The organism is Pseudoalteromonas sp. 31A1 (assembly GCF_011378815.1).
Lineage (GTDB): Bacteria > Pseudomonadota > Gammaproteobacteria > Enterobacterales > Alteromonadaceae > Pseudoalteromonas > Pseudoalteromonas arctica.
In genome coordinates this window covers 1-57,671 of sequence record NZ_WTKY01000008.1, presented here as the reverse complement: position 1 = coordinate 57,671, position 57,671 = coordinate 1, and the positions used below count along the sequence as shown (strand labels likewise).

Annotated in this window: 45 protein-coding genes and 1 tRNA gene (1 of these 46 running past the window's edge); 28 read left to right on the top strand and 18 right to left on the bottom strand. The window is 40.8% G+C overall.

Translation table 11 applies throughout. From position 1 onward, the window contains the following. Window positions 1–866: the 3' portion of a 2-dehydro-3-deoxygalactonokinase gene (locus tag GQR52_RS09790; protein WP_165728299.1), read on the top strand. 85 nt of this gene lie to the left of the window's left edge; only the last 866 of its 951 coding nucleotides appear in the window; its start codon lies off the left edge, out of view; the stop codon is at window positions 864–866. A 59-nt stretch (window positions 867–925) separates the two neighbouring features. Here the strand turns inward: GQR52_RS09790 and glpD are convergent, their stop codons facing one another. The 7 genes from glpD to galE form a co-directional block, all read right to left on the bottom strand. After that, window positions 926–2,431 carry a glycerol-3-phosphate dehydrogenase gene (gene glpD, locus GQR52_RS09785; protein ID WP_165728298.1) on the bottom strand — a complete coding sequence of 502 codons (1,506 nt, stop codon included), beginning with the start codon at window positions 2,429–2,431 and terminating at the stop codon, window positions 926–928. 214 nt (window positions 2,432–2,645) lie between these two features. After that, entirely contained in the window at window positions 2,646–4,142 is a 1,497-nt protein-coding gene (glpK, locus tag GQR52_RS09780) for a glycerol kinase GlpK (RefSeq protein ID WP_032826852.1), read from the bottom strand. A gap of 207 nt (window positions 4,143–4,349) precedes the next feature. After that, window positions 4,350–5,672 (bottom strand): dienelactone hydrolase family protein, encoded by a 1,323-nt coding sequence (locus GQR52_RS09775; RefSeq protein WP_165728297.1) that lies wholly within the window; start codon window positions 5,670–5,672, stop codon window positions 4,350–4,352. A gap of 29 nt (window positions 5,673–5,701) precedes the next feature. Next, window positions 5,702–6,706: a Gfo/Idh/MocA family oxidoreductase gene (locus GQR52_RS09770; RefSeq protein ID WP_165728296.1), complete on the bottom strand. Its 1,005-nt coding sequence runs from the start codon at window positions 6,704–6,706 to the stop codon at window positions 5,702–5,704. A gap of 19 nt (window positions 6,707–6,725) precedes the next feature. Continuing rightward, on the bottom strand, window positions 6,726–7,874 hold the full coding sequence (gene galK, locus GQR52_RS09765) for a galactokinase (RefSeq protein ID WP_165728295.1): 1,149 nt from the start codon (window positions 7,872–7,874) through the stop codon (window positions 6,726–6,728). Continuing rightward, window positions 7,864–8,928 carry a UDP-glucose--hexose-1-phosphate uridylyltransferase gene (locus GQR52_RS09760; protein ID WP_165728294.1) on the bottom strand — a complete coding sequence of 355 codons (1,065 nt, stop codon included), beginning with the start codon at window positions 8,926–8,928 and terminating at the stop codon, window positions 7,864–7,866. The genes galK and GQR52_RS09760 overlap by 11 nt, the downstream gene beginning before the upstream one ends. 1 nt (window position 8,929) lies before the next feature. Beyond that, on the bottom strand, window positions 8,930–9,943 hold the full coding sequence (galE, locus tag GQR52_RS09755) for a UDP-glucose 4-epimerase GalE (protein WP_165728293.1): 1,014 nt from the start codon (window positions 9,941–9,943) through the stop codon (window positions 8,930–8,932). 267 nt (window positions 9,944–10,210) lie between these two features. On the opposite strand from galE, the gene GQR52_RS09750 reads away from it, so the two are divergent. After that, window positions 10,211–11,041, top strand: a complete 831-nt coding sequence (locus tag GQR52_RS09750; protein WP_165728292.1) for an SDR family NAD(P)-dependent oxidoreductase — start codon at window positions 10,211–10,213, stop codon at window positions 11,039–11,041. After that, complete coding sequence (locus tag GQR52_RS09745) at window positions 11,041–11,397, top strand: antibiotic biosynthesis monooxygenase (protein WP_165728291.1); 357 nt, start codon at window positions 11,041–11,043, stop codon at window positions 11,395–11,397. The genes GQR52_RS09750 and GQR52_RS09745 overlap by 1 nt, the downstream gene beginning before the upstream one ends. A gap of 62 nt (window positions 11,398–11,459) precedes the next feature. Here GQR52_RS09745 and GQR52_RS09740 read toward each other — a convergent pair whose 3' ends face one another. Beyond that, complete coding sequence (locus tag GQR52_RS09740; protein WP_002958856.1) at window positions 11,460–11,702, bottom strand: YdcH family protein; 243 nt, start codon at window positions 11,700–11,702, stop codon at window positions 11,460–11,462. Window positions 11,703–12,253: 551 nt separating this feature from the next. On the opposite strand from GQR52_RS09740, the gene GQR52_RS09735 reads away from it, so the two are divergent. The 8 genes from GQR52_RS09735 to speD all read left to right on the top strand — a co-directional run bounded on the left by GQR52_RS09735 (window position 12,254) and on the right by speD (window position 20,091). Further along, entirely contained in the window at window positions 12,254–12,835 is a 582-nt protein-coding gene (locus GQR52_RS09735; RefSeq protein ID WP_165728290.1) for an aminodeoxychorismate/anthranilate synthase component II, read from the top strand. Window positions 12,836–12,878: 43 nt separating this feature from the next. After that, entirely contained in the window at window positions 12,879–14,039 is a 1,161-nt protein-coding gene (locus GQR52_RS09730; protein WP_165728289.1) for an HDOD domain-containing protein, read from the top strand. Between the two features lie 379 nt (window positions 14,040–14,418). Further along, entirely contained in the window at window positions 14,419–15,624 is a 1,206-nt protein-coding gene (locus GQR52_RS09725; RefSeq protein ID WP_165728288.1) for an aspartate aminotransferase family protein, read from the top strand. Window positions 15,625–15,709: 85 nt separating this feature from the next. Next, window positions 15,710–16,726: an arginine N-succinyltransferase gene (astA, locus tag GQR52_RS09720; RefSeq protein ID WP_010555013.1), complete on the top strand. Its 1,017-nt coding sequence runs from the start codon at window positions 15,710–15,712 to the stop codon at window positions 16,724–16,726. A gap of 15 nt (window positions 16,727–16,741) precedes the next feature. After that, complete coding sequence (gene astD / locus GQR52_RS09715; protein WP_007580085.1) at window positions 16,742–18,211, top strand: succinylglutamate-semialdehyde dehydrogenase; 1,470 nt, start codon at window positions 16,742–16,744, stop codon at window positions 18,209–18,211. A gap of 131 nt (window positions 18,212–18,342) precedes the next feature. Continuing rightward, window positions 18,343–18,690: a DUF3802 family protein gene (locus GQR52_RS09710; protein WP_007580087.1), complete on the top strand. Its 348-nt coding sequence runs from the start codon at window positions 18,343–18,345 to the stop codon at window positions 18,688–18,690. A gap of 86 nt (window positions 18,691–18,776) precedes the next feature. Next, entirely contained in the window at window positions 18,777–19,190 is a 414-nt protein-coding gene (locus GQR52_RS09705) for an OsmC family protein (RefSeq protein ID WP_002958863.1), read from the top strand. Between the two features lie 88 nt (window positions 19,191–19,278). After that, complete coding sequence (speD, locus tag GQR52_RS09700) at window positions 19,279–20,091, top strand: adenosylmethionine decarboxylase (RefSeq protein WP_007376266.1); 813 nt, start codon at window positions 19,279–19,281, stop codon at window positions 20,089–20,091. Between the two features lie 53 nt (window positions 20,092–20,144). On the opposite strand, the gene GQR52_RS09695 is transcribed toward speD, so the two are convergent. Together GQR52_RS09695 and GQR52_RS09690 are read right to left on the bottom strand one after the other, a co-directional pair. Continuing rightward, the gene (locus GQR52_RS09695) at window positions 20,145–21,488 is read right to left on the bottom strand and encodes a M24 family metallopeptidase (protein WP_165728287.1); all 1,344 of its coding nucleotides are present in this window, start codon (window positions 21,486–21,488) and stop codon (window positions 20,145–20,147) included. A gap of 130 nt (window positions 21,489–21,618) precedes the next feature. Continuing rightward, entirely contained in the window at window positions 21,619–22,896 is a 1,278-nt protein-coding gene (locus GQR52_RS09690; RefSeq protein ID WP_101216819.1) for an aromatic amino acid transport family protein, read from the bottom strand. 452 nt (window positions 22,897–23,348) lie between these two features. Here GQR52_RS09690 and GQR52_RS09685 point away from each other — a divergent pair, with 452 nt between their 5' ends. Then, a complete protein-coding gene (locus GQR52_RS09685) occupies window positions 23,349–24,146 on the top strand; it encodes an alpha/beta hydrolase (protein WP_165728286.1) in 798 nt (265 codons plus the stop codon). A gap of 250 nt (window positions 24,147–24,396) precedes the next feature. Continuing rightward, on the top strand, window positions 24,397–27,159 hold the full coding sequence (locus GQR52_RS09680) for a hypothetical protein (RefSeq protein ID WP_165728285.1): 2,763 nt from the start codon (window positions 24,397–24,399) through the stop codon (window positions 27,157–27,159). A 209-nt stretch (window positions 27,160–27,368) separates the two neighbouring features. Here the strand turns inward: GQR52_RS09680 and cysQ are convergent, their stop codons facing one another. From cysQ to cysG, 6 genes are read right to left on the bottom strand one after another with little or no spacing between them, the layout of a single operon-like run. Then, entirely contained in the window at window positions 27,369–28,139 is a 771-nt protein-coding gene (gene cysQ, locus GQR52_RS09675; protein WP_165728284.1) for a 3'(2'),5'-bisphosphate nucleotidase CysQ, read from the bottom strand. 9 nt (window positions 28,140–28,148) lie between these two features. Next, the gene (cysC, locus tag GQR52_RS09670; protein ID WP_007378439.1) at window positions 28,149–28,742 is read right to left on the bottom strand and encodes an adenylyl-sulfate kinase; all 594 of its coding nucleotides are present in this window, start codon (window positions 28,740–28,742) and stop codon (window positions 28,149–28,151) included. A gap of 32 nt (window positions 28,743–28,774) precedes the next feature. Next, on the bottom strand, window positions 28,775–30,499 hold the full coding sequence (locus GQR52_RS09665; protein WP_165728283.1) for an SLC13 family permease: 1,725 nt from the start codon (window positions 30,497–30,499) through the stop codon (window positions 28,775–28,777). A gap of 31 nt (window positions 30,500–30,530) precedes the next feature. Next, window positions 30,531–31,955 (bottom strand): sulfate adenylyltransferase subunit CysN, encoded by a 1,425-nt coding sequence (gene cysN / locus GQR52_RS09660; protein WP_165728282.1) that lies wholly within the window; start codon window positions 31,953–31,955, stop codon window positions 30,531–30,533. Beyond that, on the bottom strand, window positions 31,955–32,854 hold the full coding sequence (cysD, locus tag GQR52_RS09655; RefSeq protein WP_008133447.1) for a sulfate adenylyltransferase subunit CysD: 900 nt from the start codon (window positions 32,852–32,854) through the stop codon (window positions 31,955–31,957). The genes cysN and cysD overlap by 1 nt, the downstream gene beginning before the upstream one ends. Before the next feature lie 49 nt (window positions 32,855–32,903). Further along, window positions 32,904–34,331 (bottom strand): siroheme synthase CysG, encoded by a 1,428-nt coding sequence (cysG, locus tag GQR52_RS09650; RefSeq protein WP_165728281.1) that lies wholly within the window; start codon window positions 34,329–34,331, stop codon window positions 32,904–32,906. Between the two features lie 450 nt (window positions 34,332–34,781). Between cysG and deoC the strand changes: the two genes are divergently transcribed. Both deoC and GQR52_RS09640 read left to right on the top strand, forming a co-directional pair. Next, a complete protein-coding gene (gene deoC, locus GQR52_RS09645; protein WP_165728280.1) occupies window positions 34,782–35,528 on the top strand; it encodes a deoxyribose-phosphate aldolase in 747 nt (248 codons plus the stop codon). A 10-nt stretch (window positions 35,529–35,538) separates the two neighbouring features. Beyond that, the gene (locus tag GQR52_RS09640; protein ID WP_165728279.1) at window positions 35,539–36,387 is read left to right on the top strand and encodes an SPFH domain-containing protein; all 849 of its coding nucleotides are present in this window, start codon (window positions 35,539–35,541) and stop codon (window positions 36,385–36,387) included. Window positions 36,388–36,437: 50 nt separating this feature from the next. On the opposite strand, the gene GQR52_RS09635 is transcribed toward GQR52_RS09640, so the two are convergent. Next, the gene (locus tag GQR52_RS09635; protein WP_165728278.1) at window positions 36,438–37,568 is read right to left on the bottom strand and encodes a CsgG/HfaB family protein; all 1,131 of its coding nucleotides are present in this window, start codon (window positions 37,566–37,568) and stop codon (window positions 36,438–36,440) included. Window positions 37,569–37,704: 136 nt separating this feature from the next. Continuing rightward, window positions 37,705–41,685 (bottom strand): two-component regulator propeller domain-containing protein, encoded by a 3,981-nt coding sequence (locus GQR52_RS09630; RefSeq protein ID WP_165728277.1) that lies wholly within the window; start codon window positions 41,683–41,685, stop codon window positions 37,705–37,707. 164 nt (window positions 41,686–41,849) lie between these two features. Between GQR52_RS09630 and GQR52_RS09625 the strand changes: the two genes are divergently transcribed. From GQR52_RS09625 to GQR52_RS09565, 13 genes are all read left to right on the top strand, one after another. Beyond that, a tRNA-Trp gene (locus tag GQR52_RS09625) sits at window positions 41,850–41,926 on the top strand. A 132-nt stretch (window positions 41,927–42,058) separates the two neighbouring features. Next, window positions 42,059–42,436 carry a preprotein translocase subunit SecE gene (secE, locus tag GQR52_RS09620; protein ID WP_002958877.1) on the top strand — a complete coding sequence of 126 codons (378 nt, stop codon included), beginning with the start codon at window positions 42,059–42,061 and terminating at the stop codon, window positions 42,434–42,436. A gap of 4 nt (window positions 42,437–42,440) precedes the next feature. Further along, on the top strand, window positions 42,441–43,004 hold the full coding sequence (gene nusG / locus GQR52_RS09615; protein WP_007580122.1) for a transcription termination/antitermination protein NusG: 564 nt from the start codon (window positions 42,441–42,443) through the stop codon (window positions 43,002–43,004). A gap of 213 nt (window positions 43,005–43,217) precedes the next feature. Beyond that, the gene (rplK, locus tag GQR52_RS09610; protein ID WP_002958879.1) at window positions 43,218–43,646 is read left to right on the top strand and encodes a 50S ribosomal protein L11; all 429 of its coding nucleotides are present in this window, start codon (window positions 43,218–43,220) and stop codon (window positions 43,644–43,646) included. A 3-nt stretch (window positions 43,647–43,649) separates the two neighbouring features. Beyond that, window positions 43,650–44,354: a 50S ribosomal protein L1 gene (rplA, locus tag GQR52_RS09605; protein WP_165728276.1), complete on the top strand. Its 705-nt coding sequence runs from the start codon at window positions 43,650–43,652 to the stop codon at window positions 44,352–44,354. 322 nt (window positions 44,355–44,676) lie between these two features. Then, complete coding sequence (gene rplJ, locus GQR52_RS09600; RefSeq protein ID WP_002958881.1) at window positions 44,677–45,171, top strand: 50S ribosomal protein L10; 495 nt, start codon at window positions 44,677–44,679, stop codon at window positions 45,169–45,171. A 76-nt stretch (window positions 45,172–45,247) separates the two neighbouring features. Further along, window positions 45,248–45,610, top strand: a complete 363-nt coding sequence (gene rplL, locus GQR52_RS09595) for a 50S ribosomal protein L7/L12 (RefSeq protein ID WP_002958882.1) — start codon at window positions 45,248–45,250, stop codon at window positions 45,608–45,610. 271 nt (window positions 45,611–45,881) lie between these two features. After that, window positions 45,882–49,907 carry a DNA-directed RNA polymerase subunit beta gene (gene rpoB, locus GQR52_RS09590; RefSeq protein WP_007580127.1) on the top strand — a complete coding sequence of 1,342 codons (4,026 nt, stop codon included), beginning with the start codon at window positions 45,882–45,884 and terminating at the stop codon, window positions 49,905–49,907. Between the two features lie 104 nt (window positions 49,908–50,011). Then, window positions 50,012–54,187, top strand: coding sequence for a DNA-directed RNA polymerase subunit beta' (gene rpoC / locus GQR52_RS09585; RefSeq protein ID WP_007580130.1), 4,176 nt, complete (start codon window positions 50,012–50,014; stop codon window positions 54,185–54,187). Window positions 54,188–54,381: 194 nt separating this feature from the next. Beyond that, entirely contained in the window at window positions 54,382–54,756 is a 375-nt protein-coding gene (gene rpsL, locus GQR52_RS09580; RefSeq protein WP_002958885.1) for a 30S ribosomal protein S12, read from the top strand. Window positions 54,757–54,853: 97 nt separating this feature from the next. Then, window positions 54,854–55,324, top strand: a complete 471-nt coding sequence (gene rpsG / locus GQR52_RS09575) for a 30S ribosomal protein S7 (protein ID WP_010555004.1) — start codon at window positions 54,854–54,856, stop codon at window positions 55,322–55,324. 27 nt (window positions 55,325–55,351) lie between these two features. Then, on the top strand, window positions 55,352–57,466 hold the full coding sequence (gene fusA / locus GQR52_RS09570) for an elongation factor G (protein WP_165728275.1): 2,115 nt from the start codon (window positions 55,352–55,354) through the stop codon (window positions 57,464–57,466). 62 nt (window positions 57,467–57,528) lie between these two features. After that, window positions 57,529–57,671 (top strand): GTP-binding protein (locus GQR52_RS09565; protein WP_240914468.1); only part of this gene is annotated, 143 nt, incomplete at its 3' end.

Here is a 57,671-nt window from a genome sequence, read left to right as displayed (position 1 = left end):
AACTTAAATTATTAGCACAGCGTGATGGCCCAGGTGTGGTTAAGGCGAATCAAAATTTTGAACAAACCTTAATAGACACTATTGCTGTGTGGAAGCAACAATATGGCAGTTTACCTATATATATTGCAGGGCAAATTACCTCAAGTATTGGCTGGCACAAAACCCCTTATTTAGAATGCCCAATTAATCCCGAAGAACTCCTTAATGCGGCTATTAGCTTTGATTGCGATGGGCATATTATTAAGGCATTCCCAGGTACAAAATGTACGCTGCAAAATGGCTTATTTGATGTAATGCGCGGCGAAGAGCTGCAAATACTCGGCTTTTTAAAACAAAATCCACAGTATCAACAAGGTAAAATATTACTCTGTTTGCCGGGTACACATACCAAATGGGTGCTTATAAACAATGGTGAAATCATTTGCTTTAAAACAGCCATGACCGGTGAGTTGTATGATTTGTTGTGCCATCAAAGTGTATTAATACCTAACGACTGTGCAGAGGGTGAGTTTGACTTTAAGGCATTTGAGCAAGGTTGTGAGCTTACTTTAGGCAGCGATAGCGGTAACTTGGCACATGGTATTTTTAGCGTGCGTACTCGTCAGCTTTCAAAAGAGTTATCGCCAGTTCAAGCCAAAGCTTATTTGTCGGGCGTGTTAATTGGCAGCGATGTACGAGCTGCACGACATGCAAGCGAGTGGCAATTATTGAGTGATACACAAGTTGTGGTAATTGGTACAAAGCAGCTAAATAAATGCTTTACTACAGCGCTTAAACAAATTGGTGTGAAGTGTGTTGAGTTTGATATAAAAGCAGCCACACTAAGCGGCTTTAATTATTTATTTAATTTAGAGTCAAAAAAATAAACCCCTCTATAAAAATTAAATTATAAAGGGGTTAACAGGAAGCTATTATAACTTAATAGTTAAGCGCTTTTAGCTGCTTGGTTATGCTCAATATAATCATTAAGCGCAGCAACTTGTGCCTCATTAAAACGTAGTCCTAATTTGCTGCGGCGCCATAAAATATTGTATGCGTTTTCTGCCCACTCTTCATTTAGCAAGTAATCTACTTCTGCTGCAAATAAACCATGGCCAAAATCTTGGCCTAAATCACTCAACCCAGTTGCACTGCCTAATATATTTTTAGCACGAGTACCATAAGTGCGTACAAAGCGTTTAAGTGTTATTTCAGGTAGCCATTCGTATTTTGCTTTTAGCTCTGATTTAAGTGCTTCTACAGAGCTAAAATCACCACCAGGGAGCGAGCTATGCTTGGTCCACGCTTTGCTCATTTGTGGGTAAAAGTCTTCAAGCTTATTAACCGCAGCTTCGGCAAGTTTGCGATAAGTTGTAATTTTTCCACCAAACACACTCAGTAGAGGTGTTTGCTTAGCATCACTAGAAAGCTCTAATTTATAATCGCGAGTAACGGCTTGTGCATTAACTGATTCGTCATCAAGTAATGGGCGTACGCCTGAAAAGGTATGTACTATGTCTTCGCGTTTAATCGGTTGTTTAAAGTAGGTATTAGTAATATCAATTAAGTAATCAATTTCTTCATCACTAATTTTAACGTCTTGCGCTTCGCCTTTGTGTTCTACATCGGTTGTGCCAATAAGTGAGAAGTCATCTTCAAACGGAATAACAAACACAATACGCTGATCTTTATTTTGTAAAATGTAAGCTTGTTTCTCATCGTGAATGCGCGGCACTACAATGTGGCTACCTTTTACAAGGCGAATATTTTGTGGTGATTTTTCTGCTAGCGCTTCATCAAATAATTTAGCAACCCAAGGGCCCGCAGCATTTACAATGCCTTTGGCAGAAATGCTGTATTTGGCTTTGCTCTTTTGCTGCTCAAGCGTTACCTGCCATTTACCTTGCTCACGTTTAGCATTTATACACTTAGTTTGTGTGGTAATAACGGCGCCTTTTTCCTGCGCTGCAAGGGCGTTTAAAACGACTAAGCGAGAATCATCAACCCAGCCATCAGAGTATTCAAACCCTTTGGTAATAGAGGGTTCTAAAACGCTATTTTCGCCAAATTTAATGCTTCGAGAACCCGCTAGTGTTTCGCGTTTCGCTAGGTTGTCATACATAAACAAACCAATGCGAATCATCCACGCAGGGCGTAAATGCTTTTGATGCGGCAATCTAAAGGTTAGCGGCCACATAATATGAGGTGCGTTCTTAAGTAGCACTTCTCGCTCTGCTAGGGCTTCTTTTACTAATCTAAATTCGTAATGCTCAAGGTAGCGCAGACCACCGTGGATCAGCTTAGAACTGTTTGAAGATGTTGCACAGGCAAGGTCTGATTGTTCGCACAAGAGTACTTTTAATCCTCTGCCTGCTGCATCAGCTGCTATTCCAGTGCCGTTTACACCGCCACCGATGACTAGTAAGTCATATTCGTTATCTGCTAATTCCACCGAGCTAACCTTTTTATTTGTAATATAAATAAGACATAAGCATCATAAAGCTGCTGTTTTCATTTGACAATAGAAAACCCAGATTTTTATTCGTTAATTTTGACGCCAATCCATTTTCAATTTAAAGCAGTAAAGCATGCTTTTTAAATCTAGCATTTAGCTAAGTTAAAAAAGCAAAGTGGTTAAAGTATTAGCCTTAACCACTTAGTATTTACTATGGGCAGTTTTTATTCGTTAAGCATACTTGAGCTACGCAGTGCTGCCATTTTGCGTATAGATCGTTACGCTCGTCGGCACTCATGGTTGGCTCAAAGCGACGGTCGCATGTCCACATTTTAGATAACTGCTCAGTCGACTCGTACACACCTGTTTGTAAGCCAGCTAAATATGCTACGCCTAAAGAAGTGGTTTCGGTCACAGTTGGGCGCTCAACTGTTGCGCCTAAAATGTTTGATAAAAAGGTCATAACCCAATTATTTTTTACCATACCGCCATCTACACGAAGCACACTTGGGCGAAGACCATCACGCTCCATCGCTTTTTGTAAATCTTTGGTCTGGTAACCAACTGATTGCAGCGCTGCGGCAACTATGGTGCTAATACCTGAGTCGCGTGTTAAGCCTAAAATAGCGCCACGTGCATTAGGGTCCCAATAAGGAGCGCCTAAACCCGTAAACGAAGGCACTAAAAATACACCATGATCGAGCGGTACATCTTTAACCATCGACTCGCTTTCGCCAGCATGGCTAAGTAGTTTTAAGCCTTCAACAATCCACTGCATAGTTGCGCCAGCCATAAATATACTGCCTTCAATGGCGTAAGTTGGCTTGCCGTTTAATCTATAAGCAACAGTGGTCAGTAAGCGGTTTTCTGAGGTCAGTGCTTTTTCGCCAGTGTTAAGCATTAAAAAACAGCCAGTACCGTAAGTACTTTTAGCCATGCCTTGTTCAAAACATGCGTGGCCAACAAGCGCAGCTTGTTGATCGCCTGCAATACCACAAACACGAATTGGCGCGCCAAAAATGTCAGCACTGGTTGAACCAAACTCGTCAGCTGAATCCATTACTTCTGGTAGCATAGATTCTGGAATATCGAATAACTCTAGAAGTTCTTGATCCCACTGCTGGGTGTGAATATTAAATAACATGGTGCGTGACGCGTTGGTTGCATCGGTGCGGTGCTCTTTGCCGCCTGTTAGCTGCCAAAGTAGGTAAGTGTCAACCGTACCGAAGGCGAGCTCACCTGCAAGGGCTTGTTCGCGTGCGCCTTCAACGTTATCTAAAATCCAACGAATTTTAGTGGCCGAAAAATAAGGGTCGAGCAATAAGCCTGTTTTTTCGCTTATAGTTTGGCAAAGCTCATCAGTTGTTAGGCTTTCGCAATAATCACTGGTGCGACGGTCTTGCCATACAATAGCGTTATAAATTGTTTTGCCTGTTTTTTTGTTCCACACTAAAGTGGTTTCGCGCTGGTTGGTGATACCAATGGCAATAATTTCTTCAGGCTTTACATCGTTTTTAGTTAACACTTCGCGGCTAGTGCTAAGCACTGTTTGCCAAATATCGTTAGGGTCGTGTTCTACCCAACCATTTTGTGGAAAATGCTGCGAAAATTCTTGTTGTGCTGTACCAAAAACGTCTGCATCTTTTGTAAACAAGATGGCCCGAGAGCTTGTGGTTCCTTGATCAATTGAGAGTATGTATTTGGACATGATATTTGTGTTATTTATCTTATCTTATATATGACTAGATTGCCTTTAACCGAAGTTAATGGCAATGGTTTTTTCTTAAAATAGCAGATTAAAAAATAAACACGCTAATATTTTCTGGTAACTCTTTTATATAAAAGGCGTTTTATTTTTGCATTATTTTAAGGGCGTATGCGGCTATTGATTAAAACAGCCGCTTAAAGTTTATTATTACTTGGTGTGAGGTTTAGCTTGTTGCCAATCCATACCGGTAGAAAAGCGATTATCAAACCCGCGCCACTGTGGCAGCGGTTTACCATCAACAACAGCTTGGTCGCCGTTTTGTGGTAAATCTAAGTATTTACACTCGCTGGCTATGCCTTTTACGTGGCAATCCATCATGGCAAGTACAAAGTGTTTGTTGATTTCGTTTAGTGTACGCATAGACCACGAAGGCTCGTAGTAATGGCCTATATCTAGCTCACTGCTGCTTTGTGCAATAGCAGGGGCTGGGTGTGGTGCTATATTATGGCGTGCATTTTTGTAAGTAAGCATGTACTTATCTTTGCTGCCTGTTTGGTTATAAAGGTTTTTAATACCTTCATAGCCAGAAATGTCATCTAAGTTACCGGCTACATAAAGCGAAGGTACTTTAATATTTTCCATTGCTTTGGCATCAAATATAGCGTGCTGTCCGCCCCATGGTGCAAAGGCCACCATCGCTTTTATACGTGGGTCTACTTTTGGGTTTTGATATTGCCCACCAGCGCAGCTGTTTAGTAATTGCTGTACTTTTTCAATTTGAACAGGGTCTTTCATACCCGTAAACATAGCCGTTGTTTGCTCATTAAAAGCGTAACAACCACCTATCGTATTTACAGCGCCATAGCCACCCATTGAGTAACCAATTACGCCTGCGCTTTTGTTGTCTACTTGCTTGCTTGCAAAGTTGTTTTGCTCATTAAAGTAATTAATAACAAACTGCTGATCGCGTGAGCGATTTACAAGCGTGCTAAAAAAGCCAGAGAATGGCGCGTTTTTAAAATCAACATCGGCATTGGTTGAGTCAGTATGATCAATAGCTACCACAATGTAACCGTGCGACGCTAAATGCTCGCCAAGGTAGTACATAATTGTACGGTAACCGGTATAACCGTGCGAAAGCACTATCACAGGGTAGTGTTCTTTATTATTAATGGCGACATCACGCATTGCATCGGCTTGCAAAGTAAACTCTTTACCTGAGCGAGTTTCATCTTTGTAGCTGGTAAGTGGCGCTTTTGCCGTATTTGCAGCCGGATACCACACTTCTACTTTTAAAGGACGATCTTTTTGGCCTTGTGTAGCGGGGTCAAATTGCGCAGGGTTAACTAAATCAAGTGTTTGCACACCTACATTGTAGCTACCTTTAGCTGCAAGCTCTGGCAGTACTTCGCTAGTGATTGGAGGATATAGCTGTTCTGGTTTATTAGATTCAGCAACAGCTACACTGGCAGATAAACTGCACGTAGCAAGTAATATGGCTTTTGAAAGCGCCTTGAGTGTGTGTGTCATTGTGTGTCCTTGTTGTGTATTTTTATTTTTTAATTAGTCAGTTCAGCCGACTCGACGGCATTGCTATATTGCAACTGCCATTGTGCTCGTAAGGTATCCATTATGTTCATAACTCGTAAGCTAGTACCGAGGGGCAACACGCTGCTTTGGGTTTGTTTTTGTAATATACACTGCGTGACATGTGCAATTTCAAACTTAAAATTTTCATCGTCGCTAAAGTCGTATTCAAAGTATTGCGGGTCTTGGTCGTTTATGTGTAGCTCTAGCGTTTTTGCACCTACAAACTGAGGTATTCGAATATAGCCAAGCTCACCATTAATACATGCTTCTGTTGGGCCATTTTGCTGCAGTGCGCTAGCAAGAGATGCAAATTGCCCGTTACCGTAATCAACTATAGCAGTGCTTCGCTCATCAACGCCGGTTGTGCTTTTATATACAAAGGATTTGATGTGTTCAGGGGCTTTATTAAATACCAGATCAGCAATCGAAATAGGATAAATACCTAAATCGAGCAGGGCGCCACCGGCTTTTACAGGGTTCATTAATCGGTGAGTGTCGGCAAAGCTGCCAGGTAAACTAAAGTTGGCATTAACACTGTGCACATTACCAATAACACCTTCACTTAGGAGCTGTTGTAATTTTACTATGGCTGGTAAAAACCGCATCCAAACGCCTTCCATTAAAAAGCAGTTTTGTTGTTTTGCAAGCTCAGTGAGGTTTTGCAATTGCTTAGCATTAACGGTAATTGGTTTTTCGCTTAGCACGTGCTTATTGTGTGTTAAGCATTGGGCTATTGTTTTAAAGTGTTGATCGTGCGTATTGGCAATATAAATAGCGTCAATGTTTGGGCATTGAATAAGTGCTTGATAGCTCTCGTAGCCTTGAATATTGTACGGTGTGGCAAATTCTTTAGCGCGCTGCATACTCGTTGATGCAGCGCCAATAAGCTGTGCATCACTACAATGCGCAATGCTTTTAGCAAAGGTGTGAGCTATATTGCCACACCCAATAATTCCCCAATTAACCTTTGCCATGCTTATTCCTTAAGTTTATTTAAAAAGACGTAATTTGTAATCCTGAACCCGCTGAACATACGTAAATATCAGCATTTAAATTAAAGCGTTCAAAGTAATGCTTTTCTACCGCTGCTTTAATTAGTGGTACTTCAGCATCACGACACAAACATACAATTGCGCCACCAAAGCCGCCACCCGTCATACGAACTGCGCCAAGCTCGCCCATCGCTTCTTTACAAATTTCTACTAGGCCATCGGTTGCAGGTACGGTTACTTCAAAATCGTGTTTAAGCGATTGATGCGATGCAGCCATTAGCGTACGAAGTGCATCCATATCATTATTTTGTAGTGCAGTTGTTGCTGCGATTACACGGTCGTTTTCGCTAATTACGTGGTGTGCACGTTTGTATTCGTTTTCGTTTAATGTCGCTTTTACTGCTTGCAGGCCAGTCATGGTTGCTTGGCGAAGTGTTTTTACACCCATTTTTACAGCAGCTTGTTCGCAATCAATACGGCGCTGGTTGTATTCGCTATCTACCAATTTACGTGGGTAGTTAGAGTTAACAATAACAATATTTAAATCATCCGGTACTTTTACTGATTTAGTCGCTAGGTTTTCACAGTCGATTAATAGCGCATGACCGTTTTCGCCTTTAGCTGAAATAAGCTGATCCATAATGCCGCATTGGCAATGCATAAAGTCGTTTTCGGCTTCTTGGCCTAGCAATGCAATTTTTTCTTCGCTTAAACCAAGCTGTGCAATATGGTTAAACATACCGCCTACAGCAACTTCTAGTGCGGCCGATGACGACAAGCCACTACCTTGCGGTAAGTTGCTGTCAATAAGTAGGTCGGCGCCGCGCAGTGTGTAGCCCGCTCTTTTAAGAACGTAAGTAACAGCACGAATGTAGTTACCCCATTGCGATTGGCCTTCAGTGATTTCTTCATCAACGCTAAAGCTGTCTTTTTCGCCTGGGTAATTTAAAGAATGCACAGTGATAATATTGTCGTCGCGCTCTTTAAACATTACTTGGGTACGAAACTCTAACGAACACGGTAAAACAAAACCGTCGTTGTAGTCGGTAAATTCGCCAATGAGGTTTACACGCCCCGGTGCTGCTGCAATACCTTGAGCAGGCGCGCCATACAGTGACAAAAATTGTTGTTGGAATTCGTTAAGCTTCATCTGTGTGTCCTGCTGTATCTTTATAGTGTGTTGTACTGGCTGCTTTTAAAATAGAAGCAGCGGTTTCTGCGCTTAAATCGCGTTGGCTTTCGCCTAGCATTTCGTAGCCTACCATGTGTTTTTTAACAGTAGCAGAGCGAAGTAGCGGCGGATAAAAGTGTGCATGCAAACGCCAATGTTGCTCATCAGAGCCTCTGTTAGCCGGTGCATTGTGCCATCCCATAGAATACGGGAAGCTACAATTAAATACGTTGTCGTACTTAGTGGTTAATACTTTAAGTGCTTGTGCTAAAGAGTCGGTTTGCGCATCGTTTAGCTGGCTAAAGTTTTGAATATTGTCTTTAGTTACTAGCATTGTTTCAAACGGCCACGCTGCCCAAAATGGCACAACAACAAGCCAATGTTCGTTTTCAAATACAACACGTGTTTGATCTGCTTGTTCTTTTTGCGCGTAATCGGCAAGCATGGCTGTGCCATGCTTTTTATAATAGGCAAGCTGCTGGTTATCTTCGGCTTCTATTTCGGTTGATAAATGCGAGTGAGCCCATACTTGGCCGTGAGGATGAGGTTGCGAACAACCCATGATCTCGCCTTTATTTTCAAAAACTTGTACGCATTCGTACTGCTGTGCAAGCTCTGTGTAATTTTGTTTCCAGGTTTTTACTACTTCGTGCAATGCGTTTTGGCTAAGCTCTGGTAGTGTTTTATTATGCTCTGGAGAAAAACAAATTACGCGGCATTCGCCACTGGCTTCGTCGGCAATAAATAAATCGCTGTCTGATTCTAAGCTTTGTAATTGCTCGCTGGCATTAGGCGTTAATGCGCCAAAGTCATTTCTAAATACGTGTGTGTATTTGTAATCAGGGTTACTGTCGCCATTTGCACGGGTATTACTTGGGCAAAGTGGGCAGCTGTCATCATGTTTTGGTAATACGTTTTCGTTAACGGCTTCTGTTGCGCCTAACCATGGGCGGTTATTACGATGTGGTGACACTAATACCCAACGACCCGTTAGCGGATTTTTACGCCTGTGAGTACTTTCTAATAAAGCCATATTAACTCTCCAACCCACTTGGGTAATTAGTTTGCCAGCGCCATGTGTCATTTGTCATGTCGCTAAGTGTTAGTTCTGCGTGCCAGTTAAGTGTGTTTTGCGCTTTTGTGGCATCGGCGTAGTTACAGGCAATATCACCTGCTCGGCGCGGTGCAATTTGATAAGGAATATCTTTATTGGCTGATGCGCTAAATGCTTTGATCATATCAAGCACAGAATAACCTTGCCCTGTGCCTAGGTTGTAAGCATGGAAGGCGGTATCTGTTTTATGCTGCATAAATGCCGCAACATGACCTTTCGCTAAATCTAAAACATGAATATAGTCGCGCACGCCTGTGCCATCTTCGGTGTCGTAGTCGTCACCAAAAATATTAACCACGTCGCGTTTGCCTACTGCAGTTTGAGCAATAAATGGCATTAAGTTATTAGGAATACCATTAGGGCTTTCACCTAATAAACCACTTGGGTGTGCACCTACTGGGTTAAAGTAACGAAGCGCAATACCCATAAATTGACTGTTGGCATTACATACATCTTGCATGGCTTGTTCAACCATAACTTTAGTCCAACCATAAGGGTTAGTTGCGCGTATAGGATGCTTTTCGTCAATAGGGAGGTAGTCTGGCTCGCCGTACACCGTAGCCGATGAGCTAAATATAATATGGTTAACGCCTTCATCTTGCATGTTTTGTAGCATGCTTAATGTGCCCGACACATTATTTTGATAATAACGCAGTGGTTGCTCAGTTGATTCGCCAACGGCTTTTAAAGCCGCAAAGTGAAAAACAGCTTCGGCTTTAGTATGTTTTAGGGCGAGTTTAAATTGTTGCTCGTCTTGAATGTCACCCAATATAAACTCAAACCGAGTACCTGTAATCTTTTCGAGTTGGTCAAGTACCCGCGCACTTGCATTAGACAAGTTATCATAAATAACAGGCGTAATACCTGCTTCATGCAATGCAATACATGTGTGGCTACCTATGTAACCCATGCCGCCAGTAACTAAAACTCTCATGTTATTTCTCGAAAAGTGCATTTATATGATAAATACTACTATTAAGGGGGTTTAAAAACAATAGTTATGATTGCTGGGTAATTCAAATAAAAGCATAAAAAACATTCAGCTTAAACACTTACCTGCCTTTTAAAGGAATGCTTTTATATTAACTAACATAGGCTTAGCTTTATCAATTAATTCTATAAACTGATTCAACTATTGGCCTAATTATCAGCAGTAAGTCGGGATGCTAATATAGCGAAAATAAAGTAAGGAGAGATCAACATGAACAAAACAATTTTACTTACCGGTGCTACCGATGGCATTGGGCTAGAAACTGCAAAGATGTTATTAGCACAAGGTCACACCGTATTATTACATGGCCGCAGCCAAGCAAAGCTCAATGCGCTACAAACAGCTTTAACCAAGCAATACCCAAATGCAAGTACACATACTTATATTGCTGATTTAAGCGATATGAGCCAAGTTCAAACTTTGGCACAAACTGTATTAACCGACTTGGCCGAAAATAATAACCAGCTCGACGTGCTAATTAATAATGCAGGCGTTTATCAATTAGTTGATGCTACAACAATTGACGGCCTTGATGCTCGCTTTGTTGTAAACACGATTGCGCCATATCTTCTTACAAAACTATTGTTACCTGTTCTTGGTCGTAATTCGCGAGTGGTTAATGTGTCATCAGCTGCGCAATCAAGCGTTAACTTAAATGCACTTATGGGTAACACTGAACTTTCTGATAGTGCGGCTTATGCACAAAGTAAATTGGCTATTACTATGTGGTCACGTCATTTAGGGCTTGAGCTTAAAGATACTGGGCCATTAGTTGTATCGGTAAACCCTAAATCGTTACTGGGAAGTAAAATGGTAAAAGACGCTTACGGTATAGATGGCGGGGATTTAAAAATTGGCGCAAATATTTTTTGTCGCGCAGCGCTTAGTGATGAATTTAAAGATGCCGCAGGCCTGTATTTTGATAACGATACAGGACGCTTTGCGCCTCCTCATGTTGATGCACTTGATAATGCTAAAAATCAACAACTAGTAGATACGTTAGACAGCATTTTAGCACAGCTTAAATTAGGTAAAGCATAATGAAAAATCATGTTACCTGGACAGTACAAGGCCAAATTAAAGAAGGTAAATACGATGAATTTTTATTGGTAATGGCGCAATTAGTTACTTTGGCTAAAAGTGAAGCGGGCACTTTAGTGTATGAGTGGGCAGTAAGTGAAGACAAGCACAATGTACATATTTACGAGCGTTACCAAGATGAAGATGCTGCTAAAGCGCATCTTGCTGGTTGGGGCGAAAGTGGCCCACTATTTTTAAGCGTAGTTGATATGGATAAAGTAACGGTATTTAGTCAATTATCAGAAGAGTTTGCACAAACCTTTGCAGGCCCAAGCAGTGTATTTATGAAACCTGTGGGTGGCTTTGTAAAGTTTTAGAGAAAATACCCATTGTTGATCTAAAGAGCTCACCTCATCAGTGAGCTCTTTTTTTAGTTGCATTACTGCTCTTGCTGCAAGCGCTCGTATAGCCAATCTTTTAATTCTGTACGTTCGTGTTTTAATAGATGCATTTGTTCATCGCTTATGGGCGCATCTTTGAGCTCTAACACTCTAATCTCTTTATCTAGCTTGTCGTACTTATCTGCTTTTTTTGCAAATTCAGTATCGCTTTCATTTAACTCGGCAATGGTCTTTAAGTACTCTGGAAAGTCATTAGTTAATGAGTGGTCTTCGCCTAACATATTCGCTCCTTAGTAGGATATAAATGAGCTCACAAGTAAGTGAGTTGTATAAGTGAATTACTGCCTTTCATATAATACACTGGGGCTTACATAGATATAATTCAACCATTGAGCCGCTAATTTGATGTAGCGCAAACAATCTGTTTATTTTGCTCAGTAAGGTATTTCACTAAAGTATTTAATAGAGCGATCAATAAACGCATGTACTTTAGAGGTCAATAATTTATTGTTGGGGTATACAGCCTAAATAGGAGTATTAACTACTCGTAAAAAGCTTAGGGTTCGATATTATTGCTCAAGCTGCAAGGAATCTCTGGCTAGAGAAAATAAATTTAAATATCACCATGATTCAATACGTTAATAAATCTCTTAACCAGAGTTCAGGTTAAGTAAACCAATACCTGCTAAAGGCTTTTAAGCATTTTAGCTAAAATAGTTAATTTTTAACGCTTTTTGCTAATTTATGTTGGTTAATTAATAGTGGTAGAATGCAGCGCTTAGTACCACTTGTGTGAAGTAAGTGGTCAATAATTTATAAGGTTTGTTGTGTAATGCTGTTGATGATCGACAACTACGACTCGTTTACTTACAACTTAGTGCAATATTTTCAGCGTTTAGATCAAGACGTTTTAGTGAAACGTAATGACGAGCTAAGCATTGCACAAATAAAGCAGTTGAACCCGAAACACATCGTGTTATCGCCAGGGCCATGCACCCCTAACGAAGCGGGTATTTCACTAAATGTTGTTGAGCAACTAAAAGGGCAATATCCTATTTTAGGGATTTGCTTGGGGCATCAAACTATCGCGCAAGCTTTAGGAGGAGATGTAGTTCGTGCTAAAAAAGTAATGCACGGTAAAACATCACCCATAGTTCACACTAATAAAGGGGTGTTTAAAGGTTTAGCTAACCCGTTAACAGTGTGTCGTTATCATTCTTTAGTGGTTAAAGCACAAACTTTACCTAAAGAACTTGAAGTAACCGCATGGACTCAAACTGAGCAAGGCGAGTTTGACGAAATTATGGGGTTGTTACACAATGAACTTGCTATCGAAGGTGTGCAGTTTCACCCCGAAGCTATTCTAACTGATCAAGGCTTAGAACTGCTTGATAACTTTTTAACTCGCTTCTAATGTTATAATACACAGAGCATTTAATACTTTATTAATGGATGTCATGACTGAACTTGTAGCGCAACAGCGTACTGCCAAAATACTAAGCCAACGGGCTCATGACTTATTGCTTGGGCACAGCTTTGCGCATCAGCAAATTGGTTTCATTCATACATTAGATATAGATTACGGCGAACCCATGAAGCAACGCACTTTGCTTCAGGTTGAAGTGGCCGCACAGAATAAACGCCAGCAAAGCAGTACTGCACATCATAAGTACCGCGCTCAAGCGAGTGAGCAACTGCACAAAACTATTGAAACAGCTATATATAAGCAGCTTGAAGATATAGATGGTGTAATCCACAGCACTATAGGTATTGAAGATGGCATTGCCAATATACTCGACATATTAGCTGTAAAGTCAGCGTCGGTAGGACGTTTAGAGCCACTGGTTAATGATATAAGCTGGTTGGGTAGAGAATTAGTAACGCTTGTTAATTTACCTTACTATCGTAATCAGCGTAGTAAAAACACGTCTGTAAAAGTAGATAAACCATCGCTTGCCCTTCGTTATATTGGCCTTGATAACTTACAGCTAGTGATTCCTACATTTGCTGCGCGTCATTGGATGCCACATAGCACCGAACCATTTTCATTATTAAAACGCCGGCTACGCGACAGCGCGATGGCAAATGCTATTGCCGCACAAAAAATTGCACAAATAAATAATGTAAACGATATTCATGCGTTCACCCTCGGTATGCTTTTAGATGTAGGACGAGTTGCATTAGTGCGTTTGTATTTAAAAACGTTTGAGCAAGTATGGCAACGCAAAGTACAGCTAGCCCGAAATGAAAACCAAAAAGATTTGCACACTGCATTATTAGAGCTACAACCCGATCCGCTATTTTTAACTACTCTACTTAGCAATAAGTCGATAGAAGTAAGCGCCAAAGTAATAGATAAAATGGCTTTTAAATATTTACCGTTTAAAGGTGTAATGCAGCAGTTGGTAAATGGGGTAGATAAAGGCGATACATTACTGCCGTTAACAGAAGTAATGCTAAAGGCACGTTGCTACTCTCAATATCTTAATTTAAAAGAGCATCAACTTATTGAGCCCGATGAAACTCTAAGCTGGTTTTCGTACTTTAAGTTCACTAAAACGGAACTAAAAACCCTCCAATCGAGTAATTTTACCAATTTAGCTATTCAAATTGACTAAAAATCTGAATTTTTTGTTAATTTTTTTGCGACTAACCATTCATTCTCACTCTATTGTTATATTGCATATTTGCCGATTAAAGCATGCGCGCCTTGGTGCTCATGCGGTTAGTTGTTTAAAAATAAGCATAAATAGCTATGCAAATAGTTATTCACTATCTATGAAATAATATCTTTAGCCCTTTATTTTCAAGGGATACATGAAAGTTTTTAACGAGACAGATATAAGTAATTCTGAAATAATGTGCGTCTGAAAATTGAACCACAAAGCAATTTTGCGCAATTATCAGGTTACTGATCTTGCCTATAAAGTTGGTTACAAATATTAACCAAACACCTATTTTGATGTTTTGTGTTGCTCACAATTAAGAGGAAATAAAATGACAGTCAATCGCGAATTATTTGATCACGTAATGGTTCCTAACTACGCACCTTCAAGCGTAATTCCTGTTCGAGGCGAAGGTTCTCGCGTCTGGGATCAACAAGGTCGAGAGTTTATCGACTTTGCTGGTGGTATTGCAGTTAACTGTCTTGGCCATTGTCACCCTGCATTAGTAGGCGCATTAAAAGAGCAAGGCGAAAAAATCTGGCATCTATCAAATGTAATGACCAATGAGCCGGCACTTCGCCTAGCTAAAAAAATGGTTGATGCTACATTTGCTGAAAAAGTTTACTTTGCCAACTCAGGCGCAGAAGCAAACGAAGCAGCGCTTAAATTAGCGCGTCGTTTTGCACTTGATAAGTTTGGCGCAGAAAAATCACAAATCATCGCGTTTAACAAAGGTTTCCACGGTCGTACATTCTTTACCGTAACTGTGGGTGGCCAAGCTGCATATTCAGATGGTTTTGGTCCTAAGCCTGGCGACATTGTACATTGTGATTACAACGACCTAGCTGCTTTTGAAGCGCTTATCAGCGATAAAACATGTGCCGTAATGATGGAACCTCTTCAAGGTGAAGGCGGTATTGTTTCACCAACTGACGAGTTTGCTCAAGGCGTTCGCGATTTATGTACTAAACATAACGCACTGCTTATTTTTGATGAAGTTCAAACAGGTGTTGGCCGTACTGGCGATTTATACGCATACCAAGGCTTAAACATAGTACCTGATATTTTAACTTCAGCTAAAGCACTTGGCGGCGGTTTCCCTATTGGCGCTATGATCACAACAACTGAAATTGCACAGCATCTTAAAGTAGGTACTCATGGTTCTACTTATGGCGGCAACCCGCTTGCGTGTGCTGTTGCAGAAGCTGCATTTGATACAGTAAATACCCCAGAAGTACTTGCTGGCGTAAAAGCTAAAGCAGCATTATTTAATGAACTACTTACTGCGGTTAACGACAAATACAACGTATTTAGCGAAATCCGTGGCCAAGGTTTATTAATTGGTGCAGTAGTGAACGAGCAATATAAAGGTCGTGCAAAAGAGTTTTTAGTGGCAGGGACTGAGCAAGGCCTTATGTCATTAGTTGCTGGTGCAGACGTAATACGTTTCACTCCATCTTTAGTAATTCCTGAAGCGGACATTCGCGAAGGTATGGCACGCTTTGAAAAAGCAGTAGCAAGCGTAGTAAACGCATAAGCGACTTAAGCCAACCAATTAAGGGCAAGCACTGCTTGCCCTGCAATTCCTATTTACCGTTATTTATAAGGGAGCAAGCGGACTCATGATGATCCTTCGCCCAATCCAGCAAAATGATTATTCAGCATTACTGAAAATTGCCCACGAATCAGGGCATGGTTTTACGTCTTTGCCATTAAACGAAGAACTATTGCAAAAAAAGATCGACCATTCAGTAAGCTCATTTGCTAAACAAACGTCACAACCTGGTGACGAAGGCTACCTGTTTGTTCTTGAAGATAGCGAAACCGGTGACGTTGTAGGAACATCTGCAATTGAAGCTGCGGTAGGGCTTGATGATGCATTTTATCATTATCACTTAAGTAAAGTGATTCACTCTTCGCGCACATTAGACGTATACAAAGCGGTTGATATTCTAACGCTATGTAACGACTACACAGGTGCTACAGAGCTTTGCACATTGTTTTTAAAAGATGGTTATCGTAAAAATTGTAACGGTAAGCTACTTTCAAAAGCGCGCTTTATGTTTATAAAACAGCATCAAGAGCGTTTTGCGCAAACAGTAATCGCAGAAATGCGCGGTGTGTCTGACGAAAACGGCAGCAGCCCTTTTTGGCAGTGGCTTGAAGAGCACTTCTTCTCAATGGATTTTCCAACAGCCGATTACCTAACAGGTATTGGCCAAAAGGTTTTCATTGCTGAATTAATGCCTAAATACCCAATTTACGTAAACTTGCTAAGTAAAGATGCGCAAGCCGTAATAGGTAAAGTACACGACAACACTCGCCCAGCAATCGAGTTATTAAAAAGCGAAGGCTTTACGTTTAATGGCTACGTAGACATTTTTGACGGCGGCCCAACGGTTGAAGCAAAAGTAGATAACATTGCGACTATTCGTAATGCACGTAACTTTAACGTTGAAATTGGCGAAATGACTGGCGACACCATGGTGTTACTAGCTAACGAAAAGCTTAATGACTTTAGAGCAACCGTTGCACCAATGACATTTGACGAGCGCGCAAAAAGCCTTATTTTATCGCAAGAAATAGCAGATGCACTGCATTTGCAAACTGGCGATATTGTTAGTGCAACCACGATTTAATTTAGGAGAAAGTATATGACTCATCCTGCACAATTTATAAATGGTCAATGGTCACAAGGCCAAGGCACAGAATTTAATTCAGTAAACCCTGCAAATAACGACGTTATTTGGCAGGCTTCATCGGCAACTGCGGCGCAAGTAGACACCGCAGTAAATGCAGCGCGCGAAGCGTTTTATGCATGGGCTGATAAAAGCTTTACTGAGCGCTTGGAAATAATTAAAGCATTTGCAGCGCAATTAAAAGAAAACAGCGAAGAGCTCGCTATTACTATTGCACAAGAAACAGGTAAGCCATTGTGGGAAACTCGCACAGAAGCGGGTGCTATGGTTGGTAAAATTGCCATTTCTGAAAAAGCATTTTTAGAGCGCACTGGCGACGTAGAAAACGCAATGCCACTTGGCCGTGCGATGATTCGTCATAAGCCACATGGTGTTGTAGCCGTATTTGGTCCGTATAACTTTCCTGGTCACTTACCTAATGGCCACATTGTGCCAGCGCTTTTAGCAGGTAACACGGTTGTGTTTAAACCGTCTGAACTTACTCCTAAAGTAGCTGAGCTTACGCTTAAACTGTGGGAAAAAGCAGGTTTACCAGCAGGTGTCATTAACCTTGTACAGGGTGAAGTAGAAACGGGTAAAGCCCTTGCTGCTCACAAAGGTATTGATGGCTTGTTCTTTACGGGTTCTTCGCGTACTGGTCATATTTTACATGAACAGTTTGCGGGTCAACCTGGCAAAATTTTAGCGCTAGAAATGGGTGGTAATAACCCACTTATTATTACTGACGTTGAAGACACTAAAGCGGTTGTTCACGATATTATTCAATCAGCGTTTATCTCAAGTGGCCAGCGTTGTACGTGTGCACGTAAACTATTTTTACCAACTGGTAGCAAAGGCGATGTGATACTGGAGCGTTTAATCACAGCAACTAAAGCGATTAAAGTAGGTAATTATGACGATGCAGACCAGCCATTTATGGGCTCAATGATCTCATCAGCTGCAGCTGCAGGCATGGTTAAAGCGCAAAACGAGCTTGTTGAACTTGGTGGTGAAGTATTAGTAGAACTTGAGCACACAGCTAATACTGGCTTTGTAACACCAGGTATTATTGAGTGTACAAATATTAGTGACTTCCCAGATGAAGAGCATTTTGGACCACTTTTAAAAGTATTCCGCTTTGACGACTTTGACCAAGCCATTGATAAAGCAAACGATACAACCTTTGGTTTATCGGCTGGTTTATTAAGTGACAGTGCAGCAGATTACGACCATTTCTTACGTCGTATTCGTGCAGGTATTGTTAACTGGAACCGCCCAATTACTGGCGCATCAAGCGCAGCACCGTTTGGTGGTATTGGCGCATCGGGCAACCACAGAGCAAGCGCGTATTACGCAGCCGATTACTGTGCATACCCTGTAGCTTCAGTTGAGCTTGAAAAAGTTGCTATGCCAGCAACACTAAGCCCAGGCTTAAAAATAGATTAAGTAGTAATACTACTTAATTATTATAAAAGCAGCTTCGGCTGCTTTTTTTGTATTGCTAACGTACAAGGCTAGTAATCAGCAGCGCTTTCTGCTTAAATCACAATAATTGATTATATTAAGGGAATTTAAAAATGGTTTTAGATAGGCAAGGGTACGATGATTTGATCATGTATCTAACTCAAAATTTAGCATTGTTTGAGAAGCCAGGCGAAATAAAACCAGGTGCCCCAACAGTAATGGAATTAATCGAAGACGTTATTGCACAAAATGTGATGCTTATTTGCGAGCAGCACACAAACCTCAACACAGAGCAGCGTAGTCAAATTGTACGTGAAGTTGATGGCATAGTTTACGATTTAGAAGAAGTCCTCAGCAGCATCACCTCACAGCCTGTCACGGTTGAACAGCATGCCTTTATAGATGAATTTGCAGGTTTAGTAAAAAACCTCTTTGATAGCGCTTTAACACAACAATCTTAGCCATTTTATAGCCCTGCGTTGCATTTTCATTTGCAACTACGGCTAACTTGCTTACAATCAAGAAAATATTTTTTTGAGATATAACAATGCAAGCAAATGTAAAATGGGTTGAAGGCGATACGTTTATTGGTCGTTCTAATTCTAACCACAATGTTGTGTTTGATGGCGGCAGCGATAGTGCAGCACCAAGCCCAATGGAAATGGTTTTAATGTCAGTTGGCTGTTGTTCATCAGTTGATGTGGTTAGTATTTTAAAAAAAGCTAAACAAGATTTTTCAGATGTACAAGTACAACTAAGTGCAGAGCGCGCCGAAACAGCCCCGCGCGTGTTTACCAAAATTAACTTACACTTTGTTGTTAAAGGCAATAATGTGTCTGAAAAACACCTTGCACGTGCAGTTTCACTCTCTGCTGAAAAGTATTGCTCGGTTGCATTAATGCTTGATAAAACAGTAGAAATTACGCATAGCCACGAAGTTGTGCAAGATCAAGCAAAATAACGCTTTTTCCACGAGGAAAATTCGTATAAAATCCGCGAACTTTTCATTCTGCAGGTGCAGAACCCACTAATTTATAGGTTGGTTTATTATGAACAAACCCTTCGATAAACTTAAACTTCATGGCTTTAACAATTTAACCAAAAGTTTAAGCTTTAGTATTTATGATATTTGTTACGCAAAGACCGAGCAACAACGTAAAGAATATATTGAATATATCGATGAGCAGTACAGTGCAGATAGACTAACCGACATTTTAGGTGAAGTTGTTGATATTATTGGTGCTAACATTTTAAATGTAGCGCGCCAAGACTATGAACCGCAAGGCGCAAGTGTAACTATTTTGGTTTCAGAAGAACCAGTAGAAGAGCAGCAAAATTACGATGCTGACGAAGCACCAGGCCCATTACCTGATTCAGTTGTTGCGCACCTAGATAAAAGCCACATTTGTGTACACACATACCCAGAAGCTCACCCTGATGATGGTATTTGTACATTCCGTGCTGATATTGAAGTGTCTACTTGTGGCATTATTTCGCCACTTAAAGCGTTAAACTTCTTAATTCATAGCCTTGAATCAGACGTAGTAACAATTGACTACCGCGTTCGTGGTTTTACCCGCGACATAAACGGTGTTAAGCACTACATTGATCATGCTATTAGCTCGATTCAAAACTTCATGACAGAAGATACAAAAGAAGCGTACCAAATGATGGACGTGAATGTGTATCAAGAAAACCTGTTCCATACCAAAATGATGTTAAAAGAAACCGATCTAAACACGTATTTGTTCGGCCTTTCTACGGCAGATTTATCAGAGGGCGAAGAAGACGAAATTCGCTCAAAGCTGACCCGTGAAATGCAAGAAATATTCTATGGCCGTAACCTGCCAGATACAGAATAATAGCAACGAATTAAATTAAAAATGGCGCTCAGTGAGCGCCATTTTTTTATACTTTATTTTACAAGCAATAGCTGTGTTTGTCGGCCATTTAAATACCAGACACCGCTTTTATCAAAAATAGCATCTTCCTCTAGCATTATTCTTATTTCTTTATTCCACTGTTTTATAAACACAGCATTGTTAAGCTCAATTGAGTAAGCCGTATTTAAATGTAGCGGATAGTCACCATTTCCCGGTACACCTTGCTGAGAATCCCACATACCTAATGTAGTGCCAGCAGCGTGGCCATGATAGCCAAGAGGATGAGTATAAATAGTGGGTTTTAATCCCTGATCAATAGCGGCTTTTCGTGCTGCAGCTAAAACCTCATTACCGGTTTTACCTACCGCAAATTGATTGGTAAATATGTCTTGTAGTTTATTACCGCTTTTTAGTGCTTCAACTAAGTAACTAGGCGCACTTATTTCGTTTTCTTTGAGCACATACGCATGCTGCTGCGTGTCGGTATTTAAGCGTAAATAAGTAATCCCAAAATCTACATGAAGCAAGTCACCGGCTTGTATAACGTTATCATCGTAGCCATTGGTAAAGCTTTTTTCATGATTAAACGACTTCGCATCGGCGCGCTGAATAGCAATACTCGGGTGAAACCATGTTTGTAGTTTGAGCTCTTTTACGCGCTCTCTAAACCACCATACCAAGTCATCGTTAGTTGTTTCACCAACCGTAATTGTTTTACCCGAAAACCCCTCTGCAATAATATGATGGGCAATAGCGACAATATGTTTATACATTTTAACTTCTTCAGGAATGCGTTGCTCTAACCACGCAACAGCAAGCGGCTCTGCAGAAATTATTTTATTGTGATAAGTGGCGGGCAAGTTAGCCATTAAGGTTTTGTAATCGCCTAGCACAAGGCCATCGGCATGTGCCCAGTCGGTAGAAGTATTAAGCGCAATGTTGCGAGGTTTGTATTGCTCAATAAGTGTATTGAGTGCTTCCCACTGGCTTGGTTGTGTTTGTTTATCCCACCCTTTTTTAAATACGTTACCTATTTTATAAGGCGCAATAGCGTAAGCATCAACACCACCTTGTTTATTAAGTGCAAATAGCAAAATAGTAGTGCGTCTGGCTGAAAGCCATGTTGCAGGCAGCATTGTTTTTAATATTGGATCTTCGTTATATTCACGACTTATAAGTAGCCACATATCAGTGCTGTGCTGCTTCATTAATGAGGGCATTAAGGTATTAACTCTAAGCTCAGTTATTTTATCTATAAACGTAGCGCGCTCTTTCATCGATAAAATAGCGGGAGCGTCATCAGCTTTAACAAAGAGGCTTAAAACAAGCGTAGTTAGCAAGCTTACGTAAAGTAGGAGTTGTTTAGTAAAGTGCATAATTGTTTTATTTTTAGGCTAGTTAATTTATAACATGCCTGAAGAGCGACTATAAAAAAACAATTTGAGATAAACAGCACACAAAAAAGCCCAGCTAAAAAGTAGCCGGGCTTTTGTATAAACAGTTTTATTACTTAAGCATACTGTATAAAAGTGCAAATACAGCAAGTGAGCCAACCGCTAATATAAATAGCGTGCTAAAGCGATTTCGGTATTTATTAAGTGCAGGTACTTTATAAACTGCAATCATTGGCATAATGAATAAAATCATCGCAATGATAGGGCCCGATAACTGATCCATCATGTCTAAAATACTTGGATTTTTAACAGCACAAAACCAAATAGCTAAAAACATGATTAACACACCAATTTTATCGGTAACGCCAGCGCTTAAGCCTGTTTGTTTAGTTACTAATCCTGTAAAGCTTTCGCGTGCACCTAAAAAATGACCCAAAAACGACGATGTAATAGCAATAAAGGCAACAAGTGGCCCAAGTGTGGCAATAAACGAGTTATCAGTAATATTAGCAAGGTAGGATAAAACCGATACGTTAGCCGCTTTAGCCGCTGCCATTTGCTCGCCTGTAAGCGACAGCACGCAAGAGAACACAAATAACAGTACAAAGGTAATAAGTAGCAAGCTAGTGCGCTTTAAAATCGCCTCAGACTTACGTGTAGCTTGCTCGCCATAATGACCGCGTTGAACATTTACAAAGCTTGAGATAGCCGCTGCGTGGCTAAACGAAAACACAATTATAGGAATCGATAACCACAACGTTTTACCAAAGCTGCCTATTTCAGGCACCGTCATATCTGGCATTTGCCAGCTAGGGATTAAATAAAGTGATAAAAAGAACAATATGCCCACAAGCGGATAAACTAAAATAGCAAAGGCACGTAGCATTAAGCGCTCGCCGCCCATCATTAAGCTAATCATACCTGCAACTAATACACCCGAAAGTAGCACGCGAGAAGGTGATTCCATCCCCATTTGATTAACCATAAAGCTATCAACGGTATTGGTTAAGCCCACACCGTAAATAAGCAAAATTGGGAATATAGATAAAAAGTATAATAAGGAAATTAACCGGCCCGCAGTCACACCAAAGTGCTCTTCAACTACGTCGGTAAAATCGGCATCTTTATTTTTTGATGAAAGTACAAAGCGCGCTAATCCACGGTGCGCAAAAAAGGTCATTGGGAACGCTAAACACGCCATAATAATTAACGGCCAAAAACCGCCAATACCAATGTTAATAGGTAAAAATAAAATACCCGCACCAACGGCGGTACCAAATAAACTTAATGTCCACTGCGTATCGTGCAGGTTCCATTTAGTTTTTGTATTTGAATTTGTGTGTGTGTTTGGTGATGCATTTGAAAGCGTTGCATCTTGAGATGTTGTCATGTGTGTGTGCTCATCCATTATTTAAATAATAACTGCGCCGAAGGGTATAGTTTTTAGAGACATTTTTCATGTTTTGAAGAGATTTTTAGACTAATTAATTAGACTCAATTGGAGGGTAAGTGTCATGAATACGAAACAGCGGTGTAAAAGTGAGCAAAAACCTTAAATGGCAAGCCACATTATAGAGTTACTGTACGGGTAGGTTGGTTAGTTGGAGCGAAACCTAACACGCTATAGTGTCACGCGAGCAGCAAAGCCGAGATAGGCGGTTTTCATAACGTAAAAATAGGGACTGGTCATTTTTATTGGTTTTCATTTAAAAATCAAAGTCTGCTCTCAAAAGCTGTTAAGTAGAAGCCATTGATCTCAACTTCATAAGAGATTTTTATTAAACTCCGTTATACTTCCTACAATTGAATATGCCAAACGAAGTAAATAGGCCGCTAACTGCAATGAGCAAAGAAATTCTTTTCCATACTACTTTTGCGCACGAAACCAGTAAAACATGGGTTGTATTTGTCCATGGAGCAGGTGGTAGTTCGGCAATTTGGTTTCGTCAGCTTAAAGCTTATAAAAAAGAATATAATGTATTGTTGCTAGATCTTCGTGGTCACGGTAAATCGAATAACTTAGTACAAAACTTTGTTGATAATAATTATTCATTTAATAATGTCTCTAAAGACATTATCGATGTGTTAGATCATAACAATATCACCAGCGCACACTTTGTTGGCATTTCATTGGGCACAATTATTATTCGAAATATTGCTGAAATTGCGCCGCAATATGTTTCTAGCATGGTGCTAGGTGGAGCAGTTACTCGTTTTAATACGCGCAGTAATACATTGGTTTATTTAGGTAATACTTTTAAACACTTCCTTCCTTATATGTGGCTGTATCGCTTATTTGCTTTTATTATGATGCCGAAAAAGCGTCATAAAGAATCTCGACTTTTGTTTGTTCGTGAAGCAAAACGCTTGTGCCAAAAAGAGTTTATAAAATGGTTTAAATTAGCCATGGACGTAAATCCTTTAATGCAGTACTTCAAAGAAAAAGACATTGATATTCCCATTCTGTATATTATGGGTAAGGAAGATCATATGTTCCTTGGCCCTGTTAAAGAAATGGTAAAGCGTCATAAAAACAGCGTACTGCAAACTATTCACCATTGCGGCCATGTCTGTAATGTAGAACGCCCCGACTTATTCAATCAACACTCGCTTGCTTTTATCGCCCAGCAAAGTCGTTAAGGGTTGTAGAAGAAGTAGGGGTAGCTCTTTCTTTTTGATTTTCGCCCTAAGCTCAAAACAAGACCTGCCCCTGAAGAAATAAAACTCAACTTATGAAGCGTAGGTTGGGTAGAGCGAAGCGAAACCCAACATGTCATAGCGCCATACGAGTGTGAAGCCAATAGAGGCGGTTTTATTTATTAAACTTGCTTATTCAATAATGTTCAATTGATATACACTGGCAAGGTAACGTATTGATAAGGATATTAAGTTGTCGCAAGTTAAAACACTCCCCATTACAGCCACCCGTTGGCTTTCCCTTTTATTGTGCGCGATTACTGCTGCAACAATTACTGTGTTTTTAAGCAAAGTCGGTTTTGTACAAAAGGCATATTCGAGTTTGGGCGCTATTTTAAATGCCAATCCGGTTTTGCATTACAGCAGCGCATTTTTAGCGGGTATTGGCGTAAAGCTGCTGCTTGATAAGTTTTATATATCGCACCCCAAACGCAGTATTGGATTTAGCTGGCGATACCCGCCAGTGACAATCGCTGTATTAGTTTCATTATTTATAACTGCTTTTTATATGCTAAGCACAGCATATAAATTTGATGAAACTGCATTATACGCACAAAGTTTTATGAGCTTAAAATACCTAGCACTTACGTTTATTGGCATGCTCATAACTGTCATTTATCAGACAAAGCTTTATACCCAAAAGCCAATTTTTACTGCTGTATTGGTTGGTCTTAGTGCAACTTTTATCATTTTTGCAGTCAACCTAGCTGATATAGCGCCTACCTTTAATGTCTTTATGTGCCTAGCTGCTAGTTATTTTATATTGGCGGCTTACTTGTTATTTGATGAGTATAGGCAAAGTAAACAGCCAAGCATCACTACTGAAAATGAAGATGTAACCACTCAGGAAAATCCAGAGCTGAATAGCTTAGAAGATTTTCGAAAATGGTTTAAAGACGATTCGACTATTAAAAGCACAGAGGAATTAGAACCCGATTTACAGGTTTACGCCACGCGCATTACCGAGCGGCTACAAAATGGCGGTGATAAAGATGAAAAGGATTTAGCGCAGCACATAGCTTTATGTGGGCCTTATGGTTGCGGAAAAAGCAGTATCGTCGAAAGTATTGTGAATGATTTAGCAAAAAAGACTGAAAAAGGGAGTGTCTGGATACACAGCGATATATCTACTTGGGGCGCAGCCAGCGGCAGTGTTGCCCATGTTGTACTGAGCAATATTATTGATGATATAAGCCAGTACATTGATATGTGCGCTTTCCGTGCCTTACCTAAACATTATACCGAAGCGCTGAAATCAGGGGGGAGCGTATTTCAATTCGCTTCAACGTTACTTGCTGGCCCTGTTGATATTGAGGGCAGCTTTTTAAAGCTCAACGCAGTATTAAAAGTTACAAATCATAAATTACTGATTACTTTGCAAGATGTAGATCGTGGGACCGGCGATGAAAACGAAAAGCGCTTAAATGATATTGCTGCGTTGCTGGATAGGTTAAAAGACAGAAAATCAGGTCATATTAGTTTTATTATTGTTATGGGTAATGAAAGTGATGTCGCTGCTGAAGCAATCTCAAAAGCTACTGATTATAGAGAGGATATTTTAATTAGTAATATTTCTGGAAAGCTAAAGGAGTTTATATTTTTATCGATAAATAAAGCTGTTTCAAATGGTGTAATCACACTTTATAGCAGTGGATATGGTAATACTAAAAATTCAAAACCACCTTTTGTATATCTTATAAAAGATAAAAGTTGGATCGAGGATTATAATAAGTTTCCGAATGCTTTTTTTGAACGAGAGGTTATTGCTTTAACAGGTATAATTTACTCAGTTCGTTTATTGAAAAAAATTATCAGAAGAGTCGATGCCGCTTGGAATAAAAGTGAGATAAATGGAGAGGTTAACTTATTAGCAACTATAATGTTAGTTGCTTTAAAAGAGTCAAAAATTAGAAATTATGCATTATATTTAAACCAGTTGGACGAAATCAGGCTCAATTCTCAAAGTGACTTAACATATGTGATCGAAGCAATGTCAAAGAGGGAGGATGGTTCTGTTGATTTAAACCTCATTAATTATTTTGACGCTTTACTGAATGTTAAAGTAGTTTCTAGCAGCTACTACGCCACAGAAGACGAAGAGTTTAATAAAGGAAAAAAAGTATCTACAAGGAAATTACTTGACCCTATATCGGTGAGCACACAGTCAATAGGTCGATCTGATACAGAATATTTAAATTTCTTATCTTTGATTGAACTTGAAAAATTACCAAAAAATTGGTTGAAACAGCAACCTGTTTTAAAATGCCTTTATATTGAAGATAATGCTAGTGCTGATATTTTTGCTAAAAACTGGCTTCAAAGTCATAATATTCGAGAGCTTACTTCAGAGTTAATTTATTGTCCGTCCTATAAGGCTAACCTTAGAAATATTTTTTCATCTATATTAAAGCAGTTTGTAAACATAGATATTAGAGAACGAAATGCATTAAGGCGCACAAGGTTTTTATACAACTTAGGCGATATATTTTTAGCTACGACAGACTTTAATTCTTTCTCTAGTGATAGTTGTAATTTAATCAAAGTGCTTGAAGGTGATCTTTCAAGTCAATTATTTAGCCATTGCTTTAGTAAAAGATTATTTAGTGATGACGATAGACTTGAAGTTAAGTTTGAGGAAAATGATGTTAAAGACATGACTTCCTTAGTTACAAAGCTAAGCTCTACTAGCGGAGAAGAAGCAGCAACATTAATTTGGCCTTTATACTATAAGTTGGATAAGGCTAGTTTAAAGAAAGAAGTAAAAGAGATAATAGAAGATAATGCAAGTGCATGCCTTGTGCCACAGCAGTTTTCAAATGTTATTGATCCTAATGCGGCTTATAATTTATATACTGATTTTCATACAATAAATATTGATGCTCGCCGTTATAATAATTTTTTAGAAATACCAGAACCAGTACTCAATGAAATTCTTAGTGGGGTTCAATATGATTAAAGTCCGTAAAAAATTTAAGCATGTAAAAAGTTGATAGAGGATTAATATAAAAACTATACATTTGTAGACTAAACATTATTTCACATGCTGATGCTGAAAAAGTAGCTGTAAAAAGCATATACTCGTTGGGTTTCGTTCCACTCAACCCAACCTACGGTGTTTAGATTGACATTGAGCTGCTAGTAGCTAAAACTTGCAGCTCATTACGCTTACTCTTCTATCGCACTCACAATAAAATACGGATTTAAATACTCGTCTTTGGTGTTATAAATTAGCGGGCTGCCATCAAGTTGGGTCACTTTAGCACCGGCTATTTCGGCAATAGCATGGCCTGCACCGGTATCCCATTCACAAGTTGGGCCTAAGCGCGGGTAAATATCGGCGCTGCCCTCAGCTACTAAACACAGTTTTAGTGAGCTGCCTTTAGACACCATTTCAACCTCGTCAAAGCGTTTTACAAACTCGGCTAAATCGGGTGATGGGTGCGAGCGGCTGCCTACAACACGAATTAACCCTTTGTTAGGTTTGGTGGTAACTTTAAGCTCGATTCGCTCATCGCCTTTATCTTTAAATGCACCAATGGCTTCGGCGGCTAAGTACGATACGCCGAGTGCGGGTGCATCGACTACGGCTAAAATAGGAATGCCGTTTTTAATTAGGGCGATATTTACGGTAAATTCACCGTTCTTTTTAATAAATTCTTTAGTGCCGTCGATTGGGTCAACTAACCAGTAGCTTTTCCACGTTTGGCGTACATCCCAGCTTATGTCGGCGTTTTCTTCACTGAGTATTGGAATGTCGGGTGTGAGCTGTTGAAGCCCTGCCACAATCAGTTTATGAGCTGCTAAATCGGCGTCGGTTACGGGGCTTTCATCGGCTTTGTACTCAACGTTAAAATCCTTTTCGTAAATTCCCATTATCGCTTGGCCTGCTTTGCGGGCAAGGATGAGGGTTTCTTCTAGCAGTTCGGTTTGATTCATGGGGTTAACCTATATTATGTGCTTTTGTTTTAGATACGTTATCAGTTGTGTAACCGATTGGTCTAGGGTGTTTTTACTTGTATCTAAAATTATTTCTGGATTGTTTGGCACTTCGTAGCTTGAATCGATACCGGTGAAGTGTTTTATCTCTCCAGCGCGGGCTTTTTTGTATAAGCCTTTTGGATCGCGGCTTTCGCATACATCCAGTGGGGTATCGATAAAGACTTCAATAAATTCGCCTTCGTCTACTAGGCTGCGCACCATATCGCGCTCCGCTCTAAAAGGCGATATAAACGCAGTAAGTACTAACAAGCCAGCGTCGGTCATTAGTTTAGCGGTTTCGCCTACGCGGCGTATGTTTTCAATGCGGTCTTCGTCGCTAAAGCCTAGGTCTTTACATAAACCGTGGCGTACGTTGTCGCCATCGAGCAGGTAAGTGTGCGTACCTTGTTGATTAAGCGCCGCTTCTAGTGCGTTTGCTACGGTGCTTTTACCAGAGCCTGAAAAGCCGGTAAACCATAAAATAGCGGGCTTATGTTTTTTTTGCTCACTACGCTGTGCTTTTGTAGTTGCGTAGTTATGCCAAACTATATTTTCATCCATAGTGAGAGTCTCTTATGCTGTAAGCGCAGGTATTAAAACGGAAATACCAGCGGGATCAAGGTTAATACCGTGATTGAATAAATAATAGAAAGGGGTAAGCCCATCACTATGTAATCTTTTAAGCGATAGTTACCCGCGCTATAAACCATTAGATTAGTTTGATACCCAAATGGCGATATAAAGCTAGCTGATGCGCCAAAGGCAACCGCCATAATAAATGGCAGCGGGTCTACATTAAAACCAACCGCGAGCGAGTAAGCAACAGGGAACGACAAGGCAGCTGCTGCGTTATTAGTAATAAGCTCGGTAAATAATACGGTCATTAAAAATATGGCAATAAATGCGCCGTAAGGACCAAAGTCGCCAAGTACCATAAACATGGCGTCGGATATTTGCCCGGCAAGTCCGGTGCCTATCATTAACTTAGCAAGGCCAATGGCGCTGCCTACGACTACGAGTAACTCGATAGGAAAACGGCGTTTTACTTCGTTAAGTTTTATGGTGCCACTGAGCATTAAGCCAATTAGTAATACTAATAAGCCTTTAACCAGCGGCACTATGCCAATAATGCTTAAACCCAGTACTGCGGCAAAGCTTAGTAGCACAATGTTTGATTGTTTAGGTGCAAGGTGGGCTTGTAAGTCAAACCCTGAAATATACACAAATTCGCGCTTTAAATTAGGCAAGGTGTAAAAGTTTTTACCTGGTGCGAGTATAAGCGAGTCGCCAGCTTGTAATTGCACTTGCCCAAGGCCGCCTTGTAAGCGGTCGTGACCACGGCGAATGGCAATAACAGCAGCATGAAATTGCTCTCTAAAGCGGGCTTCTTTTACGGTTTTACCTATAAATTTTGAAGACTGACTTACAACGACTTCTACTAAGTGTTCTATGTCTTTTTGATGATTTTCGTGTACTACTTTTAGGCCGTCGAAACGGGTAAGTAATGGCACCGATTTTATGTCACCGACAAACAGCAGCACGTCATCTTTTTGAATGATTTGCTGCGGGGTGACTGCGCAAATGCGGCTGCCATCGCGAATGATTTCAGCAAGGAATAAGTCTTTTAAATCACGTAGGCCGTTTTCTTCAACGGTACGCCCTATTAATTTTGAGTTTGCTTGTACTTTGCCTTCTAGATAAAAAGGCACGACTTCTTGATCGGTTTTACCGTTGTCGGGTAAGTATTTAAGCATTACTAAAATGGTAATTAGGCCTACGCTTAACGCGCCTAAACCCACTAAGGTAAAGTCAAAAAACCCCAGCGGTTTCATGCCCGCATCGACTGCAAAACCATTAACGATTAAGTTGGTTGATGTACCAATAAGCGTAATGGTGCCGCCCAAAATAGCAGTGTACGACAGCGGTAATAATAGCTTTGAAGGGGAGTGATTGGGGTTGTCTTTTATCGCGGTAATAAGTGATGCAACAACGGCGGTATTGTTAGTAAACGACGATAAAAAGGCGGTTGATAACCCTAATTTTGTAACCGACTTTACTAAACTACCTTTAGATAGCGATTGCGCTAACTTTTGAATTAGGGTGGTTTTTTCTATTGCGGTTGACACTAACACCAATAGCACTAAGGTGATAAGCGACGGGTTAGCGTAATTAACTAACATACTTTCAAGATCGATTAGCCCTGCTAAGTAGCTGGTGCCAATGGCGCTTACAAATAACCATGCTGGATTAATACGGGTGCCAAAAAGGCACCCGACTAAGGTAAGCATAATGCCTGTTAAAACGAGCTGTTCTACCATGCTTTTAAATTCCTAACAGGCTAAAGTTAACTTATAACTTAGATATGTCAAGCGCTTGCCAATGCGGGAAGTGCTTGCGTACTAAGGTGTTAAATTCAACTTCAAATTCGCTAAAGTTACTTTGCTGCGCTTGGCTTTGTAGTACTTGTTCAATCATGCCCGCAGCAACCGTTAGGTTTGATAACCGATCGATTAGGATAAACGAACCTGTTTCGTGATTGCTGTGGTACTCGTCTGCCAAAATAGTTTCGGTTAGTTCAAGCGTTACAATCGCAATTTCGTTTAACTGTAGTGAATCGGCAGTGCCGTGCTCAAGCGTGTTTACATCAATTGTGTAATCAATTTTTGTAACAATAGCTGAGGTATTTTTGCTGCCTAGTTTTAGGTTATAACTTTTACCTAATACTAATGGCGACTCATGCATCCACACAATTTTAGCTTGTAGCTGGTTAGTAACCACAGCTGTTGAATTTGCAGGGACTATTACGTCGCCTCGGCTAATATCAATTTCGTTATTTAGGGTAACGGTAATTGCTTGGCCTGCTTCTGCGCTGTCTAAATTGCCATCAAAGGTAACAATTTCTTTAATGCTTGATGTTTTACCCGATGGTAATACTTTTATTGCATCGCCTACGTGTATCTTGCCCGACGTAAGTGTGCCCTGAAAACCACGGAAGTTTAAGTTAGGACGCACTACATATTGCACTGGTAGGCGCGCTTCAAAGCCTGTATCTGTTTCGGCTGCTGGCGAATCTTCTAGTAATTCAAGTAGCGGCTTGTCAGTGTAATACGGTGTATGAGCAGAGCGAGTTACTACGTTGTCGCCTTTAAGCGCCGACATAGGCACAAACTTAATGTTTGATACGTTAAGTTGCTCAGCAAATTTAAGGTAATCGGCCTTAATTTTTTCATACACGGTTTCGTCAAAATCAACGATATCCATTTTATTAACGGCAACAACAAACTGCTTAATGCCCAGCGAGTCACAAATAAAGCTGTGACGCTTGGTTTGTACTTGCACGCCGTAACGCGCATCAACCAAAATAATAGCGACATCGCTTGTTGATGCACCCGTTACCATGTTGCGCGTGTATTGCTCATGCCCTGGTGTGTCGGCAATAATAAATTTACGCTTAGCCGTTGAAAAGTAACGGTACGCTACGTCAATGGTAATGCCTTGCTCACGCTCAGCTTGTAGGCCATCAACTAATAATGCAAGGTCAAGATCTTCACCTGCATTACCTACTTTTTCGTTATCTTTATGAAGAGCAGCTAGCTGATCTTCATAAATTTGGTGGCTGTCGTGCAGCAGGCGGCCAATCAATGTTGATTTACCGTCATCTACGCTGCCACACGTAAGCATACGCAATAAGCTTTTGTCTTGTTGGCGTTCTAGGTAGGCGTCTATGCCTATTTCTTTTACTTCGTTAAATGTATCGTTATTTTGGCTAGACATTAAAAATACCCCTCACGTTTTTTCTTCTCCATTGAGCCTGCTGAATCATGGTCAATAACACGACCTTCACGTTCAGATGACGTAGATAGCAGCATTTCCTCGATGATTTCGGTTAAAGTACTTGCTGTTGACTCAACTGCACCGGTAAGTGGGTAGCAGCCTAATGTACGAAAACGTACAGATTTCATTTGCGGTACTTCACCCTCGTTAAGTGGCATACGCTCATCGTCAACCATAATTAGGGTGCCATCGCGATCAACAACAGGGCGCTCTTTTGCTAGGTAAAGCGGCACCATGTCGATGTTTTCTTGGTAAATGTATTGCCAAATATCAAGCTCAGTCCAGTTAGATAACGGGAAAACACGAATGCTTTCGCCCGGATTAACTTGGCTGTTATAAGTGTTCCAAAGCTCAGGACGTTGGTTTTTAGGGTCCCAACGGTGGTGTTTGTCGCGGAACGAATAAACACGCTCTTTTGCGCGTGATTTTTCTTCGTCGCGGCGTGCGCCACCAAATGCAGCATCAAAACCATATTTGTTAAGTGCCTGCTTTAAGCCTTGGGTTTTCATTATGTCGGTATGTTTACCCGAGCCATGCGTAAACGGGCCTACACCCATTTCAATGCCTTCTGGATTTTTGTGTACCAGTAGGTCAAAACCGTATTCTTTAGCTATACGGTCGCGAAACTCAATCATTTCACGAAACTTCCAATTGGTGTCTACGTGTAATAACGGAAACGGAATTTTTGCAGGGTAAAATGCTTTACGCGCTAAGTGCAAAAGTACCGACGAATCTTTACCAATAGAGTAAAGCATTACTGGGTTCTCAAACTCAGCGGCGACTTCGCGCATGATTTTGATACTTTCAGCTTCAAGTTGCTGAAGGTGAGTTAAAGCCATTGTTAGTCGTCCTACTAAAATGATTAAAAGTTACAAATTTAAAATTCGGTTATGTATTTGATACATCTGTTAGCGGCTGTGCAAAGCTGCTTGTTTGTTCGTTTTTCCCAAACCACGCTAGTTGCGAGTGCAGGGCGGCTACTTCACCAATAATGAGTAGCGCAGGCGATATAATGCTGTTGCGCTGGATTAAGTCGGCAAGTTCGCCTAATTGGCCTGTTACTACACGCTGATTTTTACGTGTACCGTTTTCGATAATGGCAACAGGGGTGTCGGCTTTACGGCCATGTTTTAAAAGCTCGCTTTGTATGTGCGGCGATTTAATTACGCCCATGTAAATAGCAAGCGTTTGATTTGCTTTTGCCAGCGATTGCCAATCAAGTTCTTGACCGTCTTTTTTACAATGTCCAGTTACAAATTGAATGGCTTGTGCATGGTCACGATGCGTAAGCGGAATACCCGCATAAGCACTACAACCTGCAGCGGCTGTAATACCTGGTACAATTTGATAATTTACGTTGTTAGCAGCCAGTACTTGTACTTCTTCGCCACCACGGCCATAAATAAACGGATCGCCACCTTTAATGCGGCACACTTTTTTGCCTTGTTTAGCAAGGTCGACCAGCATTTGGTTGGTGTCGTCTTGAACAACACTATGATCGCCTAAGCGTTTGCCTACACAAATAAGGTCAGCATCACGACGCACTAATTCCATAATTTCGTCAGACACTAAAAAGTCGTATACAACCACATCGGCTTGTTGCATAAGTTGCAGTGCTTTAAGTGTTAAAAGCTCTGGATCGCCAGGGCCTGCACCTACTACATATACTTCGCCTTCAGGTTCTGCTTTAGCATCTAGCATTTGTTCTAGCTGTTGCTGTGCGGCTTGAGTATCACCGGTTTGCACTTTACTCACGACAGATGAGTCGAATACGCCTTCCCAAAATTGGCGGCGGTCTGAAAAATGTTTAAAGCGTTTTTTTACTTTGTCTCTAAAGCCACCGACAAGTGTTGCAAGTGGGCCAATATGATGCGGAATAAGGGTTTCGAGCTTTTCGCGTAAGCGACGTGCAAGTACCGGCGCTGTGCCTGCACTTGATATAGCAATCGTAATTGGGTCGCGGTCAACAATGGATGGGAATATAAACGTACATTTAGGTTGGTCATCAACCACGTTTACAAATACATTGCGGGCATTGGCAAGTTCAAATACGTTGTTGTTTACTTCATCGTGGTCGGTTGCTGCGATAACAAGCATTGTTCCATCGAGATGCGACTCATCAAAATAAGCATCAATAAGCGTTACTTCATTATTATGTGCATGCTCTTTTAGTTCGTCGCAAAACCAAGGCGCTACTAAAGTAACGCTCGCTCTCGCTTTTAAAAACGCGCGACATTTGCGTAATGCGACCTCTCCACCGCCAACAACCAATACTGGTTTGTTGTCGAGTTTGGTAAAGATAGGTAAATACTGCACGTTAATAAGACCCCTAAACAAATTCAAATATAAGAAAACGCTTTATTCTGATAAGCAGAATATAGCGGCTATCAATAAGTAAAAAATAATTAAAACCAAGTTGATATAACCAAAAGTTATAATAGGTGGGCTTTTTAGGCCTAAGAGTTAGTTAACAAGGGATTGCGCCGAGTTACAAGTAAAATAAACAGCTTATAGTGTTTGGTTATGAGCTATAGCGAGTTTGGTTTAATTTGTTAATATGGAAGCATATTCTATTTTGTACTTATACCAATTGCATTAAATTAGTGATCTATTATAGCGACGAGAAAATAGCTCAATAACAAGGCTAAAATTATGATACATAGTTGTTCTATATAAATAATTTTTAACGTAGTTAGTGAGTTATTTAATACGCTAAAATGATTATGTTTTTAATAAAATTGGTATTACATAAGCAACGGAGCTCTAATGACACAACACCAAAAAGATGCCGCATTAGCAGTCGCACTGATGGATTTAACAAGCTTAAACACCAGCGATACCACCAAAAGCATTCAAGCGCTTGTTGATAGTATAAACCCGACGCTGGGCACACCTGCCGCTGTATGTGTTTATAGCGACTTTGTTGATGATGCAAAAATAGCACTCGCAGCGCGTGAGCTTAACCACGTAAAAGTTGCAACAGTCACTAATTTCCCAACGGGTGATGCACCACTGAGTGATGTAATTAACGAAACACTTATTGCAATAGAGCGCGGCGCTGACGAAATTGATTTGGTTATTCCTTACAAAAAACTCATAGCGGGCGATGTTCAAACAGTACTTAGCTATGTAAGCGAAAGTAAAAAAGCGTGTGGGTCGCACGCTCAATTAAAAGTAATAATAGAAAGTGGAGAGCTAAAAACTGAAGCACTCATAACTCAGGCCACGGAGCTTGCAATTAAAGGCGGTGCTGATTTTGTAAAAACCAGTACAGGTAAGGTCGCTGTAAATGCCACACTTGAATCAACAAAAATTATGCTAACAGCTATTAAAAACTCAGATAAACGTGTGGGCTTTAAAGCTGCCGGTGGTGTTAAAACTGTTGCCGATGCCAGTGATTATTTAGCGCTAGCACGCGCGATAATGGGAGATGATTATCTGCAAGCAAATACATTTAGGTTTGGTGCCTCGAGCCTGTTAAGCGATGTTTATACAATATTAAAAAGTAATTAAAGGATAAATAATGAGAGCAAGAAACTCCGGGACACAAACATTGTTTAATAACCTATTTAAAGGTGCATTGGTTGTAGGAGTCGTTGGTTTTGGATTAACTGCATGTACTAACCCAAGCACACCCGCAGGTGAAGAAGGCTACGTATTCGAAAAGCCGCGTGTATTTGGTGAAGGTGGTTATCAAGGAACAATGAAGGGCCCATCTAATTACGGTATGTCATTACTGCGAAATGAAGTGGTAAACATCGATATGCGACCTAATACATATACCGAAACATTTAGAATACTGGCTAATGATGATTTAAATATTAAATTCGATTTTCATGCAGTGATTGCTATTGAAAGTGGGTCGGTTAGAACTGTTGTGGAAAAATATGGCGCCGAAAATTGGTATAAACGCTTTGTACGTGAAACTTTTAGAACGTATGTGCGCGATACAGTACAAAAATACGATAGTGGCGAGCTTAAAACAAATCGTGAGAAAATTGCGAAGGAAGTGACTTTGCGCCTGCAAAGTTATTTATCGACAACGCCGTTTAAACTTGCAAACGTTGTAGTAGGCAATATTAATTACCCCGATATTGTTGCTAATGCAGTTGAGAAAAAGTTGGCAGCTCAGCAGCTATTATCGGAAAAAGAAACACAAAAAGAGATTGCCAAAAAAGACGCTGAAATTAGGGTTGAAGAAGCCAAAGGGATTGCTCAAGCTCAGAAGATCATTAACGCAACACTAACAGCTAATTACATTCAACATGAAGCAATTAATGCACAAATAAAAATGGCTGAGTCGCCTAATCATACAACTGTTTATATTCCGGTAGGTAATAACGGAGTGCCACTTGTTAAAGGCGCTAACTAGATAGTGAGTACTTGGGTAGCTCTTTTTATTAGCTACCCAAGTCAAAGCCATTAATTAAACTTAAACATGTTGCTTATACTTTCGAGGCTTGATTTGTTCGTTTTAGCAATACAACCACTATCATCAAGTGACTTCTTAGTTGTTTCATCAGCTAAACCGGTTACCTTTAGTTTTTTATCTTGTTGGTACTCACGAAGTGCGATAACTGTTTTACGATCGTACTCAACATCCTGTGTTTCAAATTCTTCGTAATCAGGCTGGTTTCTTAGGTAACCCAAACATACCAAGCTTAGGCGCGACATTGCTAAATCCATCTTTTCATAATGTGGCATTCTATGAGTGGGTACATCGACTGTTACAGCGCTCTTGCTGGCTGTTTTTGCTTGTACAGCTGCCGGTGGCGGCGCAGTGTAACCCGATGCTAAAGTGTTATTACTGTTATAGCGATAGTAAGTATCTGGAATTTTAGTTTCTAAAAACTCAATCGCTTTAATAATAACTTCACGAAGGGCTTTTTCTTTAGGGGTATCAGACCATCCACTAATATTACCGCCAACAAGTGCGCCACCAAAGTTGGTTGCGGCTCCAGTAAAGTCAAAATCTTTACTGCCACCTTCAACACTTGTTGCAGCTAAAATGCGTGATGTGCGTGTATCTATTAGACGAAGATCAATCGCCATATGCGAGCCTGAGAAACCAGCGGATACAGAGCTAAATACATCACCCATAAAGCCGCCACTGCCAACACTTGCACCAGAGCTATCGTCATCAAATTCAGTTACCGCTGCAATAACGACTATTTCAGCGCCTTCAATCTCACCATAAGCGGCACCCGATGATGCACTAACGCGACCTGAGGCTGCTAGGTCTTGTTCTGATAAAACAGCATCAAGCGCTTGGCGCTCTAAAACAATAAAGCGATTTGTTGATACGAGTGCCGTAGTTAATTGATCAGCCATACCGTCGCCTATTTCTTTACGCCACCATTTTGAGTTGTTTGATTTGTCGGTAAAGCGTGCAACAGCAATACGAGCTTTAGGCCCATTGTATTGTTCTTGGGCGACAGTGTTTATGTCTGGTGAATTTTGACCTGACGTAACATTTGTGGAGGTGCTTTGACAAGCGCTAAGAGTGGCAGTTAATAGTGCCGTTAATAATAGTTTTTGTGGTGCTTTTAACATATGACTGTCCTTAATTAATATGCTCAAGGGAAATGCAGTGCATTTCCTTTAATATTTAAATTCATGTTAATTTAGTTAAATCAGTAGGTTAATAATAGTACTGGTGCGAAATATTTAGTCACACAGGCGAAATTTATCAGGATTGTTCGCGAAACTGTTTTGGGGACATATTATATTTTGCTTTAAAGCACCGGGCAAAGTAGCTTTGTGAATTAAAGCCAACTTGCTGTGCTACTAGACCAATTGCAAGCTCACTATTTTTTAAAAGCTCTTGTGCAAATTCTAAACGAATATTTCGAATGTAATCGCTTGGTGTTAGGTTGTACAAGGCTTTCATTTTTAATTGTAAAGCGCGAGGGCTAAGGTAGAGCGCTGCTGCAAATTCTTCTACGCTAAATGCTTCGTCTTGGTAATGCTCTTTTACTGTCGTTTTTACACGCTCGGTAAATACATAATCTTTACTTTGCGCCATTTGTGGGTCGAGCTGGGTTGTTTGTGATAAAGCAGGTAGTTGTTGTTTTAAATGTTGATTAAGTACTTCTCTAATCGTTAATAACCCTTGAACGCGGCTGAGTAACAGCTGCGGCTCAAAAGGTTTACTCAAATAGTCATCAGCAAGTAAGTCTAGGCCCTTTAATTTACTATGCGTATCTGCCTTTGCTGAAAGTAATAACACCGGAATATGGCTAATAGCCGTGTCGCTGCGCAGTGCTTTAATAAACTGATAGCCATCCATAACAGGCATCATTACATCACTTATTACCAAGTCAGGCATTTCGTTTTTACATAAAGCTAAACCTAGCTCTCCGTTAGCTGCACTTATACACGTGAAGCTACTAATAAATAGTGACGTTATTAAATCACGCATTTCATCGTTGTCTTCAATAATAAGAATCTTATTACTTTTTACTGCACATAAATTATTGTTTTTAGACACAGCAAGAGCCGTGAGGTTAGAGGTTTCGTCTGTTTGAGTTGTTGGGAGTGAAACAGTAAAACAACTTCCTTTGTTTAATTCACTTTTAAGTTCAATAGTTCCTCCATATTGCTCAACTAGCTGCTTCACCAGCGCTAAGCCAATACCGCTACCACTTTGATTACTCGTATCTATGCGTGTAAATCGTTGAAAAACGGTCTCAAGGTGCTCTTTATCTATACCAACACCAGTATCTGAGACTGTGATGATTAATGTTTGTTTTTGAGTTAATAGCTGAAGTAATACTTTGCCAGTGTTTGGAGTGTATTTTTGTGCGTTACTCAATAAGTTACTGATAATAGAAATTGTATGATTTAGCTCTAATTTAATGGGAATAGTTTTTTGTGTTAAATCTTCAAACTCGAACGTAATATTTTTTTGTTTAAATAAAGGGGTGAAATCTTCAATTAATTGTTCAACTACCGGCTTTATAGCATAGGGTGTGACGTGTTTCACTGCTGTGCTTGGGCGCTGGCTGAGCTGTAAAAGTTGGTTTATTTGATCCAATAGCTTATAGCTATTACGTTGAATCATCGCTAGTTTTTGTTGGGTGTCTGAATCCTTATGGCTTTTTTGTAAACTCTCAAGTGGCGCTAATATTAAGCTCAATGGTGTTTTAAGTTCATGGCTAACATTATCTAATAGTTGGGTTTTTAAGTTGCTAAGTTCTTTCTCTTTTAAGTTTGCTTGCTCTGCAACGTTAGCTCTATACCTTGCTGTTATAATTAACCACATTATAAATAATACGATAATGATGTAAGTTACATAGGCAACATTGTTCTTCCACCAAGGTGGAGTAACTTTAAGCGCAACCATTGTTTTATCATCACTCCATTGACCGTATTGATCTTTAACTTTTACAATAAAGTGATAGCTTCCAGCGGGAAGTTGAGAATAACTAACTTGCCTCTGGTTTTTGTTTGCGTATAAAAACTGCTTATCTAACCCAGCTAACTTGTAAGCATATTGGTATTGAGAAGGGGGCTCTGCACTGTTTAAAGCAGAAAATTTAAAGCCGATAACACCATCTTCTTCTTTAAAAAAGAGTCTGTCTGTATAGCTTATAAGCTTAGCCGTTTGGGTCTTGTTTTTTATATATTGCTGCGTCGCGACTGACTGGTTATAAATAAGTAAGTCTGTAATAACGGGTTCTGGGGGTTGAGTTGCTAGGGTTAGTTTTAACGGATCAAATTGATTAAAACCATTAATACCACCAAAAAATAGCTCGCCGTCATCGGCTTGAAAAGCGGCACCTAAAATAAAAGAATGATGCTGTATACCGTTTGCGGGTAAAAAATGCTGCATTTGTTGGGTTTGAGGAGCGTAACGGGTTAGGCCTTGGTTGCTGCTTAGCCACAAGTAACCGCTGCTATCTTGTTTAATTGCAAAAATATTATCGTTAAGTAAGCCATCAAACTCTGTAATGTTTATTACTTTGTTTGTTTGGATATTTAACTTATTGAGCCCGCCAAAAGTACCTACCCATAAAGTGTTTTTATCTTGTAAATGCAAGGATGTAACCATGTCGTGCGTTAAACTATTAGGCTTTTTAAGATCGCTTTGGTAATGGGTGAATGTTTCATCATGTAAAGAAAGTTTATTTAACCCTGCGCGGGTTCCTGCCCATATAGCGTTGTTGTCGCTGTCATAAGTAATACTAAAAACAGTATTATTTGAGATACTATTTTTATCTGCGGTGTATTTAAAATTTGTAACCTGTAAAGTATCGGGATTAAATCGCGTTAAGCCTTCGTTACTGCCCAGCCATAAATTACCACTTAGATCACCTTCGATTGCATAAATACGGTTACTACTGAGTTGATGGCTTTGCACAGTAAAAGCCGAAAAGTTATCATTAATTGGGTTGTAAAGCAGTAAACCACCTCCGTATGTGCCTATCCATACGCGTTTATTGGCATCTTCATAAAGACTAAATATATTGTTATTAGTTAAGCCTATATCTTGATTTTTATCTGTTTTATAGCGTTTAAATCCTGTGTCAGTTTGTTTGTTAAGTCCGTCGCGCGTACCCACCCAAAGTAAGTTGTTACTGTCTTTGAGTATTGCTCTTACAAAGTCATTCGAGATAGAAGCTGGGTTATTGCTTTGATGTTTTTGATGACCAAACTGAGCCTGCCTTTTATCATAGCGATGTAATCCATAGCCGTCTGTACCAATCCAAATAATGCCTTGAGGGTCTTGGTAAAGTGATAATAGGTGATCGTTAGCTAAGCCATGTTTTAAATCTGGAGAGTGAGTAAGTTGACGAAACTCGCTACTTAATAAATTATCTGTAGCTTGGTAATAAAGACCATGACCATAAGTGCTTACCCATAATTTTTTTTCATCATCAAAAAGTATATCTGTGACCCAAACATTTTTGAGTTGCTCAAAGTTATAAAATGCGAGTGTGTTTGAGTCAAAAACACTTAGACCAGTCTTGCCTCCTATAATAAATTTGCCGTTTGCTGCTTTTTTTAATTGCCAGAGCTGTTCAGGGCTATTAGATATATGTTCGAACCGATGTGTTTGTGTATCGAACTTAATCAGCCCGATACTACTTGCTAACCAAAGGTTTTTTTGATCATCAAAAAGCACATCCTTAAAAACAACATTTAAGTGATTCGTGCCCTGATAAGAAAATAATTCGGTAGTACCTGTGTATGTATCTAAACGAGTAAGTTGCCCTTTATCGTGACCAATCCAAATGATTTGTGGCGAATTAGAAGAAATTAATGAAATACGTTCGTTTGTAATAGGAGGGGTTGAGTACTGGTTAAAAACACTAAAACTTCCTGTTTCAGTATTTAATAAGTTAAGTCCATTACTTGTTGTAGCAAACCAAATGTGGCCGTTTCCTAAATTCAGGCAGTCCGTAATCCAATTTCCCGAAATACTAGGTTGCGAAGGATTGAATTTATAGTGCTTAAATTCATACCCATCAAATCGGTTTAAGCCACCTTGGGTAGCAAACCAATGAAACCCTTTTTCATCAGTGGTACTGCAGGTAATTGAATTTTGTGATAAACCTTGTTCATTTGTATATGTATCTAAGTACAATGGCAGGGCATAAGAACTAATATGAAATAATAATAAAAAGCTAATAATTTTATATCTTATGATTGTTTTTATTGCTTTCACAGACTTCCCATCTAATTGTGAGTCCCTATAATTTGGACAATCATAAACTGCTTTTTAATCAATGTTAAGATTGATTTTTTAATGCAATGCCGAGATTTTCCAATGTGGGTATCTTTTAGGCTTGTGTTAATGGACTGCGTAAGTATAATAGGCATCCACTTTGCAGGGGCGTAGTTCCAATTGGTAGAACAGCGGTCTCCAAAACCGATGGTTGGGAGTTCGAATCTCTCCGCCCCTGCCAGTTTTACTTGTGGTTTGAGTAGTCTGAGATTAAAAACCGGTTTAAATTAAGTCTGTTTTTAAGTTTAGATTTTAATGGATTAACCTTACCGTAGTGTAGGGTTGTTGTGTCTGTAGTTAAGGTAATAATATTATGAGCACGAATGTAGAAACACCATCAAGTGCGATGGAGTCAGTAAAGTGGTTAGTAGCAATCGCGCTACTTGCAGGCGCAGTTGTTGGTAATCACATGTATGCAGATCAATCTGTACTACTACGTGCTATCGGCGTTGTTGTTGCAATAGCGGCCGGATTAGCAATTGCCTCGCAAACATTTAAGGGACGTAACTTTCTTGCTTTCGCTAAAGAAGCTCGAATTGAAGTACGCAAAGTTATTTGGCCAACGCGCCAAGAAACTACCCACACGACATTAATTGTAATGGTTGCAACAGTGATTATGGCACTTATCCTTTGGGGATTAGATGGCATTTTATTCCGCGCTGTAGGCTTTTTAACTGGATTGGAGATCTGATCCCATGTCGGATGAGAACGAGAACAAAGAAATTAAGTTACGTTGGTATGTAGTACAAGCCTTTTCTGGTTACGAAAAGCGTGTAGCTCAAACGTTAACTGAACACATTAAAATCGAAGGTCTTGAATCGAGCTTTGGTGAGATACTAGTACCAACTGAAGAAGTTGTTGAGATGCGCGCTGGCCAAAAGCGTAAATCTGAGCGTAAATTCTTTCCAGGTTATGTATTAGTACAAATGGATATGAATGACGCAAGCTGGCACTTAGTGAACAGCACTGAACGTGTAATGGGCTTTATTGGTGGAACGTCTGATCGTCCTGCTCCAATAACTCCTAAAGAAGCAGAACGCATTCTTAATCGCCTTCAAGAAAATGCTGAAGCACCTAAACCTGCTACATTATTTGAACCAGGTGAAGTTGTTCGCGTTACAGACGGACCATTTGCAGATTTCAGTGGTGTAGTTGAAGAAGTTGACTACGAAAAGAGCCGCGTAAAAGTATCTGTACTTATTTTTGGTCGTTCTACGCCAGTTGAGCTTGAATTCGGTCAAGTTGAGCAAGATAAGTAATTGATTAAAAAAGCTTCGCTAATTTTTATTTAAATTTTGGCATGAAGCTTGAAAAAGGTCGCTGATTAACTTATAATCAGCGGCCTTTTTGTATTAAGGTAAAATTTATTTTTACTGTGCAAAAAGTACGAAACCAATTTTTAAACTGGGAAGCCGTTAGAGTACGCGTCCTCGCGCGCACAAGGCTGAGACCCACCAAATGAGGTATTTATAATGGCTAAAAAAGTTGAAGCTCTAATCAAGCTACAAGTTGCCGCTGGTATGGCTAATCCTAGTCCTCCAGTAGGTCCTGCACTAGGTCAACACGGTGTAAACATCATGGAATTCTGTAAAGCGTTTAACGCACGTACAGAGTCTATCGAAAAAGGCGCTCCAGTTCCTGTAGTGATCTCTGTTTACGGTGACCGTTCATTTACGTTCGACATGAAAACGCCACCTGCTGCTTACTTACTTAAGAAAGCTGCTGGTATCAAGTCAGGCTCAGGCCGTCCTAACACTGATAAAGTAGGCACAGTAACTCGTGCTCAACTTGAAGAAATTGTTGAGACAAAACGAACTGACCTTACAGCTGCCGATATGGACGCAGCGGTTCGCACTATCGCAGGTTCTGCGCGTGCGATGGGCTTGAACGTAGAGGACTAAGAAATGGCTAAATTAACTAAACGTATGCGTACTATCCGCGAAAAAGTGGAAGTAACAAAAGATTACGAAATCAATGAAGCAGTTGCTCTTTTAAAAGAGTTAGCGACAGCTAAATTCGTAGAAAGTGTTGACGTTGCCGTTAACCTTGGTATCGATGCTCGTAAATCTGATCAAAACGTTCGTGGTGCTACTGTACTACCTAACGGTACTGGTCGTGACGTTCGTGTTGCTGTATTCACACAAGGCGCTAATGCAGAAGCTGCAAAAGAAGCCGGTGCTGAATTAGTAGGCATGGAAGATCTTGCTGAACTAGTTAAAAAAGGCGAGATGAACTTTGACGTTGTTGTTGCATCACCAGACGCTATGCGTGTTGTTGGTCAACTAGGTCAAATCTTAGGCCCACGTGGTCTAATGCCAAACCCTAAAACTGGTACTGTAACGCCTAACGTTGCAGAAGCAGTTAAAAATGCTAAAGCAGGTCAAGTACGTTACCGTAATGACAAAAATGGCATCATCCATACTACTATTGGTAAGGTTGATTTCACTGCAGAGCAATTACAACAAAACCTTGAGTCTCTAATTGTTGCGCTTAAGAAGGCTAAACCTTCTCAAGCTAAAGGTGTTTACTTGAAGAAAGTAACTATATCTACAACAATGGGCGCAGGCGTTTCTGTTGACCAAGGCACTTTAAGCACAACTGTAGCTTAATTAGTGTTTACATGGCGTGAAATTTGTACTATAATTTCGCGCCATTTTGTTGATTAATTTATTAATTGGCAAAGTAAAGAATTCGGGTTGAAGTCCATAATTTCGTTAAGCCTTCGGGGTTAACGATAAATTGGGCTTCCGTCCAAGACCGTAGGTGGCTTCGGCCTTAATATTCACCTACGTAGACGGTGTAGACCCCAGATAGATTTTTCCTAATCCTTCTGGCTCTCGCCGTAAAAAGCATCTCTACCTTGTTTGGTAGGGAAGAGTAGAACAGGGGAATCCGATAATCGGTATCCCCATTAAACCAGGAGTAACACCCATGGCTTTAAATCTTCAAGGCAAAAAAGCAATAGTTGCTGAAGTCAACGAAGCAGCCAATGGTGCTCTATCTGCAGTTGTTGCAGATTCTCGTGGTGTAACAGTTGGCGCAATCACTGCCCTTCGTAAAGAAGCTCGTGCAAATGGTGTTTGGATGAAAGTTGTCCGTAACACTTTAGCAAAACGTGCTCTTGAAGGAACAGATTTTGAGTGTCTTTCTGATTCATTTGTTGGTCCAAGCTTAATCGCTTTCTCATCAGAGCACCCAGGTGCTGCTGCGCGTATCTTTTCAGATTTCGCGAAAAAGAATGAGAAATTCGAGCTTAAAACGGCCGCTTTTGAAGGAAATGTTGTTGATGCAGCAATGCTTGCTACATTACCTACATACGACGAAGCTGTTGCACGCTTAATGAGTGCTATGAAAGAAGCGTCTGCTGGCAAATTGTGTAAAACAATTGAAGCAGTACGTGTACAGAAAGAAGAGCAAGCTGCTTAATTTTAAGCTGTTTAATCTCACTTTCGGTGTAAAATTTATTTGGACGTAATGTCCGTTAATTATTAGGAAATTTGTAATGTCTGTATCTAAAGACCAAATCCTTGACGCAATTGCTGAAATGTCAGTAATGGACGTTGTTGCTCTTATCGAAGCAATGGAAGAAAAATTCGGCGTAACTGCTGCAGCTGCAATGGTAGCTGGTCCAGCTGCTGAAGCTGCTGAAGAGAAAACAGAATTTGACGTAATCCTTACTGGCGCTGGCGCTAACAAGGTTTCTGCAATCAAAGCTGTTCGTAGCGCAACTGGCCTTGGCCTTAAAGAAGCGAAAGCTCTTGTTGAAGCTGCTCCTACACCTGTTAAAGAAGGTGTATCTAAAGAAGAAGCTGAAGCACTTGCAAAAGATCTTACTGAAGCTGGTGCTGAAGTTGAGGTTAAGTAATTTAGCTTTTGCTAAGTTCGCTGCCTGAGAAATCAGGCAAGGGCTGGTGATTATTTAATCACCGGCCTTTTTGCGCTATAGAGTGATGCACTCTTTTAGTTCAAATAAAATCTGATTTTTTCTTTACTTTCAACGCTTTATAGTTTGCTAGTGTTAAAGTGGGATCTAATTAGAACAACAGTTAAATGTTGTAAAATCTTGGCATAGCTGCCAGTTAAGTCTGTTCTTACAAGAACAGGTCGGGTCAAAGATCAGCAAGCTGAGGAACCCCATGGCTTACTCTTATTCTGAAAAGAAACGTATCCGTAAGGATTTTGGTAAACGTCCACAAGTTTTGGATATACCTTTTTTACTGTCTACACAGTTAGAATCGTTTAAAAAATTCTTAGTGCCGGACGCTGATGGCGATCATGGTTTGGAAGCTGCCTTCCGTTCTGTGTTCCCTATTAAAAGCTACTCGGGAAATTCTGAGCTTCAATACGTAAGTTACCGTATTGGTGAGCCAGTTTTCGATGTAAAAGAATGTCAAATTCGCGGTGTGACTTATTCTGCTCCACTTCGCGTGAAACTGCGTCTTGTTGTTATGGACAAAGAAGCACCAGGCACAGTTAAAGACATTAAAGAGCAAGAAGTTTACATGGGCGAAATTCCGCTCATGACAGATACCGGTACTTTTGTAATCAATGGTACAGAGCGTGTTATCGTTTCTCAGCTACACCGTAGCCCTGGTGTATTCTTTGATAACGACCGCGGTAAAACCCATTCATCGGGTAAAGTATTATATAACGCACGCGTTATACCTTACCGTGGTTCATGGTTAGACTTCGAATTTGATGCAAAAGATAACTTATATGTACGTATTGACCGTCGTCGTAAATTACCGGCGTCTATCATCCTACGTGCACTAGAGTATTCTAGCGAACAAATCCTAGATATGTTCTTCGATAACACTACGTTTGAAGTAACGAATGGTAAAGTTCTTATGGAACTTGTACCTTCGCGTTTACGTGGTGAAACTGCCGCTTTTGATATCAAGAGCGAAGACGGTGAAGTATTTGTTGAAAGCGGTCGTCGTGTTACGGCTCGCCACATCAAGAGCATCGAAAAGAAAGGCATTAAGCAATTAGAAGTACCACATGAGTACATCATTGGCCGTATTGTAGCTAAAAACTATGTTGATGAGTCAACTGGTGAAGTTATTGCAAATGCAAATGACGAGCTAACTCTAGAGCTAATGGCTGAATTGGTTAAAGCCGGTTACACTAAAATTGATACGTTATATATCAATGAAGTGGACAGCGGTGCTTACATGTCAAATACATTAAACATTGACTCTGCAAGCAGCCGTTTAGAAGCACTAGTAGAAATTTACCGCATGATGCGCCCAGGCGAGCCACCGACGAAAGACGCGGCTGAAGCCTTATTCCAGAACTTGTTCTTCTCTGAAGAACGTTATGACTTATCTACTGTAGGTCGTATGAAGTTCAATAGCCGTGTTGGTTACGATACAGACACAGGCCCTGGTACATTAAGCAAAGAAGACATCGTGTCTGTTATGAAAGTATTAATTGCTATTCGTAACGGTCAAGGCGATGTTGATGATATCGATCACTTAGGCAACCGTCGTATACGTAGTGTTGGCGAAATGGCTGAGAACCAATTCCGTGTTGGTCTAGTACGTGTTGAACGTGCTGTACGTGAGCGTTTAAGCTTAGGTGACCTTGACGCGATAATGCCACAAGATCTTATTAACGCTAAGCCTATTTCGGCAGCTGTTAAAGAGTTCTTCGGCTCGTCTCAGTTATCACAGTTTATGGACCAAAATAACCCACTATCAGAAGTTACGCATAAACGTCGTATCTCTGCATTAGGTCCGGGCGGTCTAACTCGTGAACGCGCAGGCTTTGAAGTACGTGACGTTCACGTAACTCACTATGGTCGCGTATGTCCAATCGAGACTCCTGAGGGTCCAAATATCGGTCTAATTAACTCGTTGTCTACGTACGCACGTACAAATGACTACGGTTTCTTAGAAACACCTTACCGCAAAGTGGTAGACGGTGTTGTAACTGATGAAGTTGATTATTTATCAGCCATTGAAGAAGGTCAGTTTGTTATCGCACAGGCGAACTCAAACTTAACTGAAACCAATGAGTTTGTTGATGAACTTATCCCATGTCGTCACAAAGGTGAATCTACCTTTATGGGTCGCATGGACCAGCAGTATATGGATGTATCACCACAACAGGTGATTTCTGTAGCGGCAGCACTTATCCCGTTCCTAGAACACGATGATGCTAACCGTGCATTGATGGGTTCAAACATGCAACGTCAAGCAGTACCAACATTGAAAGCGGATAAGCCGTTAGTAGGTACTGGTATTGAGTTAACACTAGCGAAAGATTCTGGTGTAACTATCGTTGCTAAACGTGGTGGTGAAGTAATGTATGCTGACGCAAGTCGCATCGTTGTAAATGTACATGAAGAAGAACGCATTCCTGGTGAAGCGGGCATCGACATCTACAACTTAACCAAATACACACGTTCAAACCAAAATACATGTATTAACCAAAAACCAACTTGTATGGTTGGCGAACCGGTTACTCGTGGTGACGTGTTAGCAGATGGTCCTTCGACTGACTTAGGTGACTTAGCCCTTGGTCAAAACCTTCGCGTGGCATTCATGCCATGGAACGGTTACAACTTCGAAGATTCAATCTTGTTATCAGAGCGCGTAGTTGAAGAAGATCGTCTAACGACTATCCATATTCAAGAACTACAGTGTGTTGCCCGTGATACTAAATTAGGTCCAGAAGAGATCACTGCAGATATCCCGAATGTGGGTGAGTCTGCGCTAGGCAAGCTTGATGAATCAGGCGTTGTATATATTGGTGCTGAAGTTAAAGGCGGCGATATCCTAGTAGGTAAAGTGACTCCTAAAGGCGAGACACAGCTTACACCTGAAGAGAAGCTACTGCGTGCTATCTTCGGCGAAAAAGCGTCTGACGTTAAAGACAGCTCTTTACGTGTACCAAATTCTGTAACTGGTACTGTAATTGACGTGCAAGTTTTCACCCGTGATGGTGTTGAAAAAGATAAACGCGCGTTAGAAGTTGAAGACATGCAGCTTCGCGAAGCGAAGAAAGACTTCAACGAAGAGTTCCGTATTTTAGAAGCAGGCGTTTTAGACCGTGCACGTAAGCTACTTATAGCTGCTGGTTTTGATGAAGATAAACTTGCATCTCTAAATGCTGAAAAAGTACTTACGCAAAGCCTTGCTGAAGAAGACAAGCAAGCTGAGCTTGAGCAACTAGCTGCACAGTACGATGAACTTAAAGCTGAATACGATAAGAAGTTTGAAAACAAACGTCGTAAAATTACCCAAGGTGATGACTTAGCACCAGGCGTACTTAAGATTGTTAAAGTATACCTAGCTGTTAAACGTCGTATCCAACCGGGTGATAAAATGGCGGGTCGTCATGGTAACAAAGGTGTTATCTCGACTATCGTACCAGTAGAAGATATGCCTTACGATGACAAAGGTCGTACGGTAGATATCGTATTGAATCCACTAGGTGTACCATCACGTATGAACATCGGTCAGATCCTTGAAACACATATGGGTCTTGCTGCACGTGGTATCGGTGAACGTATTGAAGAGATGATGAAAGAGCAACGTGAGCTTCATGAGCTACGTGACTTCATCAAGCAAGCATACGAAATTGGCGAATCTCGCCAAGTTGTAGATATTGCTAGCTTCACTGATGACGAAATTCGTCGTCTAGCTGAAAACTTAAAAGGTGGTTTACCAATAGCTACTCCTGCATTTGATGGCGCGAAAGAAAGCGAAATCAAAGACATGCTTGAGCTTGCGGGCTATCCTCGTAGTGGTCAGGTTACACTTTATGATGGCCGTACTGGCGATCAGTTTGAACGTCAAGTAACTGTTGGTTACATGTACATGCTTAAACTTAACCACTTGGTTGACGATAAGATGCACGCACGTTCTACTGGTTCTTACAGCCTTGTTACTCAGCAGCCGCTGGGTGGTAAAGCACAGTTCGGTGGCCAGCGTTTTGGTGAGATGGAAGTATGGGCACTTGAAGCTTATGGTGCTGCTTACACTCTACAAGAAATGCTAACAGTGAAATCGGATGACGTGAACGGTCGTACTAAGATGTATAAAAACATCGTTGATGGTAACCATAAAATGGAACCAGGTATGCCAGAATCGTTCAACGTATTGTTGAAAGAAATCCGCTCACTGGGTATCAACATCGAGTTGGAAGAAAATTAAGCCAATTAGATGCTGCAGTTAACGCTGCAGCATCTGTTACGGCTGAATAGAATGTAGGGACGAGATTATCCGTCCTCAAGATTAACTCCGACAGGAGAGCTAAGGTGAAAGACTTACTTAAGTTTCTGAAGCAACAAAATAAGACCGAAGAATTCGATGCAATTCGCATTGGTCTTGCTTCACCAGACATGGTTCGTTCATGGTCATACGGTGAAGTAAAGAAACCTGAGACTATTAACTACCGTACTTTCAAGCCTGAGCGCGATGGCTTATTCTGTGCCCGTATTTTCGGCCCAGTGAAAGATTATGAGTGTTTATGTGGTAAATATAAACGCCTTAAACACCGTGGTGTGATCTGTGAAAAGTGTGGCGTTGAAGTAACACTCACTAAAGTGCGACGCGATCGTATGGGTCATATCGACCTTGCGAGCCCAGTTGCACATATATGGTTTTTAAAATCATTACCGTCACGTATTGGCTTAATGCTAGATATGACGCTTCGTGATATTGAACGTGTTCTTTACTTCGAATCATTCGTAGTAACTGAACCTGGTATGACAACGCTTGAGCGTGGTCAGCTATTAGGTGAAGAAGAATACTTAGATTCACTAGAAGAGCACGGTGATGAGTTTGAAGCTAAGATGGGTGCTGAAGCAGTTTTAGACTTGCTTCGTGAACTTGATCTTGCTCAATTAATTGCTGAGATGCGTGAAGAGTTACCAACAATTAACTCTGAAACTAAGCGTAAAAAAATCACTAAACGTCTTAAGTTAATGGAATCGTTCCACCAATCAGGTAATAACCCTGAGTGGATGATCATGACAGTACTTCCAGTATTGCCACCTGATCTACGCCCATTAGTACCATTAGACGGTGGTCGTTTTGCGACATCTGATCTAAATGACCTTTACCGTCGTGTTATTAACCGTAATAACCGTCTTAAGCGTCTACTAGATTTAGCAGCACCAGACATTATTGTACGTAACGAAAAACGTATGTTACAAGAAGCGGTAGATGCGCTACTTGATAACGGTCGTCGTGGTCGTGCAATTACAGGTTCTAACAAACGTCCTCTTAAATCTCTTGCTGATATGATCAAGGGTAAGCAAGGTCGTTTCCGTCAGAACTTACTTGGTAAGCGTGTAGATTATTCAGGCCGTTCTGTAATCACAGTTGGTCCTACACTTAAGCTTCACCAATGTGGTCTTCCTAAGAAGATGGCACTAGAGCTATTCAAACCATTCATCTATGGCAAATTAGAACGTCGCGGCATGGCTACGACAATCAAAGCTGCTAAGAAGATGGTTGAACGTGAAGTTCCGGAAGTATGGGATGTACTTGACGAAGTAATTCGTGAACATCCAGTATTACTTAACCGTGCACCAACACTTCACCGTTTGGGTATCCAAGCGTTTGAGCCTGTGCTTATCGAAGGTAAAGCGATTCATTTGCATCCATTAGTATGTGCGGCTTACAACGCCGATTTCGATGGTGACCAAATGGCGGTACACGTACCGTTAACAATCGAAGCGCAGCTTGAAGCTCGTGCATTGATGATGTCAACAAACAACATTCTATCTCCTGCGAATGGTGAGCCAATCATCGTTCCTTCACAGGATGTTGTATTGGGTCTTTATTACATGACTCGTGACCGCATTAACGCTAAAGGCGAAGGCGCGATATTTAAAGATCCAAAAGAAGCAGAAAAAGCATACCGCAGTGGCAATGCAGACCTTCACGCAATTGTGAAAGTACGTATTAGCCAATCAGTTAAAAACGAAGACGGCGTAGTAGAAGATACTATTACTGTTATCGATACAACTGTTGGTCGTGCGATTCTGTCTCTAATTTTACCTAAAGGCATGCCGTTTGCGTCAATCAACCAGCCGCTAGGTAAAAAGCAGATTTCTGGCTTATTGAATGAGTGTTACCGTCGTCTAGGTCTTAAAGATACAGTTATCTTTGCTGACCAAGTTATGTACACCGGTTTCCATTATGCAATGAAGTCAGGTGTTTCTATCGGTATTGATGACTTAGTTATCCCACCGGTTAAAGCACAGATAATTGAATCAGCTGAAGCTGAAGTTACTGAAATCAACCAACAATTCCAATCAGGTCTTGTAACGGCTGGTGAAAAGTACAACAAAGTTATCGATATCTGGTCACGTGTAAACGAAAACTTATCACGTGAGATGATGTCTAACTTGTCGAAAGACACAGTTATCAATGCACAAGGTGAAGAAGTAGAGCAACCGTCATTTAACTCAGTGTTTATGATGGCCGACTCAGGTGCTCGTGGTAGTGCTGCACAGATTCGTCAGTTGGCGGGTATGCGTGGTCTAATGGCACGTCCAGATGGTTCAATCATCGAGACTCCAATCACAGCTAACTTCCGTGAAGGTCTAAACGTACTTCAGTACTTCATCTCAACGCATGGTGCGCGTAAAGGTCTTGCCGATACAGCACTTAAAACAGCAAACTCGGGTTACCTAACGCGTCGTCTAGTAGACGTTGCACAAGATTTGGTAATCAATGAAGATGACTGTGGCACAGAAGATGGCTTAACAATGAAACCGCTTATTGAAGGTGGTGATGTTGTAGAAGCACTTCGTGAACGTGTTCTAGGTCGTGTTGTTGCTGAAGATATTGTGATTCCAGGTACTAATACAGTGCTTGTTGAACGTAATATCATGCTAGACGAAAAACTGTGTGATCTTTTAGAAGAGCATTCAGTAGATGAAGTTCGTGTACGTTCTGTTATCACTTGTGATAATGACTTTGGTGTTTGTGCTAACTGTTACGGTCGTGACCTAGCACGTGGTCATATCATCAACGCTGGTGAATCAGTGGGTGTTATCGCGGCACAGTCAATTGGTGAGCCGGGTACACAGTTAACAATGCGTACCTTCCACATCGGTGGTGCGGCATCTAGAGCGTCTGCAGAAAATAATGTACAAGTTAAAACTAACGGTACATTAAAACTTCATAACTCTAAGTACGTATTAAACACAGACGGTAAGATTGTTATTACCTCTCGTTCTACGGAAATTACTATCATTGATAGTCATGGTCGTGAGAAAGAGCGTTATAAAGTACCTTACGGTGCGGTATTAACAGTGCAAGACAATGCTGAAGTTCTAGGTAACGATATCGTTGCTACTTGGGACCCGCATAGTCACCCAATCGTTCTTGAGCATAAATCAAAAGTATCGTTCAGCGATATCGATGATTCAAATACTGAAGCACAGACTGATGAGCTAACTGGTTTAACCCGTGTAGTTGTAAAAGATCTTGCTAAAGTAAATACGAAAGAACCAAAGCTTATCATCGAAAGTGAAGAGCGCGGTCTGCAAGAAACACGTCTTCCTTCATTCACGACGATTGAAGTTATTGACGGCGTTACAGCAAACCCAGGTGACGTGTTAGCACGTATTCCGCAAGAAGGTTCGAAAACTCGTGATATCACGGGTGGTCTACCACGCGTAGCCGACTTATTTGAAGCTCGTAAGCCAAAAGAACCAGCTATATTAGCTGAAGTAACTGGTACAATTAGCTTCGGTAAAGAGACTAAAGGTAAGAAGCGTTTAGTTATTACTCCAGCTGAAGGTGATCATTACGAAGAGATGATTCCTAAATGGCGTCAACTTAACGTGTTTGAAGGTGAGCAAGTGTCTAAAGGTGAAGTTATCGCCGATGGTCCTGAATCACCGCATGACATCTTACGCCTACGTGGTGTGACTCATGTTGCTAACTATATCGTTAACGAAGTGCAAGAGGTTTACCGTTTGCAAGGCGTTAAGATCAATGACAAGCACATTGAAACAATTATCCGTCAAATGTTACGTAAATGTACCATTATGCACGGCGGTGATACTGACTTCTTAGCCGGTGAACAAATCGAAGTGGCGCGCGTTAATATCGCAAACCGTGACCTTGAAAAACAAGGTAAGATACCAGCTAAGTTTGAAATCCAGTTAATGGGTATCACAAAAGCATCACTAGCAACAGAATCTTTCATCTCTGCAGCGTCTTTCCAAGAGACAACACGTGTTCTTACAGATGCGGCAGTGAATGGTAAGAGCGATGAGCTTCGCGGTCTTAAAGAAAACGTAATTGTGGGTCGTTTGATCCCAGCCGGTACCGGTTTTGCGTATCATCAAGAACGTATGGCTCGCCGTAAACAAAGCAAAGTAGTAGTAGAAGAGCAAACAGTAAGTGCAGAAGAGGCAACTCAAGCACTTACAGACGCTCTAAATGCTGATTTGTCTGGAAATCAATAAACTGTTCTTAATCAATAGATTAAGTGATCGCAAGTCAGTTATATGCTGTCTTGCGGTTAGTTTAGGTTGACAGGTTAAACTTTGCTCATTAAAATTCCGCCACCCATTTACTTGTGTGCTTAATGCAGGCTCGTAAATAAAGGGCGGATTTTTTATTTTTTTCAGTAGTAATTTTAATTTCAGGAGCTATTTAAATGGCAACTATTAACCAGCTAGTGCGTAAGCCACGCCGTAGCAAGGTTACGAAAAGTAACTCAGCTGCACTAAAAGCGTGTCCGCAAAAGCGCGGTGTATGTACTCGCGTATATACAACTACACCTAAGAAACCTAACTCGGCGTTACGTAAAGTAGCACGTGTACGTTTAACTAACGGTTTCGAAGTAACTTCATACATTGGCGGTGAAGGTCATAACCTTCAAGAGCATAGTGTAATCCTAATCCGTGGTGGTCGTGTTAAAGATTTACCAGGTGTGCGTTTTCACACTGTTCGTGGTGCACTTGACTGTGCAGGCGTTAGCGATCGTCGTCAAGCTCGTTCTAAATACGGTGCAAAACGCCCTAAAGGCTAATTGTTTTCCGTTAGTAAGGCCAAGCACTAAATATTTATAATTATTGTTTTGGGTGATTGACTCGAAAGAGCAAACCTGAATAAACCGGAGATACAAAATGCCTAGAAGACGCGTAATCGGTCAACGTAAAATTCTTCCAGATCCTAAGTTCGGATCGGAACTTCTTGCTAAATTCGTTAACATCGTGATGTTAGACGGCAAGAAATCTACTGCTGAAAAAATTGTTTATGGTGCGCTAGACGTGGCTGCTGAGAAATCAGGCAAGTCGCACCTAGAAATCTTTGAAACTGCACTTGATAACATCCGCCCACAGGTAGAAGTTAAATCTCGCCGTGTTGGTGGTTCAACTTATCAAGTACCAGTTGAAGTACGTCCAGTTCGTCGTAACGCATTAGGTATGCGTTGGTTAGTAGACGCTGCACGTAAGCGTGGCGAAAAATCTATGGGCTTACGTTTAGCTCAAGAAATCGTTGACGCTTCTGATAATAAAGGCACTGCGGTTAAGAAACGTGAAGACGTTCACCGTATGGCTGAAGCGAATAAAGCATTCGCTCATTACCGTTGGTAATCTGTCTTTAACCTTTAAGAGGATCATATGGCACGTACAACTCCACTTGAGCGCTATCGTAATATAGGTATTGTAGCTCACGTAGATGCAGGCAAAACCACCACAACAGAACGAGTTCTGTTCTACACGGGTCTTTCTCATAAGATCGGTGAAGTACATGATGGCGCTGCAACTATGGATTGGATGGAGCAGGAACAAGAGCGTGGTATCACAATCACTTCTGCTGCAACAACGTGTTTTTGGAAAGGGATGGACGCTCAATTTGACGCCCATCGTATCAATATTATTGATACTCCAGGACACGTAGATTTCACTATCGAAGTAGAGCGTTCTTTACGCGTACTCGATGGTGCGGTAGTTGTTCTTTGTGCTTCATCTGGTGTACAGCCGCAAACTGAGACAGTTTGGCGTCAAGCGAACAAATACGAAGTTCCGAGAATGATCTTCGTAAATAAAATGGATCGCACGGGCGCTGACTTCTTAGCTGTGGTTAGCCAGGTGAAATCTCGTCTTGGAGCAACGCCTGTTCCAATTCAGTTGCCTGTAGGCGCTGAGGACGACTTTAAAGGTGTTATTGACCTCATAAAAATGAAAATGATTAACTGGAACGAAGCGGACCAGGGTATGACTTTTTCATATGAGGCAATACCGGCAGAACTTCTGGAATTAGCTGAAGAATGGCGCTCTCATTTAGTTGAAAGCGCTGCTGAAGCAACAGAAGAACTAATGGATAAATACTTAGAAGGTGAAGAGTTAAGTGAAGCAGAAATTAAAAATGCTTTACGCCAACGAACATTAGCTAATGAGATTGTTCCAGTTACTTGTGGTAGCGCATTTAAAAACAAAGGCGTTCAAGCTGTGCTTGATGGCGTTGTTGAATATATGCCGTCGCCAGAGCAAGTGAAACAAATCCAAGGTATCTTAGAAAATGGTACTGAGGAAGAACGTCCTGCTAATGATAAAGCGCCGTTTGCTGCACTCGCATTTAAGATTGCTACAGACCCGTTCGTTGGGACCTTGACCTTTTTCCGTGTTTACTCTGGTACTGTTAAGCAGGGTGACACGGTATATAATCCAGTAAAAAGTAAGCGTGAGCGACTTGGCCGTATCGTACAGATGCATTCAAACTCTCGTGAAGAGATCAAAGAAGTTTTCGCAGGCGACATCGCGGCAGCTATTGGTCTTAAAGACGTAACAACAGGTGAAACACTGTGTGATCCGAATTCTATTATTACGCTTGAGCGTATGGAATTCCCTGAACCAGTAATCTCTATTGCGGTTGAGCCTCGCACTATAGCTGACCAAGATAAGATGGGTATCGCGCTAGGTAAACTAGCTGCTGAAGACCCTTCTTTTCGCGTACAAACTGACGAAGAATCAGGCCAGGTTATAATCTCTGGCATGGGTGAGCTTCACCTAGATATCATCGTCGACCGTATGAAACGTGAATTCAGTGTTGAATGTAACGTTGGTAAGCCGCAGGTCTCATACCGAGAAGCTATTCGTTCAACTGTTAAGGTTGAAGGGAAGTTTATACGTCAGTCAGGTGGTCGTGGTCAATATGGTCACGTTTGGCTTAAACTTGAACCGATGGACATTACGGATGATGAGTCACCAATTTACGAGTTCGTTAACGAAACCGTAGGTGGGTCTGTTCCTAAAGAGTTCGTTCCTGCGGTAGACAAAGGTATCCAAGAGCAAATGTCTCAAGGTGTACTGGCAGGCTACCCATTACTTGGCGTTAAAGCGACTTTATATGATGGTTCATTCCATGATGTAGATTCGAATGAAATGGCATTTAAAATAGCAGGTTCACTGGCAATGAGAGATGGGGCGCGTAAAGCTGACCCTGTACTTTTAGAGCCAGTAATGAAGGTTGAAGTACTCACTCCTGATTCAAATATGGGTGATGTAGTTGGCGACTTAAATCGTCGCCGCGGCATAATCGAAGGCATGGAAGATGCATTAGGTGGACTTAAGCAAATTAATGCGCAAGTTCCTCTTTCTGAAATGTTTGGTTATGCGACTGCTTTACGATCTGCAACACAAGGCCGTGCCTCATACTCTATGGAGTTTGTGAAGTACGCTGAAGCCTCGAAAAACGTTGCAGATACAATAATTTCAGCTCGCGCTGTTATATAATTTTAGCTTGTCTGGCTCAATAGTGAGTCAGGCTTTAATTTCTTTATTAGGAATTTTTTAAGATGGCAAAAGAAAAGTTTGAACGCGTAAAACCGCATGTAAACGTTGGTACAATCGGCCACGTTGACCACGGTAAAACTACACTAACTGCAGCAATCACTAACGTACTTGCAAAAGTATACGGCGGTGTTGCTAAAGATTTCGC

What these genes read in the sequence shown, in the direction of transcription:
- cysN (WP_165728282.1), bottom strand. Translation starts at nt 31,955, where the DNA reads ATGTCTAGCCAAAATAACGATACATTTAACGAAGTAAAAGAAATAGGC.
- rplL (WP_002958882.1), top strand. Translation starts at nt 45,248, where the DNA reads ATGTCTGTATCTAAAGACCAAATCCTTGACGCAATTGCTGAAATGTCA.
- GQR52_RS09710 (WP_007580087.1), top strand. Translation starts at nt 18,343, where the DNA reads ATGGTTTTAGATAGGCAAGGGTACGATGATTTGATCATGTATCTAACT.
- speD (WP_007376266.1), top strand. Translation starts at nt 19,279, where the DNA reads ATGAACAAACCCTTCGATAAACTTAAACTTCATGGCTTTAACAATTTA.
- nusG (WP_007580122.1), top strand. Translation starts at nt 42,441, where the DNA reads ATGTCGGATGAGAACGAGAACAAAGAAATTAAGTTACGTTGGTATGTA.
- GQR52_RS09770 (WP_165728296.1), bottom strand. Translation starts at nt 6,706, where the DNA reads ATGGCAAAGGTTAATTGGGGAATTATTGGGTGTGGCAATATAGCTCAC.
- fusA (WP_165728275.1), top strand. Translation starts at nt 55,352, where the DNA reads ATGGCACGTACAACTCCACTTGAGCGCTATCGTAATATAGGTATTGTA.
- cysD (WP_008133447.1), bottom strand. Translation starts at nt 32,854, where the DNA reads ATGGCTTTAACTCACCTTCAGCAACTTGAAGCTGAAAGTATCAAAATC.
- cysC (WP_007378439.1), bottom strand. Translation starts at nt 28,742, where the DNA reads ATGGATGAAAATATAGTTTGGCATAACTACGCAACTACAAAAGCACAG.
- astA (WP_010555013.1), top strand. Translation starts at nt 15,710, where the DNA reads ATGATGATCCTTCGCCCAATCCAGCAAAATGATTATTCAGCATTACTG.
- GQR52_RS09730 (WP_165728289.1), top strand. Translation starts at nt 12,879, where the DNA reads ATGACTGAACTTGTAGCGCAACAGCGTACTGCCAAAATACTAAGCCAA.
- cysQ (WP_165728284.1), bottom strand. Translation starts at nt 28,139, where the DNA reads ATGAATCAAACCGAACTGCTAGAAGAAACCCTCATCCTTGCCCGCAAA.
- GQR52_RS09690 (WP_101216819.1), bottom strand. Translation starts at nt 22,896, where the DNA reads ATGACAACATCTCAAGATGCAACGCTTTCAAATGCATCACCAAACACA.
- GQR52_RS09635 (WP_165728278.1), bottom strand. Translation starts at nt 37,568, where the DNA reads ATGTTAAAAGCACCACAAAAACTATTATTAACGGCACTATTAACTGCC.
- GQR52_RS09775 (WP_165728297.1), bottom strand. Translation starts at nt 5,672, where the DNA reads ATGACACACACACTCAAGGCGCTTTCAAAAGCCATATTACTTGCTACG.
- GQR52_RS09665 (WP_165728283.1), bottom strand. Translation starts at nt 30,499, where the DNA reads ATGGTAGAACAGCTCGTTTTAACAGGCATTATGCTTACCTTAGTCGGG.
- GQR52_RS09725 (WP_165728288.1), top strand. Translation starts at nt 14,419, where the DNA reads ATGACAGTCAATCGCGAATTATTTGATCACGTAATGGTTCCTAACTAC.
- deoC (WP_165728280.1), top strand. Translation starts at nt 34,782, where the DNA reads ATGACACAACACCAAAAAGATGCCGCATTAGCAGTCGCACTGATGGAT.
- GQR52_RS09640 (WP_165728279.1), top strand. Translation starts at nt 35,539, where the DNA reads ATGAGAGCAAGAAACTCCGGGACACAAACATTGTTTAATAACCTATTT.
- rplA (WP_165728276.1), top strand. Translation starts at nt 43,650, where the DNA reads ATGGCTAAATTAACTAAACGTATGCGTACTATCCGCGAAAAAGTGGAA.
- galK (WP_165728295.1), bottom strand. Translation starts at nt 7,874, where the DNA reads ATGAAGCTTAACGAATTCCAACAACAATTTTTGTCACTGTATGGCGCG.
- GQR52_RS09750 (WP_165728292.1), top strand. Translation starts at nt 10,211, where the DNA reads ATGAACAAAACAATTTTACTTACCGGTGCTACCGATGGCATTGGGCTA.
- rplK (WP_002958879.1), top strand. Translation starts at nt 43,218, where the DNA reads ATGGCTAAAAAAGTTGAAGCTCTAATCAAGCTACAAGTTGCCGCTGGT.
- rpoB (WP_007580127.1), top strand. Translation starts at nt 45,882, where the DNA reads ATGGCTTACTCTTATTCTGAAAAGAAACGTATCCGTAAGGATTTTGGT.
- GQR52_RS09735 (WP_165728290.1), top strand. Translation starts at nt 12,254, where the DNA reads ATGCTGTTGATGATCGACAACTACGACTCGTTTACTTACAACTTAGTG.
- rplJ (WP_002958881.1), top strand. Translation starts at nt 44,677, where the DNA reads ATGGCTTTAAATCTTCAAGGCAAAAAAGCAATAGTTGCTGAAGTCAAC.
- astD (WP_007580085.1), top strand. Translation starts at nt 16,742, where the DNA reads ATGACTCATCCTGCACAATTTATAAATGGTCAATGGTCACAAGGCCAA.
- GQR52_RS09740 (WP_002958856.1), bottom strand. Translation starts at nt 11,702, where the DNA reads ATGTTAGGCGAAGACCACTCATTAACTAATGACTTTCCAGAGTACTTA.
- GQR52_RS09695 (WP_165728287.1), bottom strand. Translation starts at nt 21,488, where the DNA reads ATGCACTTTACTAAACAACTCCTACTTTACGTAAGCTTGCTAACTACG.
- GQR52_RS09705 (WP_002958863.1), top strand. Translation starts at nt 18,777, where the DNA reads ATGCAAGCAAATGTAAAATGGGTTGAAGGCGATACGTTTATTGGTCGT.
- GQR52_RS09760 (WP_165728294.1), bottom strand. Translation starts at nt 8,928, where the DNA reads ATGGCTTTATTAGAAAGTACTCACAGGCGTAAAAATCCGCTAACGGGT.
- galE (WP_165728293.1), bottom strand. Translation starts at nt 9,943, where the DNA reads ATGAGAGTTTTAGTTACTGGCGGCATGGGTTACATAGGTAGCCACACA.
- glpK (WP_032826852.1), bottom strand. Translation starts at nt 4,142, where the DNA reads ATGTCCAAATACATACTCTCAATTGATCAAGGAACCACAAGCTCTCGG.
- secE (WP_002958877.1), top strand. Translation starts at nt 42,059, where the DNA reads ATGAGCACGAATGTAGAAACACCATCAAGTGCGATGGAGTCAGTAAAG.
- rpsG (WP_010555004.1), top strand. Translation starts at nt 54,854, where the DNA reads ATGCCTAGAAGACGCGTAATCGGTCAACGTAAAATTCTTCCAGATCCT.
- rpsL (WP_002958885.1), top strand. Translation starts at nt 54,382, where the DNA reads ATGGCAACTATTAACCAGCTAGTGCGTAAGCCACGCCGTAGCAAGGTT.
- GQR52_RS09685 (WP_165728286.1), top strand. Translation starts at nt 23,349, where the DNA reads ATGAGCAAAGAAATTCTTTTCCATACTACTTTTGCGCACGAAACCAGT.
- GQR52_RS09745 (WP_165728291.1), top strand. Translation starts at nt 11,041, where the DNA reads ATGAAAAATCATGTTACCTGGACAGTACAAGGCCAAATTAAAGAAGGT.